Source organism: Anaerostipes butyraticus (genome assembly GCF_016586355.1).
Classification (GTDB): Bacteria; Bacillota; Clostridia; order Lachnospirales; family Lachnospiraceae; genus Anaerostipes; species Anaerostipes butyraticus.
On the sequence record NZ_BLYI01000047.1, the window covers coordinates 115,343 to 172,388 of the forward strand.

Annotated in this window: 58 protein-coding genes and 1 tRNA gene (2 of these 59 cut by a window edge); 45 read left to right on the plus strand and 14 right to left on the minus strand. The window is 43.0% G+C overall.

Translation table 11 applies throughout. The features are described from left to right. From JMF81_RS11730 to JMF81_RS11755, 6 genes are all read left to right on the plus strand, one after another. On the plus strand, nt 1-315 hold the 3' portion of the coding sequence (locus JMF81_RS11730) for a sigma-E processing peptidase SpoIIGA (protein WP_274954415.1). 477 nt of this gene lie to the left of the window's left edge; 315 of the gene's 792 nt are visible here — the last part of the coding sequence; the start codon falls outside the window, past its left edge; it ends in the stop codon at nt 313-315. Continuing rightward, the gene (gene sigE, locus JMF81_RS11735; RefSeq protein WP_201311634.1) at nt 302-1,030 is read left to right on the plus strand and encodes an RNA polymerase sporulation sigma factor SigE; all 729 of its coding nucleotides are present in this window, start codon (nt 302-304) and stop codon (nt 1,028-1,030) included. Before JMF81_RS11730 ends, sigE begins: the two co-directional genes overlap by 14 nt. A 272-nt stretch (nt 1,031-1,302) precedes the next feature. Then, nucleotides 1,303-1,839: a PRD domain-containing protein gene (locus JMF81_RS11740; RefSeq protein ID WP_201311635.1), complete on the plus strand. Its 537-nt coding sequence runs from the start codon at nt 1,303-1,305 to the stop codon at nt 1,837-1,839. Then, nucleotides 1,815-2,150 carry a PRD domain-containing protein gene (locus JMF81_RS11745; RefSeq protein WP_201311636.1) on the plus strand — a complete coding sequence of 112 codons (336 nt, stop codon included), beginning with the start codon at nt 1,815-1,817 and terminating at the stop codon, nt 2,148-2,150. Before JMF81_RS11740 ends, JMF81_RS11745 begins: the two co-directional genes overlap by 25 nt. 292 nt (nt 2,151-2,442) lie before the next feature. Next, complete coding sequence (locus tag JMF81_RS11750; RefSeq protein ID WP_201311637.1) at nt 2,443-4,338, plus strand: beta-glucoside-specific PTS transporter subunit IIABC; 1,896 nt, start codon at nt 2,443-2,445, stop codon at nt 4,336-4,338. A gap of 26 nt (nt 4,339-4,364) precedes the next feature. Next, nucleotides 4,365-5,804, plus strand: coding sequence for a 6-phospho-beta-glucosidase (locus JMF81_RS11755; protein ID WP_201311638.1), 1,440 nt, complete (start codon nt 4,365-4,367; stop codon nt 5,802-5,804). A gap of 57 nt (nt 5,805-5,861) precedes the next feature. On the opposite strand, the gene JMF81_RS11760 is transcribed toward JMF81_RS11755, so the two are convergent. Then, complete coding sequence (locus tag JMF81_RS11760) at nt 5,862-6,236, minus strand: winged helix-turn-helix transcriptional regulator (protein WP_378171632.1); 375 nt, start codon at nt 6,234-6,236, stop codon at nt 5,862-5,864. Between the two features lie 298 nt (nt 6,237-6,534). Between JMF81_RS11760 and JMF81_RS11765 the strand changes: the two genes are divergently transcribed. The 5 genes from JMF81_RS11765 (at nt 6,535) to recO (ending at nt 12,884) form a co-directional block, all read left to right on the plus strand. Then, nucleotides 6,535-7,278: an ABC transporter ATP-binding protein gene (locus JMF81_RS11765; RefSeq protein WP_201311640.1), complete on the plus strand. Its 744-nt coding sequence runs from the start codon at nt 6,535-6,537 to the stop codon at nt 7,276-7,278. A gap of 1 nt (nt 7,279) precedes the next feature. After that, the gene (locus JMF81_RS11770; protein WP_243282625.1) at nt 7,280-8,209 is read left to right on the plus strand and encodes a SufB/SufD family protein; all 930 of its coding nucleotides are present in this window, start codon (nt 7,280-7,282) and stop codon (nt 8,207-8,209) included. Between the two features lie 119 nt (nt 8,210-8,328). After that, nucleotides 8,329-11,229, plus strand: coding sequence for an insulinase family protein (locus tag JMF81_RS11775; protein ID WP_201311641.1), 2,901 nt, complete (start codon nt 8,329-8,331; stop codon nt 11,227-11,229). A gap of 15 nt (nt 11,230-11,244) precedes the next feature. Further along, on the plus strand, nt 11,245-12,150 hold the full coding sequence (era, locus tag JMF81_RS11780; protein WP_201311642.1) for a GTPase Era: 906 nt from the start codon (nt 11,245-11,247) through the stop codon (nt 12,148-12,150). A gap of 2 nt (nt 12,151-12,152) precedes the next feature. After that, nucleotides 12,153-12,884, plus strand: coding sequence for a DNA repair protein RecO (recO, locus tag JMF81_RS11785; RefSeq protein WP_201311643.1), 732 nt, complete (start codon nt 12,153-12,155; stop codon nt 12,882-12,884). A 71-nt stretch (nt 12,885-12,955) separates the two neighbouring features. Here the strand turns inward: recO and JMF81_RS11790 are convergent, their stop codons facing one another. Beyond that, on the minus strand, nt 12,956-13,288 hold the full coding sequence (locus JMF81_RS11790) for a helix-turn-helix domain-containing protein (RefSeq protein ID WP_201311644.1): 333 nt from the start codon (nt 13,286-13,288) through the stop codon (nt 12,956-12,958). Nucleotides 13,289-13,486: 198 nt separating this feature from the next. Between JMF81_RS11790 and JMF81_RS11795 the strand changes: the two genes are divergently transcribed. The 10 genes from JMF81_RS11795 to JMF81_RS11840 all read left to right on the plus strand — a co-directional run bounded on the left by JMF81_RS11795 (nt 13,487) and on the right by JMF81_RS11840 (nt 24,697). Beyond that, nucleotides 13,487-14,875, plus strand: a complete 1,389-nt coding sequence (locus tag JMF81_RS11795; RefSeq protein WP_201311645.1) for a glycine--tRNA ligase — start codon at nt 13,487-13,489, stop codon at nt 14,873-14,875. Between the two features lie 78 nt (nt 14,876-14,953). Beyond that, the gene (gene ppk1 / locus JMF81_RS11800; RefSeq protein ID WP_201311646.1) at nt 14,954-17,089 is read left to right on the plus strand and encodes a polyphosphate kinase 1; all 2,136 of its coding nucleotides are present in this window, start codon (nt 14,954-14,956) and stop codon (nt 17,087-17,089) included. 51 nt (nt 17,090-17,140) lie between these two features. After that, on the plus strand, nt 17,141-18,403 hold the full coding sequence (locus JMF81_RS11805) for a dihydroorotase (protein WP_201311647.1): 1,263 nt from the start codon (nt 17,141-17,143) through the stop codon (nt 18,401-18,403). Between the two features lie 209 nt (nt 18,404-18,612). Then, on the plus strand, nt 18,613-19,485 hold the full coding sequence (locus tag JMF81_RS11810; protein ID WP_201311648.1) for a substrate-binding domain-containing protein: 873 nt from the start codon (nt 18,613-18,615) through the stop codon (nt 19,483-19,485). Nucleotides 19,486-19,513: 28 nt separating this feature from the next. Then, nucleotides 19,514-20,365 (plus strand): phosphate ABC transporter permease subunit PstC, encoded by an 852-nt coding sequence (gene pstC, locus JMF81_RS11815; protein ID WP_201311649.1) that lies wholly within the window; start codon nt 19,514-19,516, stop codon nt 20,363-20,365. Between the two features lies 1 nt (nt 20,366). Further along, nucleotides 20,367-21,269 carry a phosphate ABC transporter permease PstA gene (gene pstA / locus JMF81_RS11820; RefSeq protein ID WP_201311650.1) on the plus strand — a complete coding sequence of 301 codons (903 nt, stop codon included), beginning with the start codon at nt 20,367-20,369 and terminating at the stop codon, nt 21,267-21,269. Between the two features lie 6 nt (nt 21,270-21,275). After that, nucleotides 21,276-22,028, plus strand: a complete 753-nt coding sequence (gene pstB, locus JMF81_RS11825; protein ID WP_201311651.1) for a phosphate ABC transporter ATP-binding protein PstB — start codon at nt 21,276-21,278, stop codon at nt 22,026-22,028. 1 nt (nt 22,029) lies between these two features. Continuing rightward, nucleotides 22,030-22,683, plus strand: coding sequence for a phosphate signaling complex protein PhoU (phoU, locus tag JMF81_RS11830; protein WP_201311652.1), 654 nt, complete (start codon nt 22,030-22,032; stop codon nt 22,681-22,683). Further along, nucleotides 22,680-23,354 (plus strand): winged helix-turn-helix domain-containing protein, encoded by a 675-nt coding sequence (locus tag JMF81_RS11835; protein WP_201311653.1) that lies wholly within the window; start codon nt 22,680-22,682, stop codon nt 23,352-23,354. The genes phoU and JMF81_RS11835 overlap by 4 nt, the downstream gene beginning before the upstream one ends. Continuing rightward, nucleotides 23,351-24,697, plus strand: coding sequence for a sensor histidine kinase (locus tag JMF81_RS11840; RefSeq protein WP_201311654.1), 1,347 nt, complete (start codon nt 23,351-23,353; stop codon nt 24,695-24,697). Before JMF81_RS11835 ends, JMF81_RS11840 begins: the two co-directional genes overlap by 4 nt. Nucleotides 24,698-24,742: 45 nt before the next feature. Here the strand turns inward: JMF81_RS11840 and JMF81_RS11845 are convergent, their stop codons facing one another. Beyond that, nucleotides 24,743-26,239 carry an N-acetylglucosaminidase gene (locus JMF81_RS11845; protein ID WP_243282627.1) on the minus strand — a complete coding sequence of 499 codons (1,497 nt, stop codon included), beginning with the start codon at nt 26,237-26,239 and terminating at the stop codon, nt 24,743-24,745. Nucleotides 26,240-26,458: 219 nt separating this feature from the next. On the opposite strand from JMF81_RS11845, the gene JMF81_RS11850 reads away from it, so the two are divergent. From JMF81_RS11850 to JMF81_RS11865, 4 genes are all read left to right on the plus strand, one after another. Next, complete coding sequence (locus tag JMF81_RS11850) at nt 26,459-27,259, plus strand: amino acid ABC transporter substrate-binding protein (RefSeq protein ID WP_201311655.1); 801 nt, start codon at nt 26,459-26,461, stop codon at nt 27,257-27,259. Between the two features lie 119 nt (nt 27,260-27,378). After that, nucleotides 27,379-28,035 (plus strand): amino acid ABC transporter permease, encoded by a 657-nt coding sequence (locus JMF81_RS11855; RefSeq protein ID WP_201311656.1) that lies wholly within the window; start codon nt 27,379-27,381, stop codon nt 28,033-28,035. Between the two features lie 12 nt (nt 28,036-28,047). Continuing rightward, a complete protein-coding gene (locus JMF81_RS11860; RefSeq protein WP_201311657.1) occupies nt 28,048-28,809 on the plus strand; it encodes an amino acid ABC transporter ATP-binding protein in 762 nt (253 codons plus the stop codon). Between the two features lie 33 nt (nt 28,810-28,842). Continuing rightward, nucleotides 28,843-30,213 carry a citrate/2-methylcitrate synthase gene (locus JMF81_RS11865; RefSeq protein ID WP_201311658.1) on the plus strand — a complete coding sequence of 457 codons (1,371 nt, stop codon included), beginning with the start codon at nt 28,843-28,845 and terminating at the stop codon, nt 30,211-30,213. A 64-nt stretch (nt 30,214-30,277) separates the two neighbouring features. Here the strand turns inward: JMF81_RS11865 and JMF81_RS11870 are convergent, their stop codons facing one another. Next, nucleotides 30,278-31,144, minus strand: coding sequence for a hypothetical protein (locus JMF81_RS11870; RefSeq protein ID WP_201311659.1), 867 nt, complete (start codon nt 31,142-31,144; stop codon nt 30,278-30,280). 172 nt (nt 31,145-31,316) lie between these two features. Here JMF81_RS11870 and JMF81_RS11875 point away from each other — a divergent pair, with 172 nt between their 5' ends. Both JMF81_RS11875 and JMF81_RS11880 read left to right on the plus strand, forming a co-directional pair. Then, a complete protein-coding gene (locus JMF81_RS11875) occupies nt 31,317-32,240 on the plus strand; it encodes an alpha/beta hydrolase (RefSeq protein ID WP_201311660.1) in 924 nt (307 codons plus the stop codon). A 35-nt stretch (nt 32,241-32,275) separates the two neighbouring features. After that, nucleotides 32,276-32,923 carry a hypothetical protein gene (locus tag JMF81_RS11880; protein WP_201311661.1) on the plus strand — a complete coding sequence of 216 codons (648 nt, stop codon included), beginning with the start codon at nt 32,276-32,278 and terminating at the stop codon, nt 32,921-32,923. Nucleotides 32,924-32,972: 49 nt separating this feature from the next. Here the strand turns inward: JMF81_RS11880 and JMF81_RS11885 are convergent, their stop codons facing one another. Continuing rightward, a complete protein-coding gene (locus JMF81_RS11885) occupies nt 32,973-33,518 on the minus strand; it encodes a hypothetical protein (protein WP_201311662.1) in 546 nt (181 codons plus the stop codon). Nucleotides 33,519-33,538: 20 nt separating this feature from the next. Beyond that, on the minus strand, nt 33,539-34,039 hold the full coding sequence (locus JMF81_RS11890) for a hypothetical protein (protein WP_201311663.1): 501 nt from the start codon (nt 34,037-34,039) through the stop codon (nt 33,539-33,541). Between the two features lie 354 nt (nt 34,040-34,393). Between JMF81_RS11890 and clpB the strand changes: the two genes are divergently transcribed. Beyond that, nucleotides 34,394-36,979: an ATP-dependent chaperone ClpB gene (clpB, locus tag JMF81_RS11895; protein WP_201311664.1), complete on the plus strand. Its 2,586-nt coding sequence runs from the start codon at nt 34,394-34,396 to the stop codon at nt 36,977-36,979. Nucleotides 36,980-37,049: 70 nt separating this feature from the next. Here the strand turns inward: clpB and JMF81_RS11900 are convergent, their stop codons facing one another. Together JMF81_RS11900 and JMF81_RS11905 are read right to left on the minus strand one after the other, a co-directional pair. Then, the gene (locus JMF81_RS11900) at nt 37,050-37,262 is read right to left on the minus strand and encodes a FeoA domain-containing protein (protein WP_201311665.1); all 213 of its coding nucleotides are present in this window, start codon (nt 37,260-37,262) and stop codon (nt 37,050-37,052) included. Between the two features lie 162 nt (nt 37,263-37,424). Then, nucleotides 37,425-38,990, minus strand: a complete 1,566-nt coding sequence (locus tag JMF81_RS11905; protein ID WP_243282628.1) for a ClC family H(+)/Cl(-) exchange transporter — start codon at nt 38,988-38,990, stop codon at nt 37,425-37,427. A gap of 91 nt (nt 38,991-39,081) precedes the next feature. On the opposite strand from JMF81_RS11905, the gene ung reads away from it, so the two are divergent. The 3 genes from ung to JMF81_RS11920 are packed head-to-tail and all read left to right on the plus strand — an operon-like array spanning nt 39,082 to nt 41,668. Then, a complete protein-coding gene (gene ung, locus JMF81_RS11910) occupies nt 39,082-39,756 on the plus strand; it encodes a uracil-DNA glycosylase (RefSeq protein WP_201311666.1) in 675 nt (224 codons plus the stop codon). 10 nt (nt 39,757-39,766) lie between these two features. Next, nucleotides 39,767-40,549 carry a Cof-type HAD-IIB family hydrolase gene (locus JMF81_RS11915; RefSeq protein WP_201311667.1) on the plus strand — a complete coding sequence of 261 codons (783 nt, stop codon included), beginning with the start codon at nt 39,767-39,769 and terminating at the stop codon, nt 40,547-40,549. Between the two features lie 15 nt (nt 40,550-40,564). Continuing rightward, nucleotides 40,565-41,668, plus strand: coding sequence for a D-alanyl-D-alanine carboxypeptidase family protein (locus tag JMF81_RS11920; RefSeq protein ID WP_201311668.1), 1,104 nt, complete (start codon nt 40,565-40,567; stop codon nt 41,666-41,668). Here JMF81_RS11920 and JMF81_RS11925 read toward each other — a convergent pair. Both JMF81_RS11925 and JMF81_RS11930 read right to left on the minus strand, forming a co-directional pair. Further along, complete coding sequence (locus JMF81_RS11925) at nt 41,665-42,579, minus strand: diacylglycerol/lipid kinase family protein (RefSeq protein WP_201311669.1); 915 nt, start codon at nt 42,577-42,579, stop codon at nt 41,665-41,667. The genes JMF81_RS11920 and JMF81_RS11925 overlap by 4 nt on opposite strands. 77 nt (nt 42,580-42,656) lie before the next feature. After that, nucleotides 42,657-42,730: transfer RNA gene (locus JMF81_RS11930), tRNA-Arg, on the minus strand. A 173-nt stretch (nt 42,731-42,903) separates the two neighbouring features. Here JMF81_RS11930 and JMF81_RS11935 point away from each other — a divergent pair. The 10 genes from JMF81_RS11935 (at nt 42,904) to JMF81_RS11980 (ending at nt 50,589) form a co-directional block, all read left to right on the plus strand. Next, entirely contained in the window at nt 42,904-43,455 is a 552-nt protein-coding gene (locus JMF81_RS11935; protein ID WP_201311670.1) for a DJ-1 family glyoxalase III, read from the plus strand. Nucleotides 43,456-43,458: 3 nt separating this feature from the next. Continuing rightward, entirely contained in the window at nt 43,459-44,247 is a 789-nt protein-coding gene (locus JMF81_RS11940) for a DUF1189 family protein (RefSeq protein WP_201311671.1), read from the plus strand. A 330-nt stretch (nt 44,248-44,577) separates the two neighbouring features. Beyond that, nucleotides 44,578-45,477, plus strand: a complete 900-nt coding sequence (locus JMF81_RS11945) for a DMT family transporter (RefSeq protein ID WP_201311672.1) — start codon at nt 44,578-44,580, stop codon at nt 45,475-45,477. Between the two features lie 249 nt (nt 45,478-45,726). Next, nucleotides 45,727-45,885 carry a hypothetical protein gene (locus tag JMF81_RS11950; protein WP_201311673.1) on the plus strand — a complete coding sequence of 53 codons (159 nt, stop codon included), beginning with the start codon at nt 45,727-45,729 and terminating at the stop codon, nt 45,883-45,885. 100 nt (nt 45,886-45,985) lie between these two features. Beyond that, entirely contained in the window at nt 45,986-46,288 is a 303-nt protein-coding gene (locus tag JMF81_RS11955; protein WP_201311674.1) for a rhodanese-like domain-containing protein, read from the plus strand. Nucleotides 46,289-46,347: 59 nt separating this feature from the next. Further along, a complete protein-coding gene (locus JMF81_RS11960) occupies nt 46,348-47,493 on the plus strand; it encodes a THUMP domain-containing class I SAM-dependent RNA methyltransferase (protein ID WP_201311675.1) in 1,146 nt (381 codons plus the stop codon). Beyond that, a complete protein-coding gene (locus tag JMF81_RS11965; RefSeq protein ID WP_201311676.1) occupies nt 47,490-48,074 on the plus strand; it encodes an XTP/dITP diphosphatase in 585 nt (194 codons plus the stop codon). The genes JMF81_RS11960 and JMF81_RS11965 overlap by 4 nt, the downstream gene beginning before the upstream one ends. Nucleotides 48,075-48,085: 11 nt before the next feature. After that, complete coding sequence (locus JMF81_RS11970; protein WP_201311677.1) at nt 48,086-48,595, plus strand: metallophosphoesterase; 510 nt, start codon at nt 48,086-48,088, stop codon at nt 48,593-48,595. A 134-nt stretch (nt 48,596-48,729) separates the two neighbouring features. Continuing rightward, complete coding sequence (gene rlmD / locus JMF81_RS11975; RefSeq protein ID WP_201311678.1) at nt 48,730-50,085, plus strand: 23S rRNA (uracil(1939)-C(5))-methyltransferase RlmD; 1,356 nt, start codon at nt 48,730-48,732, stop codon at nt 50,083-50,085. Nucleotides 50,086-50,277: 192 nt separating this feature from the next. Then, complete coding sequence (locus tag JMF81_RS11980) at nt 50,278-50,589, plus strand: hypothetical protein (RefSeq protein WP_201311679.1); 312 nt, start codon at nt 50,278-50,280, stop codon at nt 50,587-50,589. Between the two features lie 40 nt (nt 50,590-50,629). Here the strand turns inward: JMF81_RS11980 and JMF81_RS11985 are convergent, their stop codons facing one another. After that, nucleotides 50,630-51,052 (minus strand): DUF2000 domain-containing protein, encoded by a 423-nt coding sequence (locus JMF81_RS11985; protein WP_201311680.1) that lies wholly within the window; start codon nt 51,050-51,052, stop codon nt 50,630-50,632. A 372-nt stretch (nt 51,053-51,424) separates the two neighbouring features. Here JMF81_RS11985 and JMF81_RS11990 point away from each other — a divergent pair, with 372 nt between their 5' ends. Then, nucleotides 51,425-51,757 (plus strand): putative quinol monooxygenase, encoded by a 333-nt coding sequence (locus JMF81_RS11990; RefSeq protein WP_201311681.1) that lies wholly within the window; start codon nt 51,425-51,427, stop codon nt 51,755-51,757. A 157-nt stretch (nt 51,758-51,914) separates the two neighbouring features. Here the strand turns inward: JMF81_RS11990 and JMF81_RS11995 are convergent, their stop codons facing one another. Beyond that, nucleotides 51,915-52,676 carry a 4Fe-4S binding protein gene (locus JMF81_RS11995; protein WP_201311682.1) on the minus strand — a complete coding sequence of 254 codons (762 nt, stop codon included), beginning with the start codon at nt 52,674-52,676 and terminating at the stop codon, nt 51,915-51,917. A 210-nt stretch (nt 52,677-52,886) separates the two neighbouring features. Here JMF81_RS11995 and JMF81_RS12000 point away from each other — a divergent pair, with 210 nt between their 5' ends. From JMF81_RS12000 to JMF81_RS12010, 3 genes are all read left to right on the plus strand, one after another. Continuing rightward, nucleotides 52,887-53,345 (plus strand): Rrf2 family transcriptional regulator, encoded by a 459-nt coding sequence (locus JMF81_RS12000; protein WP_243282629.1) that lies wholly within the window; start codon nt 52,887-52,889, stop codon nt 53,343-53,345. Nucleotides 53,346-53,543: 198 nt separating this feature from the next. After that, nucleotides 53,544-54,260 (plus strand): phosphatase PAP2 family protein, encoded by a 717-nt coding sequence (locus JMF81_RS12005; protein WP_201311684.1) that lies wholly within the window; start codon nt 53,544-53,546, stop codon nt 54,258-54,260. Nucleotides 54,261-54,468: 208 nt separating this feature from the next. Next, nucleotides 54,469-55,476 (plus strand): DUF362 domain-containing protein, encoded by a 1,008-nt coding sequence (locus tag JMF81_RS12010; protein WP_201311685.1) that lies wholly within the window; start codon nt 54,469-54,471, stop codon nt 55,474-55,476. Nucleotides 55,477-55,534: 58 nt separating this feature from the next. Here JMF81_RS12010 and JMF81_RS12015 read toward each other — a convergent pair whose 3' ends face one another. Both JMF81_RS12015 and JMF81_RS12020 read right to left on the minus strand, forming a co-directional pair. Continuing rightward, a complete protein-coding gene (locus tag JMF81_RS12015; RefSeq protein ID WP_201311727.1) occupies nt 55,535-56,104 on the minus strand; it encodes a flavodoxin family protein in 570 nt (189 codons plus the stop codon). Between the two features lie 14 nt (nt 56,105-56,118). Continuing rightward, nucleotides 56,119-57,046: the 3' portion of an aldo/keto reductase gene (locus JMF81_RS12020; protein ID WP_201311686.1), read on the minus strand. Its footprint extends 17 nt past the window's final position; 928 of the gene's 945 nt are visible here — the last part of the coding sequence; its start codon lies off the right edge, out of view; it ends in the stop codon at nt 56,119-56,121.

Sequence of the window (57,046 nt, forward strand, 5' to 3'; positions counted from 1 at the left end):
CTGTATGAACCGATTGGAAGAATGCCGGTGTCTGTGCTGGAGGCGTCTGTCCTGCAGAAATATTATGAGGGATCGTTAAAAAATCTGACGGAAAAACATGATGGAAAAGGAATCCGGATGATTCCGTATCACTCTGTGGGAAAGAAGCGGGGCATTATGACAGGTATTCTGGTTGACAACATTCTGATTTCCGGGAAAGAGGGGAAGATCCAGGTGGAAAAAGGGGTGATCGGAATATCAGAAGAACCACTGTCACAAAAGGGGGCATACCAGCTTCTGCTTCATCCGGATCTGATGAAATATGGGAGGTTGTAATGTGCTGAAATTAAAACTGGTAAACGGCAGGAAAACTTTTTTTGCACGGGGAAATGAAATCCATTATATTGGAGGCGCGGAAATTCTGCCGGCCCCGCTGGAAGCAAAGGAAGAGCAGAGGATGATTCATATGCTGGGAACGGCAGATGAGCCTGAGGCGAGAGCGATGCTGATCGAAAGGAATTTAAGACTTGTAGTCTATATTGCGAAAAAATTTGACAATACAGGAATCGGGGTGGAAGATCTGATTTCCATCGGGACCATAGGACTGATCAAGGCGATCAATACGTTTAATCCGGCGAAGAATATTAAACTTGCAACTTACGCGTCCAGATGCATTGAAAATGAGATCCTCATGTATCTGAGGAGAAATAACAAGACCAGGATGGAGGTTTCGATTGATGAACCTTTGAATGTGGACTGGGATGGGAATGAACTTCTGCTGTCTGATATTCTGGGAACCGATGAGGATATCATTTACCGGGATCTGGAGCATGAGGTAGACCGGAAACTTTTGATGAAAGCAATGACGATCCTTACAGACAGGGAAAAGAAGATCATTGAGCTGAGATTTGGCATTAATCAGAAAAACGGGGAGGAGAAGACACAAAAGGAAGTTGCTGATATGCTTGGGATTTCCCAGTCGTATATTTCCAGGCTGGAAAAGAAGATCATAAAACGGCTGAAAAAGGAAATGATGAAAATGGGATGCTGATACCATGTATACATAGGGGAAATGCCGTGGAATTCTTGACATTTCCCCGGCAATATAGTATATAAATTAGTGGAAATAAGATTGGAAACGGCCAGGATTGTTACTGGAGAAGGCGATACCTGGGTTTTACAAGATGGCATAGGATGGTTATGCTCTTTTGTAAAGCCTGGGTTTTTTTATTTCAAGGAAAACTGCATTCCTATGATATAGAAACGCTCCGCTTTCAGAGGTATATGAAAAAACAGATATGTTTGAAAAAAGAGGAGATTTTTATGATTATTAAAAAAATCATGAATAACAATGTGGTGTTTGTGAAGGACAAGAAGAAAAATGAACTGATTCTTGTAGGGAGCGGGATTGGATTTAAAATGAAGCCGGGAATGAAGGCAGATGAATCTAAAGTTGAAAAGACCTTTCTGCTGAGCAAATTTAAGGAGCAGAAGCGGCTGGTGGAACTTTTGTCCAAGATTTCATCGGAGGATTTTAAACTGGCGGATCATATTATCCAGTATGCCAAAGCATCGCTGGGAACAGATCTGAATGAAAATATTTATGTGACCCTGACGGACCATATGGTATTTGCCATGGAGCGGACCAGGAAAGGAATTATTTTCCGCAATGCGCTCCTGTGGGAGATTAAACAGTTCTATCCTCAGGAATTTGCCATTGGCCAGTATGCCATCGAAGTGATCGAGAAGAAAACCGGTATTAAAATGGCTGAGGATGAAGCGGGATTTATTGCGCTCCATATTGCCAATGCCGGTCCGATGGAGACATTGCGGAAGTGGAGGTTACCACAAAGATTCTGAAAGCGGCATTGAAGATCATAAAGCTGACTTATCAGATCGAACTGGACGAAGATTCTCTGGATTACAGCAGATTTGTCGTTCATATGAAATATTTTGTCGGAAGACTGATGAAAAAGAAGCTGCTGGATCAGAACGATCCGGTGTTCATTGATATGATCAAACAACAGTACAGTAAGGCTTTTGGCTGCGCGGTGAAGATCGGACAGCTGGTTACGGAACAGTATGGCATGGAAATTAATGATGACGAGCTGGTCTATCTGACGATCCATATCCAGAGAATAACAAATTCAATTTCCAAAAAAAAGTCTTGACAAGTAAATTGGAATAGATTATAATAAATTACAGAAATTGGAAATAATGACAGGGGAAAGGGATTTTCCCGAAGTCAGGATTGTTACTGAAGAAGGCGATACCTGAGCTGATTGAGAACACAGACAGAAGGTCTGAAGATCCGTGTTCTCAATTGGTTCAGGTTTTTTTATTTCATAAAAATCCCTGAAGGATTTATTTATGGAAAACGCTTTATTATTTTCTCAATGGCGCGCGTTGAAGGAAGTAAGTGATTACGATTCATTATGATCAAAGAAAAGAAGGGAGAAAAAAATGGCGACGAAAGTCAGAGATTACACAAAGCTGGCCAGTGATATTATTCAGGAAGTCGGCGGAAAAGACAATATTATCAATGCGACACGATGCGCGACTAGATTGAGACTTGTATTGAAAGAGACAGCAGATGACGCAAAAGACAGAGTTGGAAAACTTCCGGGAGTTATTACGGTCGTTGAGAATGGAGGACAGTTCCAGGTAGTTATCGGAAACCATGTTGGAGATGTCTATGCACAGGTGGCAAAAGAACTGGATCTGGACAATTCCGACCGTGTGGTAGAAGAACCAAAGCAGGGAGTTTTAAACCGGGTGATCGCGACCATGTCTGCGGTATTTGCTCCGTTTATTTATGTGCTGGCGGCAGCAGGTTTGCTTCAGGGTGTTTTGATTCTGATCAATCTGGCAGTACCGTCCTTTGCCAATACCGGAACATATGAAGTGCTTAGTTTTATGTCATGGGCGCCGTTTACATTCCTGCCGATTTTTATCGCAATTACGGCATCCAAACATTTTCAATGTAATATTTACATCGCAGTTCTCTGCTGCTGTGCCCTGATAAGCCCTACCTGGACAGAAATGGCCGCAAGGATCGCGGATGGCGAGACGATCAAATTCCTGATCTTCAATCTTTCTGAAACAACTTATACATCTTCCGTCCTGCCTCCGCTGTTCCTTGTATGGATTCTTTCTTATCTGGAACATTTTGTAGAAAAGAGACTGCATGAGAACATTAAATCACTGTTTACACCATTGATCTGTCTGGTCATCATGGTTCCGCTGACGATCCTTCTGATCGGACCTCTTTCCAGCCTTCTGGCAACAGGAATCGCCAACGGATACAATACATTGTTTAACGCATTCCCTGCACTGGCAGCAGCTGTAATCGGCGGCGTATGGCAGGTGATCGTAATCTTTGGTGTTCACTGGGGAATCACACCGGTGATACTGGCAAACTTCGATATGTATGGAAGAGATTCTTTCCAGGCATTCCAGACCATCGCCGTTGTTGCTCAGATGGCAGCAGCCTTTGGAGTGTTTATCAAATCCAGAAACAAAGAATTTAAGGGCGTGGCTCTTTCTTCTGGTATCACAGGTATTTTCGGAATCACAGAGCCGGTGATTTATGGTGTTACCCTTCGTCTGAAAAAACCATTTGTCTGTGGATGTGCAGCCGGAGCTGTGGGAGCCATTGTAGCAAGCTTCTTCAATTCTTACTATTATGCTTATGCAGGACTTCCTGGACTGCTTACGACAGTGAACGCGATCAACCCGGATAATCCGGCTTCCTTCCTTGGAGAAGCAATCGGCTGTGCGATTGCCATTATTGGAGCCATTATTCTGGTCCAGATCGTAGGATTTGATGATCCAAAACAGGAAGAAGAGGAAGAAGAAGTGCTGCCGGAGGAAAAGAGCAGCAGTACAGCCAGCGGAGCTCAGACACACAAAGAAGTATACGCTCCGATCAAAGGGGAAGTGATTCCTCTGAAAGAGGTAGAAGATGAAGTGTTCAGCAGTGAACTCATGGGAAAAGGAGCGGCGATCAAGCCGGAAGAAGGAAAAGTTTACGCACCGTTTGACGGAACAGTAGAAAGCATTTTCGATACAAAACATGCCATGGGACTGAAATCGGATGATGGAGTGGAGCTGCTGATCCATGTCGGAATGGATACGGTAAAACTCAATGGAGAACCATTTGAATTGAAAACAGAAGCAGGAAAGAAGATATCCAAAGGAGACCTGCTGCTGGAGTTTGATATGAAGAAGATAGAAGATGCGGGACTCCCGCTGGTAACACCGGTCATTGTGTCAAATACAGACGATTATACGGATGTACTGGCATATCCAAACGAGAAAGTAGAACCAGGTGATGCATTATTATCTGTAATCGAATAGGAAAAATTATCTTAGGAGGAAAAGAAATGAGCAGATTACCAGAAGGATTTTTATGGGGCGGCGCTGTCGCTGCCCATCAGTTTGAAGGCGGATGGAATGAAGGAGGCAAAGGACCGAGCGTTGTAGACGTTATGACAGCCGGAGCCAACGGAGTTGCCAGAAGAATCACAGATACGGTAGAAGAAGGAGAATTCTATCCGAATCATGAGGCGATTGATTTTTATCATCACTACAAAGAGGATATCGCTTTGTTTGCGGAAATGGGATTAAAATGTTTCCGTACGTCCATTGGATGGACCAGAATCTTCCCAAACGGCGATGAGGAAGAACCCAACGAAGAAGGACTGCAGTTCTATGACGACGTCTTTGACGAACTGCTGAAATATGGCATCGAGCCGGTCATCACCCTTTCCCATTTTGAAATGTCTCTGCATCTTGCAAGGGAATACGGCGGGTTCTATAACCGCAAAGTAGTGGATTATTTTGTAAAATTTGCGGAAGTCTGCTTCAGACGCTACAAAGATAAAGTAAAATACTGGATTACATTTAATGAGATCAACAATCAGATGGATACTAACAATCCAATCTTCCTCTGGACCAATTCCGGTGTTATGCTGAAAGAAGGAGACAATCCGAGGGAAGTCATGTTCCAGACAGGACATCATGAACTGCTGGCAAATGCTCTGGCAGTGAAAAAATGTCATGAAATCTGTCCGGACGCAAAGATCGGATGTATGATCGGATGTGTTCCGATTTATCCGTATTCCTGCAATCCGGATGATATTATGGCAGCAGAAGAAGCCATGCATCAGAGATTTTTCTTCCCGGATGTATTTATGAGAGGACATTATCCGTCTTATGCAAAGAAAGAATTTGAACGGGAAGGCTATCACATCGTCATGGAAGAAGGGGATGACAAGATCCTGGAAGAAGGTACGGCGGACTTCCTTGCATTAAGCTATTATATGTCTACGGTTGTTAAAGCTGATGTGAAAAATGAGAATCTGGAAGGTGTTGTCAATGGCGGACTTCCGAATTCTGTGGATAACCCTTATGTAAAAGCCAGTGACTGGGGATGGCAGATCGATCCGGAAGGATTAAGATATTCCCTCAACATACTGGCAGAACGATATGAGAAACCGCTGTTTGTTGTGGAAAACGGATTTGGAGCCGTTGATCAGATCGAAGAGGACGGAACCATTGACGATCAGCCAAGAATCGATTATCTTAAGAGTCATATCGAAGCGGTGAAAAAAGCAGTGCTCCATGACGGAGTGGATCTGATGGGATATACACCGTGGGGCATTATTGACCTGGTATCTTTTACAACAGGTGAAATGAAGAAGAGATACGGAATGATCTATGTAGACCGTGATAATGAAGGAAACGGAACCATGGAGAGAAAGAAGAAGAAATCCTTTGACTGGTTTAAAAAAGTAATCGCTTCCGATGGAGAAGAATTATAAAAGAAACAACAGCTTAAAAGGAAGAGCCAGGAGTAAAAATCCTGACTCTTCTTTTCTTTATGATTTTTTATCAGGTGTGTGCAGGCCGTGCATGCTGCAGCTGCTTTCCAGCCCCCTCTGCTCCAGATAGTAATCACCCCAGTCATACATGGAACGAAGAAGAGGGATAATGCTTTCTCCCAGTTTTGTCAGAGAATATTCGACTTTCGGCGGAACGACAGGGTATACTTCCCGGTGGATCAGCTCACTGGCTTCCAGTTCCCGCAGCTGCTGGGTCAGCATCTTCGGGGTGGCGGCAGGAATCCTTCGTTTTAATTCACTGAAACGGAGGGTCTGGTTGACCAGATGCCATAAGATCAGAGATTTATATTTCCCGCCGATCAGTTCCAGTGTTGTTTCCACAGGACAATAGCAGGGGTTTGGTTTTGTAATATGTTCCATAGGGACCTCCTTTAGTATCTTTTTAGGTACTATATTTCTTTTAAGTACGTTCTTGCAATTATAATCATTAATGATAAAATTATAACATGGAAAGAGAAAAACGGCAAGGATTGAAAAACAGGAACTGTACAGTGATCGGAAGCAGAATGAAATCTGCGGATGAACAGGCTGACAGGGGCAAAAATATGAAAAATATAGAAGGAAAGCCTTTTCTTTCTGTTCCATTTGTAGTAGCATAAAAAGGATTGAATATATGAATGATGCAGATCATTCTGGAGATGGAGGAAGTATGTTAGAATTAAAAAATATATCATTTACCGTCTCTGATGAAGAAAATAGAGACAAAGAAATTATAAAAGACATCAGCCTGACGCTGGAAGATGACAAATTTATTGCCATTACCGGCCCTAATGGAGGAGGAAAATCGACGCTGGCGAAGATCATTGTGGGAATTGAGAAGCCGACGTCCGGACAGATCATCTGGAATGGACAGGATATTACCAATCTCAGCATTTCAGAGAGAGCGGATCTCGGAATCAGTTTTGCATTCCAGCAGCCGGTCCGTTTCAAGGGAATTACTGTATTTGATCTGATCAAACTGGCAGCTGGACACCAGATTTCCAGATCAGAAGCCTGTGAATATTTATCCGAAGTAGGACTCTGCGCCAGAGATTATGTAAACCGTGAAGTGGACGCAAGTCTTTCCGGAGGAGAAATCAAGAGAATTGAGATTGCCACGATCCTTGCCAGAGGAACGAAACTTTCTATTTTTGACGAGCCGGAAGCGGGAATTGATCTCTGGAGTTTCCAGAATCTGATCCAGGTATTTGAGAAGATGAGAAGCGATATTAAAGGTTCCATTCTGATCATTTCCCATCAGGAGAGGATTTTGAGAATTGCGGATGAGATCATCGTCATTGCGGACGGAGAAGTACTGGAACATGAGAAAGCAGAGGAATTTCTTCCGAAACTGTTAAATGATACAGAAAGCAAAGACGAATCCTGTCACTGCTGGAAGAAGGGAGGATGTTAAGATGGATATTAAGATCGATCCGATTCAGATGCATCTGCTGGAAGAAGTCTCAGGACTGCATGAGATTCCGGCAGGAGCCTATAATATCAGAGCTAATGGAAAGGGAATTGCGAGAAACAGTTCAGCCAATATCGATATCATTCCGAAAGATAATGGAACGGGAATCGATATTAAGATTAAACCGGGAACAAAACATGAGAGTGTGCATATTCCGGTAGTACTGAGCGAAGCAGGACTGACAGAAGTTGTATACAATGACTTCTATATTGGAGAAGGAGCCGATGTGACGATCGTAGCCGGCTGTGGAATCCACAATGGAGGGAAAAAGAACAGCCAGCATGATGGAATCCACCGGTTCTATATAGGAGAAAATGCCAGAGTCCGCTATGTAGAAAAGCATTATGGAAGCGGCGAAGGAACCGGCGAAAGGATCATGAATCCGCAGACGATCGTTGAGATCGGAAAGAACGGATATATGGAAATGGATACCGCGCAGATCAAAGGCGTCGATTCTACCAAACGTCTGACTAAGGCAAAACTGGCGGAAGGGGCGACATTTACCGTTATGGAACGTCTCATGACCCATGGAAAGCAGTATGCGGAGAGTGAATTTGAGGTTGATTTGGACGGAGATGATTCCGGAGCTCATATCGTATCCAGATCTGTGGCGAAAGATTCTTCCAGCCAGATCTTTATTTCCAAGATCCATGGAAATGCCAAATGCAGCGGACATTCTGAATGTGACGCGATCATCGTGGGAGATGCGAAGATCAGCGCTATTCCGGAAATTACGGCAGACTGCTCTGACGCTTCCCTGATCCATGAGGCAGCGATCGGCAAGATTGCCGGAGAGCAGATTATTAAGCTGATGACCTTAGGCCTGACAGAAGAAGAGGCAGAAGAACAGATCATCAACGGATTCTTAAAATAAACAGGTTAAAAAAGGCGCCTTTTTGTATGGCGCCTTTTCGGATACATAAGATTCTTTTATCTGTTATAATAAGAAAAAGGAAGACAGGAATAATAAAAAGAAAAAGGAGTATGAACCGGATGAATCAAAATTATACTGTAATCAAAAAAGAACCCATTGAAGAACTGGATGGAACCGGCTGGCTTCTTCGTCACAAAAAGACAGGAGCAAGAGTGGTCGTGATTTCCAATCAAGATGACAATAAAGTATTTCAGATCGGATTTAAGACGCCGCCAAAAGATGATACAGGAGTTCCGCATATTCTGGAACATTCTGTATTATGCGGATCCAGGGAATTTCCGATGAAAGATCCCTTTGTGGAACTGGTCAAAGGATCTTTAAATACTTTTTTGAATGCCATGACATATCCGGATAAAACAGTATATCCGGTGGCAAGCCAGAACGACAAGGACTTTTTCAATCTGGTCCATGTTTATCTGGATGCTGTATTTTACCCGAATATTTACCAGAAGCCGGAAATCCTGAAACAGGAAGGATGGCATTATGATCTGGAATCCGCAGATGCGCCGATTCATTATAACGGGGTTGTATTCAATGAGATGAAAGGTGTGTTTTCATCTCCGGATCAGCAGCTGGCAAGAATTATCCAGAAATCTCTGCTTCCGGATACTCCGTATGGATTTGAATCCGGCGGAGACCCGGCTGCGGTGCCGGATCTTACCTATGAAGGATTTCTTGATTTCCACAGAACTTACTATCACCCGTCTAACAGTTACATTTATCTTTATGGAGATATGGATCCGGATCAGTATCTGGAATTTATCCATGAGCATTATCTGAAAGATTTTGATGAAAAGACGGTGGATTCTTCCTGGAAGCCGCAGGCGCCGTTTGATAAACCGAAACGGGTGAAAGAATATTATCCGATCGGAGAAAATGATTCTGAGGAAGAAAAGACTTATTTTGCATACAATGCAGTCATCGGCACCAGTCTGGACAATGAGCTGTATCTGGCCTTCCAGATCCTGAACCGGGCACTGTTTGGAGCACCGGGAGCTCCGGTGAAGAAAGCCCTCCAGGAGGCTCAGATTGGAAAAGATATTTCCAGTTCCTATGACAATGGAATCGAGCAGCCGGTTTTTTCTGTCGTTGCACAGGAAGCCAGGGAAGATCAGGAAGAAGATTTTGTACGGATCATAGAAGAGAATTTAAAGAAAATCGCAGACGAAGGCATTCCGAAGCGAAGCCTGACAGCGGCGTTCAATTTTTACGAATTCCGATATAAGGAAGCCAACTTTGGCCGTTTTCCAAAAGGTCTGATGTACGGGCTTCAGATGTATGACAGCTGGCTTTATGATGATGAAAAACCGTTTATCCATATCAAGACCAATGAAATTTTTGAGATTTTAAGAAAGAAGATGGAAGAGGGATATTTTGAGGGGCTGATCCGCACCTGTCTTCTGGACAATCCTCATAAATCCGTTGTGGTTATGAAGCCGAAGAAAGGACTTCAGAAAGAAAAAGATCAGCAGGAAGCGGATAAATTAAAGGCATACAAGGAATCTCTGTCAAAAGATGAAATCGATGAACTGGTGAAAGAGACAAAACGTTTGAAAGAAATCCAGGAAACGCCGTCCACAAAGGAAGAACTGGAGAAAATACCGGTTCTGGATATCGAAGATATCCGAAAAGAAATCAAGCCGCTGAACAATCAGGAAGAGGAAGCCGGAGGCGTCAAAGTCCTGTGGCATCCGTATTTTACCAATCAGATCTGTTACTTAAAGCTGGCTTTTGATATGAGCAGTGTTCCAATGGAACTGGTGCCGTATGCGTCTCTGCTGACGGAAGTGCTGATGGGGGTAGACACAGAGAAAAGAAATTATCAGGAACTGGGCAATGAGATCAGCATTGAAACCGGAGCCATCGCGGCTTCCATGGATGTGCTGCCGCGTGGAAAAGATGATTTTCTTCCGATGTTTACCGTGAAAACAAAATGTTTCTATCCGAAGACCCAGAGAGCCTTTGAACTGATGGAAGAGGTTGTCTTTGAAAGCAGACTGGACGATAAGAAACGTTTAAAAGAAATCATGGGACAGATTTATACGAATCTTAAAATGATGCTGACGGAAAGCGGACACAAGACAGCGGCCAACCGGGCCATGTCTTATTTCTCCGGATATGCGCAGTATAAAGAAGAAATCCAGGGAATTTCCATGTTTGAGTCCATAAAGAACTGGTACGAGAATTTTGATGAAGAATACGAAAATATCGTAAATGGACTGGAAGAGGCAAGAAAAGCAATTTTCCAGAAACAGAATCTGATCGTAAGCTACACAGGAAAAGAAGAAAATCCGGAATTTATGGCAGAAAGTCTTTCTCATTTTGCAGAACGTCTGTATCCGGATCAGGAGAAAACATCCGGTGTTCATGTGGCATGCCATCAGAGAAATGAAGGATTTGCCACAGCAGGAGGCGTCTGCTATGTTGCCTGCGCCGGCAATTTTATGGATCAGGGCTTTGAATATACCGGAGCGCTGAAAGTTCTGCAGATGATCTTCTCCTATGAATATTTATGGATCCAGCTGAGAGTTAAAGGAGGAGCCTATGGCTGCATGTGCAGTTTCGGAAATCAGGGCGATTCCATGTTTGTTACCTACCGGGATCCAAATCTCACGGAGACATATGATGTATATGAACATGCCGCTCAGTTTGTAGAGGAGTTTGATGCAGATGAGCGCGATATGAAGAAATATATCATCGGAACGATCAGCAGCATGGATATGCCAATGGGACCGGACGATATGGGAGCCAGAAGTTTTAATGCCTATCTGATGGGAAAAACAGAAGAAGAACTGCAGAAAGACAGGGACCAGGTGCTTGGGTGTACAAAAGAAAAGATCAGAGCGCTTGCTCCTCTGGTAAAAGCCGTTGTGGATGCGGGCAATCGCTGCTGTATCGGAAACGAAGAAAAGATCCGCCATGCTGAAAACTGTTTTGGTGAGATCAGGAATTTACTGTAAGAAGAAAGGATATTTATGGAACACGTATTCAAATCAGGATTTGTAACATTGATCGGACGCCCGAATGTAGGAAAATCTACGCTGATGAACCGTCTGATCGGGCAGAAGATCGCCATTACATCCAGCAAACCTCAGACTACAAGAAACAGGATTCAGACAGTGTATACGGATGACAGAGGACAGATTGTTTTTCTGGATACACCGGGGATCAACAAGGCCAAAAACAAACTGGGAGACTATATGCTCCAGGCAGCAGAGAGAACGTTAAATGAAGTTGATGTGGTTTTGTGGCTGGTAGAGCCAACGACATTTATCGGCGGAGGAGAACGCTATATTGTGGAACAGCTTTCCAAAGTAAAGACGCCGATCATTCTGGTCATCAACAAGATCGATACAGTGGAAGAAAAAGAAATCCTGGAAGCGATCAGCACTTATAAGGATGTGCTTGAATTTGCGGAAATCATACCGGTATCCGCCCTGAAGGCAAGAAACACCCAGGATGTGATCGATACGATCTTTCAATATCTGGATGAAGGACCGATGTATTATGATGCGGATACGGTTACCGATCAGCCGGAGCGTCAGATCTGTGCGGAGCTGATCCGTGAAAAGGCGCTGCGGTGTCTGAGTCAGGAAATCCCTCATGGAATCGCGGTTGTTATTGACTCCATGAAAGAAAGAAGACACGGTCATATCATTGATATTGATGCTACGGTAATCTGTGAAAAGGATTCCCACAAAGGAATCATTATAGGGAAAAAAGGCGCCATGCTCAAGAAAATTGGAAGCCAGGCGCGGACAGAGATGGAAAACCTTCTGGATACGAAGGTGAATCTCCAGCTTTGGGTGAAAGTGAAAAAAGACTGGCGGGACAGTGATTTCCTGCTGAAAAATTACGGATACGATAAGAAAGAAGTTTGATCATGGGACAGGAAATCAAAGTACTGGGACTTGTGCTGCAGGCAGGGAATATCGGGGAGTACGATAAAAGAATCGTACTCCTGACCAAAGAGCGGGGCAGGATCTCTGCTTTCGCCAGGGGAGCGAAAAGAGCGACCAGCCCTTATGCAGCGGCATGCCAGCCGTTTACTTTTGGAACATTTTCTCTGTATGAGGGAAAAAATTCATTTAATGTCATATGGGCGCAGGTGGATAATTATTTTGAAGAATTGAAAAAGGACCTGGATCTGATTTATTATGCCAGTTATTTCAGTGAATTGGCGTCCTATTTAACCCGGGAAAACAACGATGAGATGCAGATTTTAAAACTGCTGTATCAGAGTCTGAGGGCATTGGAAAAGAAGACCATACCGCCGGCTTTGATCCGGCTGGTGTATGAGATCAAGGTCATGGCGTTTTACGGAGTTGGAATGGAAGTGTTTCAGTGTGTCAGATGTGGAAAAACAGAGAATCTGACGGGATTTCAGCCTTCTGAAGGCGGGGTGGTCTGTTCGTCCTGCGGAAAGGGAGAACTTTCCGTATCTCCGGCGACCCTTTACACCCTGCAGTTTATTTTGTGCAGCCCGGTGGAAAAACTTTATACATTCCGGGTCAGCAAAGAAGTACATAAAGAGTTAAAAGATATTACGAAAGCTTTTTTAGGAACGCAGATTCATCATGAGTTTAAATCTTTGATTTTCCTTCCGGAATCATGATCCGTACATAAAAAACAAGGCTGCCACAGATTTCTGGCAGCCTTGTTTTTTCTTACCCATACAGGGGAAGATTATTTACATAAAATACGCAGAACTTTAACAAATTTTTCTTTGTCTTCTGTTGAAAATTTTTCAAGAAGACGAAGGATTTCTTTGTTCAGCACATTATCCTTTTCACCATTTTCATTCGTCTCAGGACGAAGAAGATAGTCAATGGAAACATTCAGGAGTTTTGCATAGTAAGATAAGACTCTTAAGTTCATCTTGACACGGTCATTTTCGATGTTGCTGATGAAAGCAACTGTTACGTCCAGCGCGTCTGCAATCTGTTCCTGAGTATAGCCTGCTTGTTTACGTAAAGTCTTCATTCGTTTACCAACATTGGTATAATCAATTTGATACATGGTCTAATTCCCTTTCTTCATATCTCCTAAGTAGTTAATATAAGCATTATAATATAAATAAAAAGAAAAAGTAATATCCAATTAGTATATTTAGTATATTTAAAAAAAGATAGCAGAGGTGAATTAGAACTTGAAAAAATACTCATTACAAGATACAATGGAACAATATAAAGAAAATATAAAAGAGGTAGAAAACTTATGGAAGTAACAATGGAGAAAATCGTGAACCTGGCAAAGGTTCGAGGATTCGTATACAGCGGTTCTGAGATTTACGGCGGTCTTGCCAATACATGGGATTACGGAAATCTCGGAGTAGAACTGAAAAATAACGTAAAAAAAGCATGGTGGAAAAAGTTCGTTCAGGAAAGCCCTTATAATGTCGGCGTAGACTGCGCGATCCTGATGAATCCGCAGACATGGGTGGCATCCGGACATCTCGGAAGTTTTTCTGATCCTCTGATGGATTGTAAAGAATGTCACGAGCGTTTCCGCGCGGATAAGCTGATCGAAGATTATATGCATGAGCATAATATGGAACTGGAAGGTTCCGTGGATGGATGGTCCAAAGAACAGATGGAAAACTTTATTAAGGAACATGATATTACATGTCCTTCCTGCGGAAAGAAAAATTTTACAGAGATCAGAGAATTCAACCTGATGTTTAAGACATTCCAGGGAGTAACGGAAGATGCCAAGAGTACCGTTTATCTCAGACCGGAAACAGCACAGGGAATCTTTGTGAATTTTAAAAATGTACAGCGTACCTCCAGAAAGAAGATTCCGTTTGGAATCGGCCAGATCGGAAAATCTTTCCGAAATGAGATCACTCCTGGAAACTTTACGTTCCGTACCCGTGAGTTTGAGCAGATGGAACTGGAATTTTTCTGTGAGCCGGATACAGATCTGGAGTGGTTCGAATACTGGAAAGAGTACTGCATCAACTGGCTGAAGAATCTTGGAATCAAGGATGATCAGATGAGAGTACGTGATCATGAAAAAGAAGAATTATCCCATTATTCCAAGGCAACTTCAGACATTGAATTCTTATTCCCATTCGGATGGGGTGAGTTATGGGGAATTGCCGACCGTACAGACTACGATCTGACACAGCATCAGAATACATCCGGAGAAGATCTGACTTATTTTGATCCGGAAAAGAAAGAGCGTTATATTCCATATGTCATTGAACCGTCTCTGGGAGCAGACCGTGTGACTCTGGCATTTTTATGCGCGGCTTATGATGAGGAAGAGCTGGAAGGAGGAGACACAAGAACGGTGCTTCATTTCCATCCGGCCATCGCTCCGGTTAAGATTGGAATTCTTCCGCTGTCTAAGAAATTAAGCCCGGAAGCAATGAAGGTTTATGAAGAACTGGTGAAATACTATAATTGTGAATTCGATGAGCGTGGAAATATCGGAAAACGTTACCGCCGTCAGGATGAGATCGGTACGCCGTATTGTGTGACATTTGACTTTGACTCTCTGGAAGATGGAGCCGTAACTGTCCGTGACCGTGACACCATGGAACAGGAACGAATCAAGATCGAAGATCTGAAAGAATATTTTGAAGAAAAATTTGCTTATTAGAATGTTTGAAATCCCGGAAGAGTATAACTCCGGGATTTCTTTGCCATATGACAGAGAAATACGATGGAGGAGTTGGTAATGGGTAAGAACTATGACTATTCTTACACGCAGGACCGGGAGCTGTCCTGGCTGAAATTCAATGAGAGAGTTTTAAGAGAAGCCGGGAAAAAGTCAGTTCCCATATTGGAACGGTTAAAATTTCTGGAAATTTTTACGAATAATCTGGATGAATTTTATATGGTCAGAGTGGGAAGCATCCATGAGATGAGCCTGATTCATGATCATCATCATGATATCCGGTCTAATCTGACGCCGGATGAGCAGCTGACAAAGATCGCGGAAAGCATGGGACCGCTTTACCGGCTGAGAGATAAGATTTTTACGGATGTATCCGAAGAACTGGAGAAGAGAGGAATCAAACAGTGCGGGTTTGCGGATCTGAACATGGAAGAAAAGCAGTATCTGAAAAATTACTTTGAAACCATGCTGCTGCCGGTGCTGTCTCCGATCGTGATCGGAAAGCAGCATCCGTTTCCGCATCTTCCCAACAAAGTAATCCATATCGGGCTTTTGCTGAAAAAAAAGGGAAAAGAATCCTTTGGAATCATCGCCATGCCAGAAGATATGGACCGGATGATATTTTTAAAGGGAGAGCAGACCAGATTTGTGCTTTTAGAGGATGTTATCGCGCGGTATTGTGATGTCCTGTTTCGAAATTATACTGTGGAAGACAAGACGGTCCTATGTGTGACCAGAAGTGCGGATATTAATCCGGATGATGAAATCTATGAAAATACGGATGATTACCGGGAACATATGCGCCAGATCATTAAGCTTCGAAGAAGGCTGCATCCGGTCCGGCTGGAATTTTACCGCGGAGGAAGTAAATGGATTGAAAAATATCTGATGAAGAAGCTGGATATTTCTGCAAAAGAGGTATTTCAGAGTCTGACGCCGCTGGACATGAAATATGTTTATCAGCTGACAGACCATATTCCGAAAGAAGAAAAAAAGAGAGGAAGCTATCAGCCGTTTACTCCGGCGGTCAACCGGGATCTGATTCCGGGAGAATCCGTGACAAAACAGGTGCTCCAGGGGGACAAACTGCTGTCATTTCCTTTCGAAAGCATTGACAGCTTTGTGCAGCTCTTAAAAGAAAGTGCGAGAGACAAAGAGACTATATCCATTAAGATTACGATCTACCGGCTGGCAAAACAGGCAAAGATCGTAAAATACCTGTGTGAGGCAGCGGAAAATGGAAAAGAAGTCATTGTGCTGATGGAACTGCGGGCCCGGTTTGATGAGCAGAACAATATCAATTATTCGGAAATCCTGGAGGAAGCAGGATGCAAGATCATGTACGGGATTGAAGATTACAAAGTACATTCCAAAGTCTGCCTGATTACGAAGAAGAACAGCAGAGGGATTTATTATATTACACAGATCGGAACAGGAAATTATAATGAAAGTACATCAAAGATTTATACGGATCTGAGCCTTTTAACGGCTTCCAAAGCCATTGGCCAGGACGCAACGAAGTTTTTCCGCAACATTTCTGTGTTCAATCTGGACGGAGAATATGATCATTTGCTGGTGGCGCCGGCCAGTCTGAAAAATAATATTATAAAATACATACACAGGGAGAAGATGAAAGCAGAGAGTTTTCAGCCCTGCGGAATCTTTATGAAGATGAATTCCCTGACAGACCGGCAGATCATCGATGCTCTGGCGGAGGCGTCCTGCGCAGGCGTTCCGATTTTTCTGCTGGTGCGGGGAATCTGCTGCATTCGGCCGGGAATTCCGGGAAAGACAGAAAATATCCGGGTGGAAAGCATTGTCGGAAGATTTCTGGAGCATTCCAGGATCTACAGTTTCGGTTCCGGGGAGGATTTGGAGATTTTCATCTCTTCTGCGGATATGATGACGAGGAATACCAAAAGAAGGGTTGAAGTAGCATGTCCGATCTATGATCCTGCCCTTCGGAAACGACTGTCCGATATGATCGAAATTCTGAAAAAAGACAATGTGCAGGCATCCAGACTGCTTTCCAGCGGGGAATATGTATCTAAGAGGAAAAAAGGAGACGAACCGCTGAGTTCCCAGACCTATTTTATGAAGGATGCAAGACGGCATGAAAGAAAGCCAAAACAAAAGAAAACAGGATTTTTTGCTTCTGTAGGCCGGAGGCTGTTTCAGAAGCGGACCGGCAGATAAGCATCAGGCATTATAAAAACAGGAAATCAGAAAATTAAAGGAGGTTTTGCAATGCTTTGGATTCGAAATGGAAGGATAATGGACCCGGAGACGGGACTGGATCAGACAGGAGATGTCCTGCTGGATGGAAATCAGATTGTAAAAATCGGAAAGGTGGAAGATGCAGCGGATGACTGTCAGATCATTGACGCCAGTGGGCAGATTGTGGCTCCGGGACTGATCGATGTTCATGTTCATTTTCGTGATCCGGGATTTACTTATAAGGAAGATCTGACGACAGGAGCGGCAGCAGCTGCAGCTGGAGGATTTACCACGGTTGTCTGCATGGCAAATACAAAACCGGTGGTGGACTCTGTGGAAATCTATGAGGAAATCGCAGAACGTTGTAAAAAACTTCCAATCCGTGTTCTGCAGGCAGCGGCGGTATCCAAGGGGTTCCAGGGGAAAGAACTGGTGGATATGGATGCCTTATATAAGGCAGGAGTCAAAGGATTTACCGATGACGGTCTGCCGCTGATGGATGAAAATGTCGTCAGGAAGGCAATGGAAAAGGCAAAGGAATTAGATGTTCCGATCAGCCTTCATGAGGAAGATCCGGCTTATATCAAACAGCCGGGAGTGAATCAGGGTAAGGTTTCCAAACAGCTGGGATACGGAGGCGCTTCTTATATGGCAGAAGCCGTTATGGTAAAGAGAGACTGCCAGCTTGCGCTGGAGACCGGAGCTTCTGTGGATATCCAGCATATCAGCTCTGCCCAGGCAGTGGAGTATGTAAAAGAAGCCAAAGAAAAAGGCGCTCATGTGACGGCAGAAGCTTCGCCGCATCATTTTACGCTGACGGAGGAAGCGGTTCTGAAATATGGAACTCTGGCCAGGATGAATCCTCCTCTTCGTACGGAGGAAGACAGAATGCGCATTATCAAAGGTCTGCAGGAAGGCACCATCGAGGTTATTGCTACCGACCATGCGCCTCATTCCAAAGAAGAAAAGGAAAAGAGTCTTGCGGAAGCCCCAAGCGGCATCACCGGCCTGGAGACGGCTCTTGGTCTTGGCATTACTGAGCTGGTGGGTAAGGGATATCTGTCTATGATGGAACTTCTGGAGAAAATGACCGTCAATCCGGCGAAATTATATCATCTGCCTCAGGGACGCCTTCAGGAAGGCTGCCCGGCGGATCTGGTGATCTTCGATCCGGAAGAAGAATGGATTGTAAAAGATTACAAATCCAAAGCGAGCAATTCTCCGTTTACCGGATGGAAGCTCAGGGGAAAAGTAAAATATACTATCTGCGATGGAAAGATTGCAGATGGATAGAAAATAAGTCGTTGTTTCGCGGAAAAGCCCGGAACAGCGGCATTTTTCTGCTGTTTTCTTAAAATATCAGGAATAATTCCTGACTTTACATTCCTCTAAAAAACGATTTTACATTTAACATAGATTTTACATAAGCCTCCTTTTGGATTTAACAAAGCGCAGGTAAGATAAATCTTGTAATTGAAACAGAGCAAAAGGAGAGAACAGAAATGAGAAAAAAAGTTTTGACTTTAGCATTAGCCACCGTAGCAGCAGCAAGCCTTTTGACAGGTTGTGGTGGAGGAAGTAAAGATTCCAGCAAGAATGATGATATCGCAGTTGTATCCAGAGAGGATGGATCTGGTACAAGAGGCGCATTCGTTGAATTGTTCGGAGTCGAAGAAGAAAAAGATGGAAAGAAAGTGGATATGACAACACAGTCTGCCCAGATTACAAATTCTACTTCCGTTATGATGACAACAATTGCTGAGAATGACGCAGCAATCGGTTACATATCTTTAGGATCATTAAATGATACAGTAAAAGCAGTGAAGATCGATGGAGCAGAAGCCTCTGCAGAAAATGTTAAAAACGGATCTTACAAAGTTGTTCGTCCATTTAATATTGTAACAAAAGATGGATTAAGCGACGCTGCAAAAGACTTCCAGAGCTTTATCATGAGCAAAGAAGGACAGAAAGTTGTAGAAGATAACGGCTACATCAGCGTAGATGAGAACGCAAAAGCATTTAAATCTAACGGAGCAAAAGGAAAAGTTGTTGTTTCCGGATCTTCTTCTGTAACACCGGTTATGGAAAAATTAAAAGAAGCTTATGAAAAAGCAAACGATAAAGTAACTGTTGAAGTACAGCAGAGTGATTCTACAACAGGTGTTAACAACGCAATCGACGGTGTATGTGATATCGGAATGGCATCTCGTGACCTGGCTGACAGTGAAAAATCCAAAGGCGTTACAGCAACAGCTATCGCTCAGGACGGTATTGCAGTTATCGTAAACAAAGACAGAGATGTTGATGAACTTACAAGTGACCAGGTAAAATCAATCTTCACTGGTGAAACAACATCCTGGGGTGATATCAAATAATAAAAAGTAATTTAAAGGTGAGGAATTTATGAGAAAATATAAAGAGCAGATTATGAGCGTGATCTTTTTGATCGCAGCATGTGCTTCCATCCTGGCAGTTATATTAATTTGTGCTTTCTTATTTATAAATGGAATTCCTACCATAGGGAAAATCGGACTTGGAGAATTTATTACCGGAAAAATATGGATGCCAAAGGTTGAGATCTTTGGCATCTTCCCTATGATTTTAGGAAGTATCTATGTTACTGCGGGAGCAATTATCGTTGGAGTGCCGATTGGAATTCTGGCAGCAGTCTATATGGCAAGATTCTGTAATGACAAAGTTTATAAAATTGTAAAACCTGCGGTTGGGCTTCTTGCAGGAATCCCTTCCGTAGTATATGGTTTCTTCGGAATGGTAGTTTTAGTCCCATTATTCAGAAGCATGTTTGGAGGTACTGGAAACAGTTTGTTTACAGCATCCATTCTTCTGGGAATCATGATTCTGCCGACCATCGTGGAGGTATCTGAGAGTGCGATCCGCGCTGTACCAGACAGCTACTATGAAGGATCTCTTGGTCTTGGAGCAAGCCACGAAAGAAGTGTCTTTTTTGCGGTGCTGCCGGCGGCAAAATCAGGAATCCTGGCAGGCGTTGTCCTTGGAATTGGCCGTGCCATTGGTGAAACCATGGCGGTAGTTATGGTTGCCGGAAACCAGGCAGTTGTACCGTCAGGACTATTCAACGGAGTCAGAACGCTGACGTCCAATATTGTATTGGAAATGGGTTATGCGACAGATCTCCACAGAGAAGCATTGATTGCTACAGCGGTTGTATTATTTGTATTTATCTTATTGATCAATCTTTGCTTTGCAGCATTAAAGAAGAAGGAGAATATTTAAGATGGAGGCTGTAAAAACTATGGAGAAAACAGAAGAAATTCAGGGAATTAACAAAGTAACGTTTGGCCAGAGAATGAAATCTTACAAAAGAACGCCGCTGTCTTTTGTTTTATGGCTGCTTGTTAATGCGGCTATGATCATTACAGTCGTTGTATTATTCTTCTTGATTGTATATATTCTGGTCAATGGTATTCCAAATTTAACACCGGATTTGTTTGATGTAAAATACACAACAGAAAATGTGTCTATGTTCCCTGCGATCATTAATACATTGATCATGACAGGTTTATCACTTTTATTTGCAGTTCCACTTGGAATCTTTGCTTCTATCTATCTGGTAGAATATGCAAAGCGAGGAAACAAAATTGTGGGGCTGGTAAGAATTACTGCAGAAACACTGCAGGGAATTCCTTCTATTGTATATGGATTGTTCGGTATGCTGTTTTTCGTTGGTGCACTGGGATGGGGATTATCCATCTTATCTGGCGCGGCAACCATGGCAATCATGATCCTTCCGCTGATCATGCGTACCAGCGAGGAGGCATTAAAATCCGTTCCGGATTCTTACAGAGAAGGAAGTTTCGGACTGGGAGCCGGAAAGCTTCGTACCGTATTCCGTATCGTACTTCCATCTGCGGTTCCGGGAATCTTATCAGGAATTATCCTGGCAATTGGACGTGTCGTTGGAGAAACGGCAGCATTAATGTATACAGCAGGTACTGTTGCAGAAATCCCTTCTAATATTATGGGATCCGGACGTACACTTGCCGTTCATATGTATACGTTATCCTGTGAAGGACTTCATATCAATCAGGCATACGCAACAGCAGTTGTCCTGCTGATTACAGTATTGCTGATCAATGCGGTTTCTTCCTTTATTGCAAAACGAATCACGAAAGGGTAAAATGGAATGGGAACAAAATTTAAAATCGATAATTTAGATTTATATTATGGAAAATTCAAAGCATTAAAAGATATTAATCTGGATCTTCCGGAACATGAGATTACAGCGTTCATTGGTCCGTCCGGATGTGGAAAATCCACATTGTTAAAATCATTAAACCGTATGAACGACCTGGTAGAGGGATGTAAGATCACCGGAAAGGTAACTCTGGACGGAGAAGACATTTATGGAGACATGGATGTGAACCTGTTAAGAAAACGTGTCGGAATGGTATTCCAGAAACCGAATCCATTTCCGATGAGTGTATATGACAACATTGCGTATGGACCAAGAACACACGGAATTCATAATAAGTCACAGCTGGATGAGATCGTAGAGAAATCTCTGAAAAACGCTGCAATCTGGGATGAGTTAAAAGACCGTTTAAAGAAGAGTGCTCTTGGACTTTCCGGAGGACAGCAGCAGAGACTCTGCATTGCAAGAGCTCTGGCGGTAGAACCGGAAGTCCTGTTAATGGATGAGCCTACTTCTGCCTTGGATCCGATTTCTACTTCAAAAATCGAAGATCTTGCGGTAGAATTAAAATCAAAGTATACAATCATTATGGTAACTCATAATATGCAGCAGGCGGTCAGAATTTCTGATAAGACAGCATTCTTCCTGCTGGGAGAGATGGTAGAATTCGGAAAATCTGATGATCTGTTCTCTATGCCTCAGGATAAACGAACAGAAGACTATATTACAGGGAGGTTTGGCTGATATGAGAAACCGATTTGACAGACAGCTGATGCGTTTAAATCAGGAAATGGTCGATATGGGAGGCCTTTGTGAGGAAATGATCACAGCGGCTGCGAAGGTTGTAGCAACCAGAGATAAAGAACTGATTCATGATATAAAAGGAATGGAAGAAGAAATCAATCACAAAGAACGTGACATTGAGCGTATCTGTATGAAGCTTCTGCTTCAGCAGCAGCCGGTAGCCACAGACCTGCGTGTTATTTCTTCCGCTCTTAAGATGGTATCTGATATGGAACGTATCGGAGACCAGGCAAGTGATATCGTAGGAATCGTACAGAAAGATTCCGCAGTGCCGGCTCAGATGGAAAATACACATCTTGAGAAGATGTCCAAGGCGACGATCGACATGGTAAGCCGAAGCGTCAAAGCCTTTGTAAAGGAGAATCTCGGACTTGCCCGTGAAGTCATTGAACAGGATGATCTTGTAGATGATCTGTTCAGTCAGGTAAAGAAGGAAGTTATTGAGATGATCCATAATGAACCGGAAAGAGGAGAAGAATGTGTCGCAATTCTTATGATCGCGAAGTATTTTGAACGTATCGGAGACCATGCAAGCAATGTAGCTGAATGGGTAGAATATGCGATTACTGGTGAATATAAAGGAGGAAGCTTGTGATTTTTGTTGTAGAAGACGATCCGAATATAAGAGAACTTGTGACTTATACACTGCAGAGTACCGGATTTGAGGCAAAAGGATTTGAAGACGGGACTCAGTTTATGGAAGCCATGAGTGAAGGAGTTATGCCTGAATTAGTATTGCTGGACATTATGCTGCCGGGAGAAGACGGAATGTCAATACTGGGAAAACTTCGTGGAAAGTCAGCAACAAAAGAGCTGCCAATTATTATTATGACGGCGAAAGGCACAGAGTACGACAAAGTGCTTGGTCTTGACAGCGGAGCGGATGATTATGTTACCAAACCGTTCGGCATGATGGAGCTGGTTTCCAGAGTCAAGGCAGTGCTTCGCCGATCCAAAAAAGAGTCCAAGGATGAGCTGCAGGTCGGAGATCTGCGGATTTATCCAAATAAACATAAAGTAAAAGTAAAAGATCAGTCAGTAACTCTGACGAACAAAGAATTCAAGCTTTTATGCCTCCTGGTAGAAAGCAAAGGCAATGTATTAAACAGAGACCAGCTGCTTACGAATATATGGGGGTATGATTTTGACGGGGAGACAAGAACTGTGGATGTTCATATCCGTTCGCTCAGACAGAAGCTGGGAGAATGTGGAAGCCTGATTGAGACTGTACGTGGAATTGGTTATCGTATCGGAGGAAATGAATGAAACGTAAGATTTTCAGCAAAATGGTATTGGTTTCATTTGCTGCAGTCTTGATCACGACCGTAATTTTGTCATTTATTGCTTACTTTCAGTATATCCAGCAGATAGAATCGGGGATTCGGGATGAGGCCGGATACATGGCGACATCTTTAAATCTTCATGACAAACAGGATCTGAACGCCTATAAGGATATTACCGTCACCAGAATTACCTGGATTGACGAGTCTGGTGATGTGATTTATGACAGCGAGGGAGAAGAAAGCACCATGGGAAATCACAAAAACCGGAAAGAAATTAGGGAAGCGATAGAGAAAGGTACTGGAGAAGATACAAGAATTTCAAGTACACTGAATAAACAAACATATTATTATGCAGTGCGGCTGGATGACGGAACAATCCTGAGAATGTCCCGGGAGACACAGACAATTCTGCGTCAGGTTCTGGGATTTCTGCCGGCAGTTTCGGTTATGCTGCTGATTGTTCTGGTTTTGGATGTTATCTTATCCAGAATTATTACAAGCCGTATTGTGGAACCGATTAACCAGATTGACCTGCTTCATCCGAAGCAGAATCAGACATATAGTGAGTTGACGCCGTTGTTAGATAGGATTGAACAGCAGAATATTGATATCCAGAATCAGATTGAGGAAATTAAGGAAGCTGAGAATATGCGCAAAGAATTTTCGGCGAATGTTTCTCATGAGTTAAAGACTCCGCTGACAACAATTTCAGGATATGCAGAGTTGATGAAGGATGGTTTGGTTAAGCCGGAAGATATGGAACGTTTTTCCGGTACAATTTACAAAGAAGCCAGACGTTTGATTTCTATGATTGAAGATATCATTAAATTATCAAAATTAGATGAAAATCAGGTAGAGTTAGAGAAAAAGGACGTGGATCTTTATGAGCTGATCTTTCAGATCAAATCTGATCTGGAGCATAAGCTGAAAAAAGAAGATGTAACCTTCCATGTCCGAGGGGTTCATACGAAAATCTTTGGAGTTTATCAGATTTTATACGAAATGTTCTTTAATATCTGTGAAAATGCCGTAAAATACAACCATCCGAAAGGCGAAGTTGTCGTTACGATCGCGGCAATGGATGAGAAGCCAACGGTTGTAGTAGAAGATACCGGAATCGGAATCCCGAAAGAAGATATAGACCGTGTATTTGAGCGGTTTTACCGGGTGGATAAGAGCCATTCCAATCAAAAGGAAGGTTCCGGACTTGGACTTTCGATTGTGAAACATGGAGCAAAGTATCATCATGCATCCATTGAGGTGGAAAGTAAATTGAATCAGGGAACAAAGATTACGATCGTTTTTCAAAAAGAAGCTAAAAAATAAAATCGTATCCCCGTTTTTGAGGGGATACGATTTTTTTGACTGATATTATGAAAAAACAGGTTTGTCATAGGTAAAAACTACGGAAGAACCATAGACATTCCGATATTTATACATAAGCTTTCCGATGCTTCCGGCATAGGCCGGATCTGTGGCGTACTGATGCCAGATACTGGAGGCTTTCGGATGGTAGCGGAATTTGTACAGGGTGTTCTGCCGATGTGTGCTGTTGTAAATGTACCATTTGGATACATATTTTGCAGCGCCTGCAATGGCTTTATCGACGCTTGTCCAGCCTTCATTGTAAGCATAGGTAAAGCCGCACAGCTGAGGCGCCGCGTCCACTGCCTTGATTCCATACAGATTGTAGTATGTGTTTTTTCTGGCAGAAACAGGTATTTCGGCAATCTCCAGATAACCGGAAGCTGTTTTTACATAAGAACGGTCAGGTTTCCTCTGAGAATCTGATAAAAACTGAAAGCCTGTAATTTCGCCAGAAGAATCTTTTTTTACAGATTCGCCAGACACGATCTTTCCTTTCAGACTCGTTGTATCGTATTTTTGTACCTGGGAATCGGCAAGAAAATCAGCCTGAATTCCCTTTGCCAGAAAGCTGGTTCCGTAGCCGGATTCCTGGATCGTCTGGCAGAGAAAATAGAGAGGATCGATCTTATATGTCCTGGAAGCCTGCAGAAATGCATCGCCTTTTCCTGAAAATACACTGTCTGGCTTACTGGAGATCATGGAAGCCAGATGATTCTTATAGACGGCGGCATTGACTTCACGGTAAGAATCCAGACGCAGAAACTGCAGTCCATTTGTAGCATCATTTGCCGGATTGACATAAGTATCGTACTGCTGTGCTGTGATTGCCTTTCCGCCGTAAGATGGATAAACCTTCATCTGTTCTTTTATATAGGAAGATCTCGATATTCCCATGGAATAAGAAGAAGTATTCGATGAAGCCGGTCTGGAGGTTGTGGAAGCCGGACGGGATGTCGTTGCCGCAGGTTTTGAGGTTGTCGCCGCAGGTTTCGATGGCTTTGATGGTTTTGCGTAATGAATGATTCGCTTTTTGCTGTCATATGTATAGGATATGCCCAGATATTTTGCGGTAAAATTAGCCGGGATCAGCAGATAGTTTTTATTGATGCTGCGGTATTTTACGACAACGGGAGCAGTTGTCAGCCGGCGTTTTTTCCCGTTGGTATAGGCATACTTTTTATTTTTATAAAAGATGATCTTCTTTTTTCCATAGGTCAGAGTCAGTTTTCCGGTTTTGCTGCTGTAAGACCGTTTTACTTTTGGACCATTTTTGACCAGTGTATGATAATAAGGAAGCATATTTACCTTATTGATCTGAATGCCTGGTGTTTTGCCAAGAGATATGGTTTTGCCTTTGTAAGTAAAGGACAGCTGTTTTCCGCTGTACTGATAATTTTTTCCACCGTAGCGTATAGGCAGAGAAGCGCCCCATACGGAAGTTGTCATCACAAGACAGCTGAAAAAAACAGCTGCTCCTGTTCTGAGAGCGATATGTTTCATAATGATAAAAACCCCTTTCAATGGAACCGGAACCGGTATGGCGGTCCGGCCGATTTATTAATACTCCCGGAGATTATAGCATAGGAGCGATGCAGGAACAATTCATTTTCGGCAGAATCAGATGCAAAAAATTTGACAAAGAATGAAAACTTTGCTATTATAGTGAACAGGCATTTTAGTACGCTAATGTGTTGAAAGAATATGATGGAGGAGCAAAGGATGAAAAAAATTATCATTGGGTTGTTGGCGGTTGTACTTGCGGCTTCTTGTCTGTTTGGGTGCAGCAGCAAAGAAGAGAGCAAGGAAGATACATCTCTTTCTGAGGTAAAGGAAAAGAAAGAATTAGTACTTGGTCTGGATGCTTCTTTCCCACCGATGGGATTTACGGATGAAAATCAGAATATCGTGGGATTCGATATCGATCTTGCAAAAGAAGTAGCCAAGAGGATGGGTGTGAAGCTGAAACTTCAGCCGATCAACTGGGATTCCAAAGAACAGGAACTGGATACAGGCAATATTGACTGTATCTGGAACGGACTGACATACAGCAAAGACAGGTCAGAGGTGATGCTTTGTTCTGAGCCTTACATGGAGAACCATCAGGTACTGGTAGTTCCTGCAGACAGCAAAATCAAAAGCCTTGATGATGTGAAGAATAAATCTCTTGGCGTTCAGGAAGGTTCTACAGCGGCAGACGCAGTTGACAAGACCGATGAACTCAAGGATGCGAAGATTGTATTGCTCCCTGATAATGTACAGATCTTAAATGACCTGGGCAATGGATGCGATGCAGCGGTTATGGATGAAGTAGTAGCCAAATATTACACTGAGCAGGATGAAGGAAAATATAAAGTTCTGGCAGCAGATCTTGCCACAGAAGACTATGTGATCGGTTTCCGCAAAGGGGACAAGGCTCTCTGCAAAGAAGTGGAAAAACAGCTGAAAGCTATGGCAGAAGATGGAAAGATGGCAGAGATCAGCAAGAAGTGGTTCGGTGAAGACATTACTACGATAAAATAGCACAGCAGGATAAGAGAACGAAGAGGGGCTTTTGTTGTCAAAAGTCCCTTTTATGGTTATAAGCGGTATCTATACAGAACCGCATTTGTTTTAAAATACATGATAGGAGTAACAGGATTATGAATCAAATACAAAGTTTGCCTGATATCATAGTATTGCTGGTGGAGAACGGGCTGACACAGACGCTGACGCTCTTCTTCCTTACTTTGATTTTCGGGTTAGTCTTGGGAATGGTAATTGCCAAAGGAAGAATGTCCAGACTTTGGATCGTTCAGATGCCAATTCGATTTTTCCTTTTAATTATGAGAGGAACGCCTTTGATCCTCCAGTTATATGGTTTTTATTTCGGACTCTATTATCTGGCAGGACTGAGTCTGGACCGTATGACGGCAGCCGTGATCAGTTTTACTTTAAACTACGCGGCATATTTCGCAGAGATTTATCGAAGCGGAATTCAGGCAATTCCGAAAGGACAGTATGAGGCAGCAAAAGTGCTTGGCTTCAGCAAGGCACAGACATTTTTTAAGATCGTACTGCCGCAGGTAATTAAGATCATCACTCCTTCCCTCGGAAGTGAATGTATGACTCTGGTAAAAGATACATCTCTTGCTCATGTAGTCGGAGTTATGGAAATTTATGTTGTAGCTACCAATCAGATGGCGAGAAGCCGCGGAATGATCTATCTGGTTGTAGCAGGCGTCTTCTATCTGATCATGAACGCAGTTGTATCAAAAGTATTCTCTGTTATTGAAAAGAAGATGGATTACTATCGTTAAGGAGGAAGGAAAATGAGTATATTATCGGTAACGAACTTACAGAAAAAGTTTGGAGATCTGACAGTTCTGAAAGATATTTCCTTCCAGATCAGCGATGGAGAGATTGTTTCCATCATCGGATCTTCCGGTTCCGGAAAATCTACACTGCTGCGCTGTATGAATCAGCTGGAGACAGTGACATCCGGAACGATTGAAATCAATGGAAAGACATTGGTAAAAACTGAGAATGGAACACCCGTTTACAGCGGGAAAGATGTTCAAAAAGAGATTTTAATGGAAACCGGATTTGTATTTCAGAATTTCAATCTGTTTCCTCATTACAGTGTATTAAGGAACGTAATGGAAGCGCCTGTCTGTGTGGCAGGGGTGGCAAAAGAAGAGGCCAGGAAAAAGGCAATGGAACTGCTTAAAAAACTGGGACTTGAGGAAAAAGCAGATGCCTATCCCTGTGAACTGTCCGGAGGGCAGTCACAGCGTGTGTCCATTGCCAGAGCGCTGGCGCTGGAGCCTAAGATATTATTTTTTGATGAGCCGACATCAGCGCTGGATCCGGAACTGACCGGGGAGGTTCTGAAAGTAATCAAATCACTGGCAGATCTTCATATGACGATGGTAATCGTCACTCATGAGATGGCATTCGCCAAAGAAATATCTGACAGGGTTATTTTTATGGATAAAGGTGTGATCGTAGAAGATGATACACCGGATGTGGTATTCCAGTCCGCGAATGAGCGTACAAGAGAGTTCCTTGGAAAATATCACGACATTCAGTAATGAAAACACAGTGACAATCAGAAAGGAGCAGTTATGATTAAAGACATGCCAAATAAGTTTTCAGAGGTAACACCGGAGATTAAAGAACTTGCGAAAAAATGTGAGCATAAGATTGATGAAGAGCTTTTTGCTAAATATAATGTAAACAGAGGCCTTAGAAAACGCAATGGAGAAGGAGTGCTTGCAGGGCTTACAGATATCTCAATGATTCAGTCTTATACCATGATTGATCGAGAAGTTGTTCCGTGTGAGGGAAAACTCTTCTACCGGGGAATTAATATAGAAGATATTGTAGAAGGATTTATTTCAGAAAACCGTTATGGTTTTGAAGAAACATGCTATCTTCTTCTGTTCGGAGAACTGCCGAATCAGAAACAGCTGGATGATTTCAAAGCGATGATCGCTGATTACAGGCAGCTTCCTACAAACTTTGTCCGGGATATTATCATGAAGGCGCCAAGCAGAGATATGATGAATATGCTGGCAAGAAGTGTATTGACTTTGTATGCTTATGATGACAATGGAAGCGATACGTCAATTCCGAATGTACTGCGCCAGTCTATCCAGCTGATTTCACTGTTCCCGGTTCTTGCCGTATATGGATACCAGTCTTATGCTCATTATGAGATGGGACAGAGTCTGTTTATCCATCCACCGAAAGAAGAATTGTCTGTTGCGGAAAATATCCTGCATCTGCTTCGCCCGGACAGCAAGTACAGCAAGCTGGAAGCGAAGCTTCTGGATATGGCTCTGGTGCTTCACGCAGAGCATGGCGGAGGAAATAACTCTACGTTTACAACCCATGTGGTATCTTCTTCAGGAACGGATACATATTCAGCCATTGCTGCGGCATTGTGTTCTTTGAAAGGGCCGAAGCATGGAGGAGCTAACATCAAAGTAGTAGAGATGTTTGCGGATTTGAAAGAACATGTAAAAGACTGGAAAGATGAAGATGAAATCCGCGCGTATCTGCTGAAGCTTCTGAATAAAGAAGCATTTGACCATGCAGGACTGATCTATGGTATGGGGCATGCGGTATATTCTATTTCCGATCCGAGATCCAAGATTCTTTCCAGATTTGTAAGGAGACTTTCAGAAGAAAAAGGAAGAGAAGACGAGTATCATCTGTATACGAGTGTAGAAAAGCTTGCAAAAGAAGTAATTGCAAAAGAACGTAAGATTTATAAAGGAGTCAGTGCAAATATTGATTTCTACAGCGGCTTTATCTACAGTATGCTGGGACTTCCGCATGAATTGTATACACCGCTTTTTGCCATTGCGCGTATTGCAGGATGGTGTGCTCACAGAATGGAAGAGCTGGTGAATGGAAACAGGATCATACGTCCTGCTTACAAAGCAGTAGCTCCGACAAGAGAATATGTGCCTTTAAAAGACAGAAAATAAAGCAGAGAAAGAAGATAAAAAATCCGGCCGCCGAAAGGCAGCCGGATTCTTTTGTAAAGCCCTCTTAATTAAGAGAGAGAGAAGAAGATTCCTGATAATCGCTCAGATCATCCGGAAGTGTTACCGTCACATCTTTTCCAGAGTTTTTGTATGTAATATCCATGGAGATGGTAATACTTCCATCATCACTCTGTTTGTTCTCCATCACAAATTTAACGGATTCTTTGATCGTATAATCATCTTTATTCAGAGTACGTTGTCCGGAGAAAGATGAAATTTTAACGCTGTCCAGATCATCGGATGAAACAGAACTGCTGCTGATAGCTCCCATCTGATCTGCGATTTCTTTAATGTATTCATCGAGTCCATCGTCATTTAATTTGTAATCCAGTACAGTATTGCCCTCACTATTCTGGCTTACAACGATATCTTTGTAATTTTCCACCGGGAGCTGAGTCTGATTTGTAGTAGCTTCCAGTTCTTTCTGTAATTTTGACAGATCCATCTTCTGTTTTATTTTCTGTCCAAGCATATTAATATAGTAGTATCCGTCAGAATAATAGATATTCATATCGATGCTGGTGCCGGAAGAAGACATCTTTCCAGTCATTGCCATTGCCATGGAGTCACTTCCGGAATCAGAAATTTTGGCATCGTAGTCCATCGTCAATGTCTGGCTTTCAGAATCATCGGAAGAGTCATCGGCTGAAGTATCAGGGACAGCAATCTCATATTCGATCTTGGAAGTCATATCCACATCCTTCAGATCTTTGGATTTGTCATAATTAGATTCCAGAATTTCCTGGGCAGTACGTCCGGTATCTTCATTTTCACTGCTGTTTTTATCTCCGCCGCCAGAGCAGGCAGTGACCGAAAATGTAAGGATCAGTGCCATACAGACTGCAGATAATTTTTTCCATGCTTTTGTCATAAATTTCCTCCTTTACCAATAGAAGTTGTACTAAATTCGATACATATAGTATAAAGGATTTTTGTGTTTTTGTATATATCAATTCACCGGATGAAAGGAAAAACATACAAAAAGGAATCGATTGACAGACGATCAGTGAATTATTAAACTGAACATAGGAGGCGATGCGGCTATGAGGAAAAAAACTTTTTATCTGACATCGGATTATGATCAGCTGGAACTGCATGTCATGATGATGGAGCCGAAAGGAGAGATCAGGGGAATCGTGCAGATTTGTCATGGGATGGCAGAGCATAAGGAACGATACGAACCTTTTATGAAAGAACTTTGCGCGCATGGATATGCGGCAGTGATCCATGACCACAGAGGACACGGAAAAAGTGTGAAAAGACAGAAAGATCTGGGCTATTTTTATGACGAAACCGGAGAAGCCATTGTAGAAGATGTGCATCAGATCTCTCTTTGGATCAAAGAACGATATCCGGGAATCCCGCTGCATTTATTCGGGCACAGCATGGGATCTCTGGTGGCAAGATGTTATCTGAAGAAATATGATCAGGAACTGGATTCTCTGATCGTATGTGGAAGTCCCAGTGAGAGTAAGATGACGGCGCTGGCATTGAGACTGGCACAGTCGGCCTGCAGGATTCGGTCAAAAAGACCGGGAAGACTGTTTCATAAGCTGGCTTTTGCGGCATATGGGAAGCAGCTGGAAGAAGGAGAATCTCCCAATGGATGGATCAGCTATAATAAGGAAAATGTAACGGAGTATGATGCGAGTCCATTGGATGGATTTATGTTTACCAATAATGGATTCCTGAACCTTTTTCTGCTGATGAAAAATACTTATGATAAAAAGGGATGGAGTGTAAAGCATCCGTCCTTACCGATTTTATTTATAGCAGGAGCAGATGATCCATGTATTGGATCGAAAAAACAATATGCTGAAGCCATGACGTTCTTAAGAAAACGGGGATACAGTCAGATCCGGGGTGTTTTATTCCGCCACAGACGGCATGAGATCTTAAATGAAGACGGAGTGGAAAAAGTGTACCAGGTGATTTTGGAATTTTTGGAATCAGCGGAGGCACTGTGACATAAAATAAGGAAAAGAAATGGATATGGATCCATATGAAAAAGAAAGAAATATTGATTCATAAGCTGTGTGAGACGGCTCTGCTTCCTGTTGGAAAAACACTATATGTATGGGGCGGCGGATGGAATGAATCAGATACAGGAGCGGGAAAGAGCGCCGGCAGAATTGGAATTTCCCCGGAATGGGAAGCTTTTTTCTGCAGCCAGGACGCATCATATGATTATAAAACGCATCGGCATGAACGGGAGAAAGGACTGGACTGTTCCGGATATATAGGATGGCTGCTGTACAATGTTCTAGCCCCGCAGGGTTTTCCGGGTGACTATGTGCGAAAGGCAGGGGAGCAGGGAAAGATGCTGGCGGAAAGAGGTTTTGGAAGCTGGAAAGAACCGGAAGAAGTGACAGACTGGCATCCGGGGGATCTGATGAGTTCCAGCCGGCAGGGGCATGTGTTTTTGGTTTTGGAAGAATGTGAAGACGGAAGTCTTCTGATTTGTCACTCCAGTCCTCCCGGAGTACAGGTCAATGGAACGGTGGCTGCAGATGGAAGCGGATACAGCATAGGGATAAGAAAGGCAGAAACCTGCATGCGGCGGATCGCGCCGGAATGGTGTGAACGATATGACCGGTTCTGGAAGGGCAGAGAATATCTGACAGAATATGGACAGTTTCGATGGAAATAAAAAGGAGACGGCACGAAAAGCCGTCTCCTTTTTGATGGATTTTGGCAGATTACTCTGCGATATCTTTAAGTCCGATACCATAGGTAACATATCCAGAATAATGAACACCTTTCTGAATCGTAAGATTATCATTAGTGGAACCAGGATAATCAAGAGCTACAGGACGAAGCTCATAATTCATAGTGCCGTCTTTAGTGAAAGAAGCAAGTTCCATGCCTTTGATCTGTTTCTCGAGTGCTCCAGATTTAAATTCTCCGTCCGTACCTTTTACATCCAGAGTCATTAAATATTCTTTGCCGGTTTCTTCATTGGTGCCTTCCAGATATAATCTTCCGAACGTACCGTTTCCGTGATCCAGGGTAACAGAGATTTTCTGTCCTTCCGGAATGTCTTTTACATCACTTGCGGTAATCGGTACCTGAGTGTTTTCTGTTGCACTAAGCTGTACTGTTTCCGGAACAGTTACAGTATACACAGGATCGTTTGCCACATATAAGCTTAAATCGGTGCGTCCGCTTGTGGTGTTTGCCGCAACCGGAATAGAACCAAATACTGTGATAGCTAAAGCTGCAATTCCCAATACCATTTTTCTCATAATATATTCTCCTTTTTATGTCAGATCACATGCAAAACAGATTTTATATTAGCACCGTTCATCGGAGTCAGATCATCGTCCATAGAGTAGGTGGAAATCTTCAGATAGATTTCATAATCACCCGGATCTAAGCGCTTTGACACTTTAAACTGTTTTATGGCTTTGCCAGGTTCAATAAGATCTGATTTGTAAAGCGTATCGTCATTGACAGTAATGGTATATCGGAAATAACAATGGTTGTCCTTTGGATTTGCCAGTGTAATATTCCAGGTGCTGTCATTTTTCGGAACTGTCAGCTCTCCATACCCCGGAATTTTAATCCCGTCTTTTCCGCCGGACAGATCATTCATATTTCCGTCCCATGCCTCAGCGTTCTCATCCAGAACAATCCCCTGTGAGGTCTGATCATTGTGCTGGTTTCTGGAGGATACAATCGCCCATGCGGCAACTGCGACAATAATCACAGCAGCAGTGATCAGGATGATGTTCCGTGCTGTTTTTTTCTTTTTCGTATTCTGCATATCATCTATCTTCTTTCGTCGTTTTGTTTTCCGCTGTGCATCCTGATATCGGGATGACACAGGCTGGAATCATCAGGCCCTTTGATCGTTTCCTATTCTATCAGACAAGTTCATCATTCAGATTAAAAATAAGTAAACAACAGGTAAAATATAGTTTCTTTATTTAGAATAAGGAAATGATAGAAATAAATGGAAGCAAACAATGAAAAATAAAGGAAATTCGAAAGTATGTGAGAAAAATAAAAAAATTAGCACTCGGCTCTTGACAGTGCTAATAATTGGTGTTATAGTACGAATAGAACATAAGTGGAGAGGGGAAAACTCTTAGAGGGAAGAAAAAAGGAGGAAAAAGCGATGAATATTAATAAATTTACACAAAAGTCCATTGAAGCAGTCAATCAGTGTGAGAAGATAGCTTACGATTATGGACATCAGGAAATAGATCAGGAACACTTTTTGTACAGTCTGCTGACGGTTGATGACAGTTTGATCGCCAGTCTGCTGGAGAAGATGAACATCCAGAAGGATACATTTTTAAGCCAGGTTCAGGAACTGCTGGCAAAGAAGCCGAAAGTATCCGGCGGACAGGTTTATATGAGCAATGATTTGAATCAGGTTCTGCTTCACGGTGAAGATGAGATGAAGGCCATGGGAGATGAGTATGTTTCTGTAGAGCACTTATTCCTGGCAATGATCAAACATCCGAACAAAGCAGTGAAAGAACTGTTTCGTGCATATGGAATTACAAGGAATCGTTTTCTGGAAGTTCTGGCACAGGTTCGAGGAGGACAGAAAGTAACCAGTGACAATCCGGAAGAGACGTATGACAGTCTTGAGAAGTACGGATATGATCTGGTAAAACGTGCAAGGGAACAGAAACTGGATCCTGTTATCGGCAGGGACAGTGAGATTCGAAATGTAATTCGTATTCTTTCCAGAAAGACGAAAAATAATCCGGTACTGATTGGTGAGCCGGGTGTTGGCAAGACGGCCGTTGTTGAAGGCCTCGCTCAGAGAATTGTTCGGGGCGATGTTCCGGAACAGCTGAAAGACAAGACCATTTTTTCTCTGGATATGGGCTCTTTGGTTGCAGGAGCTAAATACAGAGGTGAATTCGAGGAGCGTCTGAAAGCCGTGCTGGAAGAAGTAAAGAAAAGCGATGGACAGATCATCCTGTTTATCGATGAGCTGCATACCATTGTGGGAGCCGGCAAGACAGATGGAGCCATGGATGCGGGCAACATGTTAAAGCCAATGCTTGCAAGAGGAGAACTTCATTGCATCGGAGCCACAACGCTGGATGAATATCGTCAGTATATTGAGAAAGATCAGGCTCTGGAACGTCGTTTCCAGCCGGTTATGGTAGACCAGCCGACAGTGGAAGATACGATTTCTATCCTAAGAGGAATCAAAGACCGCTATGAAGTATATCATGGTGTTAAGATCACCGACAGTTCTCTGGTAGCGGCTGCAACTTTGTCTAATCGTTACATTACGGACAGATTCCTGCCGGATAAGGCCATTGACCTGGTAGATGAAGCATGTGCCATGATCAAGACAGAGATGAATTCTCTTCCGGCAGAACTGGATGAAGTCCAGAGAAAAATCATGCAGATGGAGATTGAAGAGGCAGCTCTTAAGAAAGAGGATGACCGGTTAAGCAAAGAACGTCTGGAAGAACTGCAGAAAGAACTTGCAGAACTCCGGGAAGAATTTAAGGCAAGAAAGGCAAAATGGGAAAACGAGAAAGCGTCTGTAGAGAAAGTTTCCAAATTAAGGGAAGAGATTGAGAGCGTCAACAGTGAGATCCAGATTGCCCAGAGAAATTATGATCTGAATAAAGCAGCAGAACTTCAGTACGGCAGACTGCCGGAACTTAAGAAACAGCTGCAGGAAGAGGAAGAGAGAGTCAGCAAGGAAGATCGTTCCATGGTGCGTGAGAGCGTAACAGAGGATGAGATCGCCAAGATCATTTCCAGATGGACGGGAATCCCGGTTGCAAAACTGACGGAGAGTGAGAGAAATAAGACACTGCACTTGGATCAGGTACTCCATGAGAGAGTCGTTGGACAGGATGAGGCAGTGGAGCTGGTAACGGAGTCAATCATCCGTTCTAAGGCAGGAATCAAAGATCCGAGCAAACCGATTGGTTCCTTCTTATTCCTTGGACCAACTGGAGTCGGAAAGACAGAGCTTGCAAAGGCACTGGCAGAAAGTCTGTTTGATAATGAGCAGAATATCGTCCGTATTGATATGAGTGAGTATATGGAGAAGCATTCTGTGGCAAGACTGATCGGAGCGCCTCCGGGATATGTAGGATACGAAGAAGGCGGCCAGCTGACAGAAGCTGTCAGAAGAAAACCGTACTCTGTTGTACTGTTTGACGAGATTGAGAAAGCGCATCCGGATGTTTTCAATATCCTGCTGCAGGTTCTGGATGACGGACGTATTACGGATTCCAAAGGAAAAACGGTAGACTTTAAGAATACGATCCTGATCATGACATCCAACATCGGATCTTCTTATCTGCTGGAAGGAATTGATGATCAGGGTAATATCAAACAGGAAGCACAGGATATGGTAATGGCAGACCTTAGAAACCATTTCCGTCCGGAGTTCCTGAACCGTCTGGATGAGACAATCATGTTCAAGCCATTGACCAAAGATAATATTACAAGCATCATTGATCTTCAGATCAAAGATCTGAACCGCCGCCTGGCAGACAAAGAACTGCATGTAGAACTTACGCCGGAAGCAAAAGGATATGTGGCAGACAATGGATATGAGCCGATGTACGGTGCAAGACCGTTGAAGAGATATCTGCAGAAGACAGTAGAGACTCTTGCCGCAAGGCTGATCTTAAGTGACGGCGTTGATGCGGAAGATACTATTTTGATCGATGTGGAAAACGGTGAACTTACAGCGAAAGTAAAAGAATAAAAATAAAAATGACATCCTTTTTGGAACCGTATGGTTCCAATCAGGGTGTCATTTTTTGTATCTCTGTTTTTTATACCTGAATCCGGCTTGCCACCTGGTTTTCGATGACAACTCTTTTTCCTCCGCTTCCGATGATCATATAATCTTTGTCTTTTTGCACCACAAGGATCCTGCTTCCCTGGTGAATCTTTAATGTTTCTAATTTTTCCATGATCTCAGGCAGGCCGAATGCCCATTTTACCGTATGGACAGAACCTTGCGCCGCTTTTGTTAAAGGCAGCATAATAAGTCCCTCCTTTATCAATCGATGGACAGAAATGAAGTCTGTCTCTCCTTGTATGATGTGTCATATGATTCTTTTATATTCATTGTAAAAGATGAGATAAAAGTTAGTCAACGGCAACATTTTTCTGACAACTTATAATGAGAAAAGATCTCATAGGGACTATGGCATCTGGATTTCTCCGCAGATCAGCTGAATGCTTTCTGTGACCATGCCCAGATAGTTTTCATCTACCAGAGCGGTGACAGTGTCGCCGGGATGGATAATAGTACTGCCTCTGGCAATGATTTCTTCTTCTCCCCGCTGCAGGGTAACGATCAGACAGTGATCAGGCCACTGGATATCCCGGATTTTCTGCCCGCAGGCCATGGAACCGGCGCCGACGCTGAAACTCCGGAGAATTTTGTGTTCCGGCCCTTCGTTTTCTTTCAGTCCGTTTTTGGCCAGGATCCGGCCCAGAAGACTTTCATAGATTGGTTCGCTCTTTAGCAGATGAGCAGTCATATAACTGATCAGGCAGACAACTGCCAGAGACAAAAAATGTTCAAAGGTACCGGTCATTTCCGCAATCAGAAGGATGCCGGTAATCGGAGCCCGGACGATGGCGGTAAAAAATCCTGCCATGGCAATGGTAATGAAATTTACCATATAAAATGGTTCCAGTCCGGTCTGATCAATGACGACAGTTCCGAAAACAGCACCGATATACGCGCCTAATACCAGCATAGGGAAGAAAATGCCTCCTGGTGCGCCGGAGCCGAAGCAAAAGGCAGAAAACAGAAATTTTCCGATCAGAAGCATCAGCATAACGGCAACCGCCGGACGCTGTCCGTCCAGCAGACCGATCATGGCATGGCCTCCGGCAAGAATCTGCGGCATAGTATAGCAAACGATACCGGAAAGGAGAAATGGAAGGATAATCCGGTACTGCGGCGGGATCATTTTCAAGGCATTAAAAAAATCCTGTCCTTTCAGCATTACAAAATTGTAGAATGCGCCAAGAACGCCGAGCAGAAGACCAAGAAGCACCAGAAGCCAGTAATTGTTCAGAGGAAGCGCACTGTGAAGGTGAAAATCAAAAACCGGAAGCAGGCCAAAAAAATGTTTGGAAAGAAAATCAGAAACAGCACATCCGGAAATAACACATACCAGCATGGAACTGTTGAAATTTTTCTGCAGTTCTTCCAGAGAAAACATAACGCCGGCCAGAGGAGCGTTAAAAGCCGCGGCAAGCCCGGCGCCGGCTCCGCAGGTCAGCATGTACCGCTCTTTGGTAGGAGTTGTCCCGGTCAGCTTTGCGGCGCCTTTTGCTGCCATGGCTCCCAGCTGGACTGAAGGACCTTCCCGTCCCAGAGACAGGCCTCCCAGGATACATAAAGTTCCGCCAATAATCTTGGAGATCAGGATTCTGAGCCAGTTCTGATTTAAATATCCTTTCATCTCTCCCTGTACCTGTGGAATTCCGCTTCCGGAACTCATCCCCTCCCAGGCAACAAGACGTCCCACTAAAATACCCATAAGAATCAGAAGCAGGAACCATACGGTCATCAGAAGGCCGTTTCCTTTGGTAAAATCAATAACAGCAAATAAAGCGTTTTCGGCGTAATTTAACATTAAACGGTAAAATATGGCAGTTCCGCCGGCAGCCAGACCTACAAGAAGTCCGTTTAGAACCAGAGAAATGGAAAATCCGTGGGGATCTTCCAGCAGATTCGTTTTTTTCGGCAAAGTTTTTCCCTCCCTTTCATATTCTAATCCATTTTATTTTACTACAAAATTATGCTATAATGGGAAAAGATTTTGCGAAGGAGGTCGAATTATGCCGCCAATTACCAATGACTGGGCAGATTATCTCAAAGAAGAATTTGGAAAGCCATATTACAGAGAACTTTACAAGACGATTATGAAAGAATATCAGACGAAGCAGATTTTTCCGCCGGCAGACGATATTTTCAACGCATTCCATTTTACACCGGTGGAGAAGGTGAAAGTTGTCATTTTGGGACAGGATCCTTACCACGGAGAGGGACAGGCCCACGGATTATCTTTTTCTGTAAAACCAGGTGTGGAAGCACCCCCGTCTCTTGTGAACATTTATAAAGAATTGAATGAAGATCTGGGATGTTATATACCGAATAATGGATATCTGACCAAATGGGCAAAGCAGGGGGTGATGATGCTGAACACCGTACTGACTGTACAGGCTCACCGTCCTAATTCTCATCGAAATATCGGATGGGAACAGTTTACAGATGCGGCAATCCGGGTGCTGGATCAGCAGGATCGTCCGATTGTATTTATGCTCTGGGGACGGCCGGCACAGAATAAAAAGTCACTTCTTCACAATCCAAAACATTTGATTTTGGAAGCGCCGCATCCAAGTCCGCTTTCTGCTTATCGGGGATTTTTCGGATGCAGACATTTTAGTAAAGCCAATGAATTTTTAGAGGCTCATGGCGTGGAGCCGATCGATTGGCAAATAGAAAATATATGAGGAATTTATCATGAGCAAGATTGTATTTTTTGATATTGACGGAACGCTGTTTTATTCTGGAATTGGAATTCCTGATTCTGCCAGAAAAGCGCTGAAACAGCTGTTCGCCAACGGACATAAGGCAGTGATGTGCACCGGAAGGAGCAGCGGCATGATTCCTGAATCCTATTTTCATATGGGATTTCATGGCATGATCCTGGGCGCAGGCGCTTATGTGGAATATGATGGGAAAGTCCTTCATCAGGAACTGATGAGCAGCCGTGAGGTGCAGAAAGTAATCGACTGGGGAAAAGAGCAGAACATCGGGATTGTCCTGGAAGGCAGGAACAGCGGCTATTATGATAAGGATAATCATCAGGAATACTATACCGGTATGATCCGGAAGACAGAAAGAGACTGTGAAGGGAAAATGAAGCCTCTGGAAGAGGCGCGGGAGATTCAGAAATGGACGTATCACCATCTGGATCCCGGTAAAAAATACGAGATTGAAGCAATACTGGAGGGGAAATATGTCGGGACATATCATGAACCGGCAAATTCCGTAGAATTTCTGCCCAAAGGAATCCAAAAGGCAAAAGGAATTGAATGGATTCTGCAGGAAACAGGATTTCAAAGGAAAGATACGTATGCTTTTGGCGATAGTGCAAATGATATTGATATGATTCGTTATGTACATTATGGAACCGCGATGGGAAATGCAGTTCCTGAGCTGAAGGAAGCAGCGGATTATGTGACAGAACGGGCCGATCAGGATGGGATCGCCCGGGGACTGGCGCATTTTGGATTAATTTAGGCAGGAGGATCACCAATGAAAAAGATATGGAAATTACTGGCGGCTGTCGCCATCTGTATTATGGCAGGATCGGCAGCCCCGGTTCAGGCAGCAGGAGGTGTGGCAGTAAAGAAAAAGACATCACAGAAACAGCCGGAGATCGATGGAAAAGCAGGAATTGTAATGGACGCAAAGACCGGGAAAATACTTTTTGAAAAAAATATCAATGAAAAACATTATCCGGCAAGCATTACAAAGATTTTGACAACTTTGGTAGCAATTGAGAATAACGACGATCTGTATGGAGAAGTGACGTTCTCCAAGGAAGCGGTCAATGAGCTGGAAGAGGGAAGCACCCACATCGGAATCCAGGAGGGAGAAACCCTTCCGCTGATCGATGTTCTGTACGGAATCATGCTGGAATCTGCCAATGAAGCGTGTAACGGCGCGGCAGAGTATACGGCAGGATCTAACAAGGAATTTGTCAAATTAATGAATCAGAAAGCCAGGGAACTGGGATGCGATCATTCCCATTTCGTGACCACCAATGGGCTTCATGATGACGATCATTATGTAACGGCAAAAGATATGGCAACGATCACAAAAGCAGCTTTGGAAAATGACACGTTCCGGAAGATTGCCTGCAGCAGAAACTATTATATTACGCCCACCAACAAGAGCAGGGAAGGCAGGGAACTCTGGAATCACCACAAGATGGTGAAGAAGACCATGTTTCCATACGATGGGATCGAAGGCGGAAAGACCGGTTATACGACACGGGCCGGGGGAACTTTGGTAACGTTCTGCAAGCGGAATGATCTGGAACTGATCTGTGTCGTGCTTCAGGGCAATGGATATGAATTGTACCGGGATACGATGAAGATGCTGGATTACGCATATGATAATTATAAAGTGGTGACTCCGTTTAAAGAAGTGCAGGGGATCATTCAGGACAATGGTCTGGGCATATTAAAAGCAGGGAACCAGCTGATGCCATGGACCCTGCAGTTAGATGAACTGAAAAATATTACCGTTCTGCTGGAAAAGAACCAGGACGCGTCCAAATTGTCCTACCGCTGCAAAGGGAAAAAATTATATATTGATTACAACGGCAGAAAAATTGGAAATATAACGCTTTAATTTGAGCGGAGAATGATCAGATTCAGGGCTTCCGGGATGATAGAAATATCGATCGGGAGCCCTTCTTCTAATATTTCACCGTCATAGTCGATTGCGATTTCCGCTGTTTTCTCTGTAGGAAGGACAGAGAGCTCTTTTGTCTGAAAATATTCAATCGCCGGATGTTTCGGATGATCTCCCTGGAACCATTTGATGATCAGGTCAGGGGCCTCAAACAGAAGATCCATTTTTTTCAGAATCAGTACGTCCAGATATCCGTCAGATACGGATGCCAGAGGCGCAGCGTCGGCAAATCCTCCAACGCTCTTTGAATTAGTGACGAGAAAGAGCATGATATCCAGCGTATCGTTAAATTCTTTGCTGTGAAAAGATAATGTCATATTCTGGGCCAGCTGTTTTGGAAATTCCTTTACGCCTTCTAAATAGTAAGCCATTTTTCCAAGAACGGCTTTTTTGTCTTTCGGTACTTTGTAGGCAATGTCAGTCAGCATTCCTGCAGCCAGGACATTGATAAAATATTCGTTGTTGACTTTTCCGATATCTACTTTTTTTGTCTGGAATTCTTCGATCATACGGCAGAAATCTTCCGCAGTCTGAGGAAGTTTCATATAGGTGGCAAAGTCATTGACTGTGCCGGCAGAAATGATTGCCAGAGGAGTGTTGCTTCCGCTTAAAATCAGACCGTTGGTGACCTCATTTAAGGTTCCGTCGCCGCCGACTGATACAACGTAATCGTATTCGCCTGGCTTTAACTGGGCAGCCCTGTTCTTTGCGTCATTTTTCTTTTGTGTATAAAATACATCAATATGTGAAGTGATCTGGTTTAAAACCAGATTCGCCATGATTTCTCTTAAAGTTGATTCAATATTCTGCTTGCCTGAGGATGGATTGATAATAAATAAACCTTTCATAGATGCCTCCTGTGGTACTAAACATTAGCAGCTCCAATGCAAAAGAAGAAGCCCTCCGGCTTCTTCTGGGTGCTTAGCGTTCCCGAGGTGATTCGAACACCCGACCTACCGCTTAGGAGGCGGTCGCTCTATCCAGCTGAGCTACGGAAACATAAATAATATTCATATCTTTGATTATTTTATCCATTCTCACTGCAAATGTCAATCAAAAAAATGAAAAATCAGGCGGCCAAGGTTGACTTTTTCTTGTTTTTTCTTTAAAGTAATAAAACAAGATAGTATTATGATAAAGACAGTAGTGATATGAACAAAGGAAGGCGAATCATGAATAAGGTATTTGTATTTTTAGCAGATGGATTTGAAGAGATTGAAGGGCTTACAGTGGTTGATCTTCTGCGCAGAGCAGATATTGATACAGTGACGGTATCCATCGGTGATTCCAAAAGCATCATAGGATCTCATCATATTGAAGTAAAAGCAGATATTATGTTCCATGAAGTATTAGAAGCAGAAGGCACAGTGTTTGTGCTTCCGGGCGGAATGCCGGGAACCCTGCATCTGAAGGAACACGAAGGGCTTGATAAGCTGCTTAAGAAGGCATATGCCAATGGAAAATATATTGCGGCTATCTGTGCTGCGCCAACAGTTCTCGAGAAATGCGGACTGCTGGAAGGAAAGAAAGCAACTTCCTATCCTTCTGTGCAGGAAGAACTGAAATCCGCAGATTATCAGACAGACAAGGTGGTTGTGGATCAGAATATCATCACAAGCCGCGGAATGGGAACTGCAATCGAATTTGGAGCAAAGATAGTAGAACTCCTGCAGGGAGAACAGGCAAAAGAAGAATTATTAGAAAGTATAGTTTACGGAGATTAATGTATGGAAGGAACAAAAAAGCTGGGCTGGCTGGAACAGCTTAAGATTGCCTGTCTGAAGCCAAGGGAATATCCACGGCTGCTTCAGGTTGGCAAGGGCAGAGTCGTTTGTTTTTTCATCGTTATTAGTTTTTTGATTACATTTCTGGGCTATGGAGTCAATATGATCGGCTTCAGTGTCAGCGTGGGAGGCGCGAAGAATTTTATTCTGAACCGCCTTCCGGCTTTTGAACTGAAGAATGGAACACTGGAGATGGAGAATCGTCTGGATTTTGATTTTGGCGGAATTCATATTGTCGCGGATACGACAAAAGATACCGTAGATACGAGTGATTTCAGCCCAGATTATTCCGGAGAGATTTATTTCGCAAAGAACGAAGCGGTCATCCAGACCAATTCAGTGCAGCCGATGCGGTACAGGGTTTCATTTTCTGATCATAAGAATGTTGTGTTTAACAATCATAAAATGCTGGCTCTGATCCCCGCAATCCGCATCTTTATGGTGCTCATGTTTTTTATGACATGGCTGATGCAGATTCTGCTGTATCTGTTTTTGTGTCTGTTTATCAGTATGTTTGTATTTATGAATCAGCGGGTTCGCAATGAAGAAGTTTCATTTGGAAAAGTATTCCGCCTGTCAATTTATGCCAGGGTGATTTTCGAACTGATCGAGACACTGGGATCCACAGCAGGGATCGCATTTTTTTCAGGCAGTATATGGATGATCATTTCTTATCTGGGAAGTTATCAGCTTCTGGGAATGGCGTTTATAAAATCAGAAGATAAAAAATAACAGATGAAAAAAGAAAAAACCGCGGATATGTTCCGTGGTTTTTTTCTTTCTGGAGTAAAGTATAGGTCTTTGATGTCCGTCTTCTAGTCTGCCTGGTGTCATAAGATAAGTCAAAAATTTGTCATACGTATTCAAGTCCACTGCAAGTCAAAAACTAGTCATCAGCTATACTTTATGATATTGCCTGCAGATGGCCTTCTACAGGCAATATCATAAAACGAAAAAAGGCATTCCAATCCCTTCGGATGGAACACCTTTGTTCTCGATGTTTTTTATTATACTCATATATGACGATTTGTCAAGAAAAAAATTGAAAAAAGGGAGAAAATCATGAAAAAACAAAAAGTAATGATCTTAGCCGTACTGGCTACTTTTTTATGGGGAAGTGCTTATCCCTGTATTAAAATCGGATATGAGCTGTTTGAAATTGCAGCAGATGATCTTGGAAGTAAGTTTTTGTTTGCAGGAATCCGGTTTGTAATGGCGGGACTTATGGTTTTGGCATTTACTGCGCTGAAACAGCCGAAAGACTGTATTCCTAAAAAAAATATGGCAGGAAGGCTGGTTCTGCTTGGAATCCTGCAGACGACAATCCAGTATATCTTTTTCTACATAGGGCTTGCCAATACGACCGGGGCTAAAAGTGCGATCATCAATTCTTTGACAGCCTTTTTTCCAATCGTTCTGGCTCCCTTGTTTTTCCGGGATGACCGTCTGACGGTTAAAAAAGGGCTGGGATGCCTGATCGGCCTTGCAGGTATTGTGATCATCAATCTGGATGGCAGCGGTCTCGGAGGATTTAAGCTGACGGGAGAAGGATTTGCGGTGTTTGCGGCAATGGCTCAGAGCCTGGCATCAATCTACAGCAAAAAACTGGCCAGATATATGAATGTTATGACCATAACGGGATATCAGCTTTTTATTGGAGGAATTCTTCTGGCAGCGGCAGGGGTTCTGACAGGAGGAACACTTACAGCTGTATGGCAGGGAGTACTGCTGCTTCTTTATATGGCGGCTTTGTCGGCGGTAGCTTTTACCGTATGGACCTATCTCCTGTCTCATAATCCGGTCAGTTCCGTATCCATTTATAATCTTTTGATCCCGGTATTCGGAACAGTTTTGTCAGGAATCTTTTTACAGGAAAATATTATGACATGGACGCATCTGATTTCCATTGTGCTTGTGTGTATGGGAATCGTGCTGGTCAATAGAAAACAAAAAGCTGAATGAAAAAGATCCTCAGAAAAGGTAAAGAGAGCAGATAGGGAAATCTGCTCTCTTTGAGGGGAGTATAAATAAATTAATAAGGGGTTATAAATCGAAAATATAATATACCTTCGATAAATGAATCATAACCCATTTACCAAAAAAAAGCAATCGTTTTTGATAAAAAAGTCAAAAAGTTTCTGTAATCTTAATACATAATTTTGAAACCTTTCGTTCAAAATAAACTTGTAAATCAAAGAAAGGAGAATGATTATGTCAAAGAATTATTCCAACTCAAACAACAAAAACCAGTCATCTGGCAGCTCCAGGAACGCGAAAAACGGAGGACAGAACTGTATGAGGAACTCCTCTAAGAATAAGAGCCAGAATAAGACGCAGAATAAAAACCAGAATGTAAATGACGAATATTAGAGAAAGTCGGGAAAACAGCTTTCCGGAAATTTCAATTTCCGGGGGCTGTTTTCTTTTTTTCGCATAGTCTATTTATTATAGAAGGAAAAAGGATAGGGCAATGGAATTTATTAATGTATCATTAAAAGACGGGCTGAAAATGGCAGAAGAAAAAGAAAAATACAGGCTGATTGACGTAAGAGAGCCTTACCGGTATGAAAAAGAGCATTTAAAAGGGGCAGTAAACCGTCCCTACGGAATCTTAAAGCAGGAAGATTACAACGAGAAAAAAGATCTGATTGTGTATTGCGACTTTGGAGGCCAGAGCATGATGGCGGCAAGACATCTGGCAAAAGAAGGATTTCGGGTATATAATATTGTCGGAGGAGTGTATTATCATCTGGAAGAATGGAAAGATGGTTGACGAAAAAAATGGAAAAAGGTAGAATAGGGAAAGAATTATATCAAAATAAGGAGAGATAAGTGGACCGTATAGAACTGATTGCTCCATGTCATTTTGGACTGGAAGCAGTGTTAAAAAGAGAAATCAAAGATTTAGGTTATGATATTGTTCAGGTGGAAGACGGCCGTGTAACGTTTGCGGCAGACCTTGGAGGAATTGCCAGAGCTAATCTTTTTCTGAGGACAGCAGAAAGGATTTTGTTAAAAATAGGCTCTTTCAAGGCAGTGACATTTGATGAACTGTTTGAGGAGACCAGGAAGCTTCCATGGGAAAATTATATTCCGAAAAATGGAAAGTTCTGGGTAAAAAAAGCCTCCACAGCCAGGAGTCGTCTGCACAGCGCGCCGGACATTCAGTCGATTGTAAAGAAAGCAATGGTAGAGCGGCTGAAAGGCAGATATCATGTATCGTGGTTTGAAGAGAGCGGCGATGACTATCCGGTCCGTGTTTTTATATTGAAAGATCAGGTAACCATCAGTCTGGATACTTCAGGAACGCCTCTTCATAAAAGAGGATACCGGAAGCTGGTCAGTGAGGCGCCGATCCGTGAGACGCTTGCCGCAGCGCTTCTGATGCTGACGCCGTGGAACAAAGACAGGATCCTGGTGGATCCATTCTGCGGAAGCGGTACCTTTCTGATTGAAGCGGCGATGATGGGAAAGCGGATCGCGCCGGGAATCAATCGTTCGTTTGAAGCGGAAAACTGGGATTTTGTACCGAGAAAAACATGGTATGCAGCAGCCGATGAGGCAGGAGACGCAGTCCTGGAACATGTACAGATGGATCTGCAGGGATACGACAAGAACCCGCAGATGCTGAGGATTGCCAGAGAAAATGCCAGAGACGCAGAGGTCGATGATCTGATTCATTTTCAGCAGAGAGAAGTAAAAGATCTGCGGCACAGCAAGCCATATGGCTTTATTATTGCCAATCCTCCGTATGGAGAGCGCCTGGAAGACCGAAAAGATCTTCCGGAATTGTATGGGCAGATGAGAGAAGCGTTTGATCGTCTGGACACCTGGTCCAAATATGTGATTACCTCATACGAGGATGCAGAGAAATATTTAGGAAAAGCTGCAAGGAAACGAAAAGTATACAATGGAATGATACGGGGAGAATATCTTCAGTATCTGGGACCGAAACCACCAAGAAGGGAGCCGAGATGAAAAAGAAACTGATTTTCGCTACAGGAAATGAAGGGAAAATGAAAGAAGTCCGTGAGATTCTTGCGGATTCCGGCTACGAGATCCTGTCCATGAAGGAAGCAGGAGTGGATCTGGAAATCGTGGAAGATGGAACAACATTTGAAGAAAATGCTTTGATCAAGGCAAGAGCAGTTATGGAAGCCACCGGGGAACTGACGCTTGCAGATGATTCTGGTCTGGAAATCGATGCCTTTGACGGAGGTCCGGGTGTGTACTCTTCCAGATATCTTGGGGAAGATACCCCATATACGGAAAAAAATCAGATCATATTGGATAAAATGAAGGATGTACCGGAACAGGAGCGAACAGCGAGGTTTGTTTGTGTCATTGCAGCAATATTTCCTGATGGACAAACCTATACGACTCGTGGTACTATGGAAGGGATTATAGGATATGAGGCGAGCGGAGAAAATGGATTTGGATACGATCCGATCTTTTATCTGCCGGAGCTTAAGAAATATAGCGCACAGCTGAGCAGCAATGAGAAGAATGAATTGAGCCATCGCGGAGAGGCGCTGAGGAAAATGAAGGAAGTTCTTTAAGGAGATGTTTTATGAGAATATTGGTAATCAGTGATTCTCACGGCCGCAATGATGATATAAAAGGGGTCCTCGATCAGGTCGGGGATATCGATATGATGATCCATTGTGGTGATGTAGAACGCGGAGATTCATACATACGGGAGATTGCAGGATGTCCTGTGGTTATGGTCGCAGGAAATAACGATTATTACCTGGATCTTCCAAGTGAAGAAGAAGTACAGATTGGAGATTATAAGGTCCTGGTAACTCACGGACACGGATACTATGTAAATTCCGGTGTGGAATATCTGAGAGAACATGCTTTGGAATATGGATATGACATCGTAATGTATGGACATACCCATGTACCGTTTATAGAGATTGGCGAGGATGTGACGATCCTCAATCCTGGAAGCATTTCATATCCGAGGCAGCCGGGAAGAAAGCCGACATTCCTGATGATGGAGATCGACGACGAAGGGCAGGCGCATTATGCCCATGGATATTACAGAGAACAGTTTGGAGAACTGATGCTTTACTAGAAGAAAAAGAAGATAGGAATGCAGATGGACATTTCTGTCTTTTTTTCTGCGAATATGAAACATGCGCAAATCAGGAGATGGAAGCGGACTTGTCCGCTTTTTTCTGTCATACATAAGAATAGAAAGGAAAGAAGATGAGGAAAAAGGATATTATAGAAGGGGTTGTGGATCATGTGGAATTTCCAAATAAAGGAACATTTTCATATGAGGACAGGACAATTACAGTAAAAGGTGTGATCGAAGGACAGAAAATCCGGGGACAGGTGACAAAAAAACGCAGGAATGGAGGACAGGTCCGTCTGCTGGAAGTGCTGGAGCCGTCAAAACTGGAAGATGTGCAGCCGGAATGTGAACATTTCGGCGCCTGCGGCGGATGTTTTTATCAGACTGTTTCTTATAAAAATCAGCTGAAAATAAAAGAAGGACAGGTAAGAGAATTATTAAAAGATTTTGTTCCGAATGAAAAATGGAACGGAATCAAAGGAAGTCCGAAGCAGTGGGGATACCGCAACAAGATGGAATTCTCTTTTGGAGATGAAGTAAAAGACGGCCCTCTGGCTCTGGGAATGCACAAAAAGAACACGTTTCATGATATTGTGAACATTACAGGGTGTAAAATTGTGGATGATGATTACAATCGAATCGTCCAGTGTGTATTAAACGAAGTAAAGGATATGGGACTGCCGTTTTACCACAAAATGCGCCATGAAGGATACTGGCGTCATCTGGTAGTGCGCAGGGCAGAATGTTCCGGAGATATCCTGATCAACATCGTAACAACCTCCCAGGGAGCGGCGGATTTTACAAAACTTGTGGAGGCGCTGGAAGTCCTGAAACTCCAGGGACAGATTGTAGGAATCCTGCATACGGTAAACGACAGTCTGGCAGATGTGGTACAGGCAGATTCTATGGAAATCCTTCATGGGCAGAACTATTTCTTTGAAGAAATCCTGGGGCTGAAATTTAAGATTTCTCCGTTTTCTTTCTTCCAGACCAATTCGCTGGGGGCAGAAGTGCTGTATGAGACAGCCAGAGATTATGTAGGAGAAACAAAAGATCAGGTGATCTTTGACCTGTACAGCGGAACCGGGACCATTGCCCAGATGCTGGCGCCGGTGGCAAAGAAAGTTGTCGGTGTGGAAATCGTGGAAGAGGCCGTAAAAGCAGCAAAGGGAAATGCAAGGCTGAATGGACTGAATAACTGTGAATTTATTGCCGGAGATGTGCTGAAAGTACTGGATGAACTGGAAGAAAAACCGAATATCATCGTGCTGGATCCGCCGAGAGACGGAATCCATCCGAAAGCGCTGCCGAAGATCATCGGCTACGGCGTGGAGAAAATGGTGTACATCAGCTGCAAGCCGACCAGTCTGGCAAGAGACCTGGAAATGTTCCGGGAAGCAGGATATGAAGTAGAACAGGCGGGATGTGTTGATATGTTTCCGGGCACCGTACATGTGGAGACTGTGTGTTTGCTTTCCAAACATTAAGAAAACAGCGAAGATGGGATGTGGATAAGCATCCCATCTTTCTATTCTAAATGTGGATATTTGGAAGGAATTAAGAACAGATATGAGTTATAGGAAAAGAATGTCGCAGATAAAATAATACAGCTTGCAAAAGAAAATATATGGAGCGAACTTTATGTGATATTTTGCGTAAACGAGGAGGAATAGACAGGGGTGTTATTGCAGAAGCGTTCAAACGATATGCAGTCAGGAAGGACAAGAACATCCTGCTTCTGTCAGAGTATGCGAAGAAGTTTCGCAGGTTTAGACACCCGTGCCACTATGGACATGGATGCATCATCCAAGAAACGAGGTTCATCGGAGATTCTGAAGGATTATAAGAATATCATTGATGTTGTCAGAAACAGTGATGCGATGATAAAGCAGTGGAGGACTTATCAGAAAGATTGTGAAGATGCCGCTGATATTAATTTCGATGAGATTTGTGATGCTGTAGTGCAGATAAAGATGATGAGGAGCATGTAAAAATTTCAGCGTTTCTAAGAGGAAATTAACCTGTCCTATTTTATCTTAGCAGCGGCAGACTTCCTGTAAGTTGATTGATTTTCTTTTTAGAACCGCAGATGGCAAGTCCAAAGTACTGCAGCGTATTTTCGGATGTTTTTCTCATTTTATCGGTAAATTCATCATAGGTTTTGCAGCTCTGAGCCAGATCGGAAAAGTCAACCACGGTTAAATCCTGAAAGCCGGGCTGATGGAGTTTTTCACGGATTGTTTTGATGGTTTCCGGTGAACCTTTTAGGACTGGCACGGGAAACGTGATGATGCCGAGATGCTCATTTCCGCTTTGGTCTGTGACATTTTGACCTACCACTTCCGGCATTTCCCTGCCTAAAGTAATCCCCATAATAGCCGCTGTATTTGCAATAATGCCAAGCGGCAGATTTTCATCAATGATCATGACACATTTTTTGTTTTGTAAACTCATTTCAGATTTCCTCCTGCTTTCTGTGAATGTCTTTGTATATGTTTTTGCTCTGTGATATTCATTGTAGCATCGAAAAATAAAAAAGGCTTGTAAGATATCCTCATTTTTTAAGAGATGCTGTGAAGAAGAAAGCCCCAAATATCGTACCGGAAACAAGAAAGGAAGCAGCAGGATTTATACCAGGGATTCAGCAAGTATATTGACATGATGTCAAAAACATCGTATTCTAAAAACAGACAAGTTGTTTCATCTTTTAAAATGATGAAAATGAAAAACAGTGAGCGGCTGTTTTCTGCTCCCAGGCAGAATCCGGGAGACGAGGATATTTAAAAAGAATCATTGTCACAAATTTAAGAAAGTGAGGAAAGTACTATGAGCATCACAATGAATTTGTATTATACAGGAAAAGACGGAAATGCGCGTAAGTTTGCTGAGGAAATGGAGCAAAGCGGAACGGCTGCATTAATCCGTGCAGAAGATGGAAATGAAAAATATGACTATTTTTTCCCAATGAGCGATCCGGAAACAGTTCTGCTGATTGACAGCTGGAAAGATCAGGAATCCATCGATGTTCATCATGCCTCACCTATGATGAATACGATTGCGGAGCTTCGGGAAAAATACGATCTGCATATGAGAGCGGAACGATATATTTCTGACGATGAGAGCATCTCTGATGCAGATAAAAAATTTATCAAAAAGTAAGCAAAAGAAGCAGCTGGTGGTTTTGGAAAGAACTCTACAGAAGCTGCTGTCATGAAATTTTCCCAATATAGAAAAAAGGCGTCAAAAGTTTTGGCGCCTTTTTTGGGGGGAAAATGTCACTTTTATTCATTTAATATGTCTATGAGAATATCTTGTCTTAAAGATACAGTTCACATTCTTTTCTTTCAGAACATACTTTTTTCAGCATGGCGTTAACGCCGGCAAGCATAACGCCGTTGATCTTTCGTGCAGAGTGAGGACAGACGGAAATGCAGCGCATGCAGGAGATGCAGGCCTTGCTGTCGGTCTTTTTAGGATTTGTTTTGTCAATGGCCTGAACCGGGCATTTTTCAGCGCAGATTCCGCATTTGACACAGTCTTTGGAAGGTTTTGGAACCATGCCGGAGCCGCCTCTTTTCTTATATGGACGATTGCCGGGAATGGATGGCTCGTCAATATTGCCGGAAGAGATTTTTTCACGGAGCTGTCCGGCAAATTCTTTTAACTGTGTCTCATCTTCGGAATCCGGACGACCTGCGGCGAACTGGCGGGCGATGGAATGTTCTGCAATGGCTGCGACAGCGGATATCACACGGAATCCTGCCTGTTTTGCAGTATCCTGCAGTTCAGCCAGAGTATCTTCATATGCGCGGTTTCCATATACACATACAAGAACGGCTTTCGCTCCGTTTCCATTTATAGAAGCAAGGCGGCTGACTGCCGGTTCCGGAACCCTTCCGCCGTAAGATGGTACAGCGATGACAGCAGTATCATCATCAGAAAGAGAGATATCGGAAAAATCTTGCTTGCTGTCAGTCAGATCAATCGGATGGATTTCAGAACTTAGTTCATTGCTTAAAATATCAGCTGCTTTTTTTGTTCCGCCGGTAGGGCTGAAACAGATTTCATAAAATTTCATTTTGTGTTCCTCCAATCATTTTGATTCCGTTCTGGAAAGGACAGAGCTGCAGGCTTTTGCTTGCAATCCTTTTACAGACCATGTAAAATGTGAAGATGTAAAATAAAAAATTACATCTCTTGTCAGAATATCACCAAAATGATGTAAAGTCAAGATTTACATCTAATGAGCTGAGAGAGATCGTGAAAGGGTGATACAATGCAGATCAGCATGAAGTGTTCAGTGGCAGTACACTGTTTGATTTTTATATATGAAGCAAAAGGAAGAGCCAGAGTGACAAGTACACTGCTGGCACAGAGCACCGGATGTAATCCGGTCATAATTCGAAATATACTTAGTGCATTGAAAAAAGCAGGGATGATTTCAGTCGCGCGTGGTCCTGGAGGGGCAGAACTGCTTAAAGAACCATCTGAAATTACTTTGTATATGATTTATGATGCGATGGAACCAGAGGGGCTTTCTTCTCTGATCGGGATTCATTCCTGTGAAGACCGAAAATGTCCGGTAGCGAAAAATATTCGATTTGTACTGCAGGATCCTTATCAGAAAATAGAAGATTCTATCCGGCAGACCATGGAAGGCATCACTCTGGAGTCCATGATTGAAGAATTCCATAAAAGAGTGAATCCTGTTGATTATGAACCGCAGGATGGCAGTTCTTTTTCATAAATTTCTGCATATCATAGGAGTGTTTCGGGGGATAATATGATATTAGAATCATGCTTTGACGAAAGGCTGAGATATTGAAAGTCAGAGAAAAAAAGCGACAAAAACAGACATTTTTTTCTATTTCTACTTGCCAGTACAAGACAAATATCGCTATACTTAGAGAAGATAAAAATGGGGTAGTGAAAAAGGAGAATTGTCATGAGCATAAATGGTTTGTGGAAGAAAAAAAGGATATGGGTCATTCCCGTTTACGGCTTTTTTTATATGGCGGCCTTTGTTTTTCTGGAGAATAACAGCAGTGCTAAGCTGCATATGATTCATTCAGTCATTGATGATCAGATACCATTTTGTGAATATTTTATTATTCCTTACCTGATGTGGTTTTTATATATTACCTGCGTGATCTGCTATTTTGCCTTTGGGAAGAGAAGCAGTAAAGAATATTATCAGCTGCTTGTTTCATTAGGAACCGGAATGACGGTATTTATCATTACCTGTTTTGTGTATCCCAATGGGCAGGCATTACGGCCGGAACTGACGGGAGACGGAATTTTTATCAAGCTGGTGGAAATGCTGTATCATATGGATACGCCGACGAATGTCCTTCCAAGTATGCATGTCTTCTGTTCTTCCGCATGCTGGCTTGCGTTGTATGAACATACCAGAGGAAGAATAGAAAAACAGAAAGATAACAGGAAATTAAAACAGCAGAAAGCGGGACTTGCAGGAGCCGGAGTGCTGACGGCAGCCATCATTTTATCAACGGTATTCTTAAAGCAGCATAGTGTGATTGATGTAGCATCAGCAGTTTTGTTAAATATCATATGCTATCAGCTGTATTATAAAATTATACCAGTACGTTATAAAAAGCGGGTGCTGTCAGGAGAACGGGAAGAATCCGTTTCTTATTTTTAAGGTGTCTGCGGGGCAGCGGAAAAATGAATCAAAACAGAGATAGACAAGGAGAGGATGAAGTCCTCTCCTTTTATATTGCAAATTATGTACAGGTTTACGCTTATAGTATAATCCTTATTGATTTGTCAGATTCAGGTTGACCTGAAGTGAAGTTTAAGTGTTAAAATGATAATATAGCAATTGAAATCATGAAGAGGAGGGAATTAGCATGTGTGATAAAAAGATAGTTCCGGGAACCGGAGGAGAACATTATATCCCATACGAAGAGCGTACAGGAAATGAGTCTATCGTATATTTTACAAGAGATTTATCTGCTGAGGGATTAAAGAAAATTTATAAAAGAGTCAGTGCGGATCTCTCTGGCAAAGTAGGAATCAAACTTCATACGGGAGAGAAAAATGGACCGAATATTATTCCGAGGGAATGGGTGAAAGAATTAATTCAGGATGAACTCCCGGATGCTTCCATTATTGAAACAAATACCTATTATGAAGGTGACCGTTATACGACAGAACAGCACAGAGAAACACTGAAAGTCAACGGCTGGACCTTCTGTCCTGTGGATATCATGGACGAAGACGGTACGGCAATGCTGCCGGTAAAAGGCGGAAAATGGTTTTCTGAAATGTCTGTCGGAAAGAATCTGTTAAATTACGATTCCATGCTGGCGCTGACTCATTTTAAAGGTCATACCCAGGGTGGTTTCGGCGGATCCAACAAAAATATCGGAATCGGATGCGCAGATGGAAGAATCGGAAAGAAAATGATCCACACAACGCCGGGTTCTGATGATATGTGGGATATCAAGACGGAAGAATTCATGGAAAGGATGACAGAATCTACCAAAGCATCCATTGATCATTTCGGAAAACAGGTAACCTATATTAATGTAATGCGCAACATGTCTGTATCCTGCGACTGTGAGGGATGCGCTGCCATGCCGGTGGTAACGCCGAATATTGGAATCACTGCATCCACAGATATCCTTGCGGTAGATCAGGCGTCTGTTGATCTTGTATATGCGCTGAAAGAAGAGGATCACAAAGATCTGGTAGAGCGTATGGAAACCCGTCATGGCCTTCGTCAGCTCACTTATATGAAAGAGCTGAAGATGGGAAATGACAAATATATCCTGATCGACATTGATAACAATGATGCCCGCATCACCCTGGAAGACGCGGTAAAAGATGTAAAACCATTTGCAGATGAAAAATAAAGCCTGATCAGGCAGAAGAAAAAGAACTTCAGGACACAAGACCTGAAGTTCTTTTTTTTCATTTCCTTAATAAATTTAATAGAAACGCCATATTCTGCCCTAGATTTTTCATGTTTGCCAAACCTTCGGAATCCGCGTTTACATCACCAGGCATCTGTCCGTAAGCTATGTTCCAGTAAGTGGAATCAGGAAGAATCATTTCGTGATTCAGGAAAAAATGATTCATGGCATCGACCGCCTGGAGTCCGCCTCCTCTGCGGACTGCTGCGACAGCGGCGCCTGCTTTATGAGACAGCAGACCAGGATTCATATCGGCTGCGACGGCTGAGCGCTCCAGAAGTGCCTGCATGGCAGAAGAAATATTGGCTGAATAAACGGGAGAGCCAAGCAGAATGCCGTCAGATGCTTTCATTTTTTCAAAAATATCATAGAAGTCATCATTTTTATGAAAGCAGTTCTTTTGACCGCTGCAGGCCCAGCATGCTCTGCAGGGCTCTATTTTATGTTCGGAAAGCTGGATCATTTCTGTTTCAAATCCTTCTTCCTGTAATACATCCAATACCTGCTGAATGAGAATTGCTGTGTTTCCGTTTTTTCTGGCGCTTCCGTTAATTGCGAGAACTTTTATTTATTTCCTCCTTTTTAATACCAGTCATGTTTTTCACCGCGGTCCAGGTCATGGATCTGCATCATTTCATCATCGGTTAGTTCAAAATCAAAAAGTTCTGTGTTTTCTTTGATGTGCTCTGGATTACTTGATCCGGGAATTACAACAACGCCTTTCTGCAGATTCCATCGAAGGATTACCTGGGCAGAAGATTTATCGTGGTGTTCTGCAATTTTTGATATAACCGGATCGTTCAGAAGTTCCTGAGTATGGCCTCTGCCGCCAAGAGGATACCATCCCTGTACCGTGATGCCATGTTCCTGGATATATGGAATAACATCATTTTCCTGATAATATGGATGGATTTCATTCTGTACCAGGGCAGGAACGGTATCAACCTGAGGAAGAAATTCTTCCAGTTCTTCTATATACCAGTTCGACAGACCAATGGAATGAATTTTTCCTTCCTTAACTGCTTTTTCCATGGCTTTGTAAGCTTTTACATCTCCATTCCCGGGATGATGCAGGAGCATCATATCAATATATCCAAGGTCAAGCTGATCTAAGGCCTCTTCGATGGCGGCTTCCGGATCGGAAAACTGATCCGGATAAAGTTTGGTGATGATAAAGATTTCCTTTCGGGGAACGTCAGATGACCGTACTGCTTCACCTATTTCCTTTTCATTTCCGTATGCATGAGCGGTATCAATCAGCCGGACGCCATTATTTAATGCGGCTGTAACGGAAGTTTTGCATTCCTTACCATGCAGGCTGTAAGTGCCCAGACCGTATACAGGCATTTGATAGCCGCTGTTAAGTGTTACGGTTTTAGAATCAAAATTAAAATTTCCTGGAGTTTCTGATGTCTGTCTGGATGCTGTCGATGAGGAGTCTGAGGATTTTTTCGTTTTTTCCTGACTGCATGCAGACAGAATGAATAAAAAAGAAAAAGTAATCAGAAGC

Excerpts from the sequence above, each read along its gene's own strand:
- sigE (WP_201311634.1), top strand. The coding sequence starts at position 302 with ATGGGAGGTTGTAATGTGCTGAAATTAAAACTGGTAAACGGCAGGAAA.
- JMF81_RS11740 (WP_201311635.1), top strand. The coding sequence starts at position 1,303 with ATGATTATTAAAAAAATCATGAATAACAATGTGGTGTTTGTGAAGGAC.
- JMF81_RS11750 (WP_201311637.1), top strand. The coding sequence starts at position 2,443 with ATGGCGACGAAAGTCAGAGATTACACAAAGCTGGCCAGTGATATTATT.
- JMF81_RS11755 (WP_201311638.1), top strand. The coding sequence starts at position 4,365 with ATGAGCAGATTACCAGAAGGATTTTTATGGGGCGGCGCTGTCGCTGCC.
- JMF81_RS11765 (WP_201311640.1), top strand. The coding sequence starts at position 6,535 with ATGTTAGAATTAAAAAATATATCATTTACCGTCTCTGATGAAGAAAAT.
- JMF81_RS11770 (WP_243282625.1), top strand. The coding sequence starts at position 7,280 with ATGGATATTAAGATCGATCCGATTCAGATGCATCTGCTGGAAGAAGTC.
- JMF81_RS11775 (WP_201311641.1), top strand. The coding sequence starts at position 8,329 with ATGAATCAAAATTATACTGTAATCAAAAAAGAACCCATTGAAGAACTG.
- era (WP_201311642.1), top strand. The coding sequence starts at position 11,245 with ATGGAACACGTATTCAAATCAGGATTTGTAACATTGATCGGACGCCCG.
- recO (WP_201311643.1), top strand. The coding sequence starts at position 12,153 with ATGGGACAGGAAATCAAAGTACTGGGACTTGTGCTGCAGGCAGGGAAT.
- JMF81_RS11790 (WP_201311644.1), bottom strand. The coding sequence starts at position 13,288 with ATGTATCAAATTGATTATACCAATGTTGGTAAACGAATGAAGACTTTA.
- JMF81_RS11795 (WP_201311645.1), top strand. The coding sequence starts at position 13,487 with ATGGAAGTAACAATGGAGAAAATCGTGAACCTGGCAAAGGTTCGAGGA.
- ppk1 (WP_201311646.1), top strand. The coding sequence starts at position 14,954 with ATGGGTAAGAACTATGACTATTCTTACACGCAGGACCGGGAGCTGTCC.
- JMF81_RS11805 (WP_201311647.1), top strand. The coding sequence starts at position 17,141 with ATGCTTTGGATTCGAAATGGAAGGATAATGGACCCGGAGACGGGACTG.
- JMF81_RS11810 (WP_201311648.1), top strand. The coding sequence starts at position 18,613 with ATGAGAAAAAAAGTTTTGACTTTAGCATTAGCCACCGTAGCAGCAGCA.
- pstC (WP_201311649.1), top strand. The coding sequence starts at position 19,514 with ATGAGAAAATATAAAGAGCAGATTATGAGCGTGATCTTTTTGATCGCA.
- pstA (WP_201311650.1), top strand. The coding sequence starts at position 20,367 with ATGGAGGCTGTAAAAACTATGGAGAAAACAGAAGAAATTCAGGGAATT.
- pstB (WP_201311651.1), top strand. The coding sequence starts at position 21,276 with ATGGGAACAAAATTTAAAATCGATAATTTAGATTTATATTATGGAAAA.
- phoU (WP_201311652.1), top strand. The coding sequence starts at position 22,030 with ATGAGAAACCGATTTGACAGACAGCTGATGCGTTTAAATCAGGAAATG.
- JMF81_RS11840 (WP_201311654.1), top strand. The coding sequence starts at position 23,351 with ATGAAACGTAAGATTTTCAGCAAAATGGTATTGGTTTCATTTGCTGCA.
- JMF81_RS11845 (WP_243282627.1), bottom strand. The coding sequence starts at position 26,239 with ATGAAACATATCGCTCTCAGAACAGGAGCAGCTGTTTTTTTCAGCTGT.
- JMF81_RS11850 (WP_201311655.1), top strand. The coding sequence starts at position 26,459 with ATGAAAAAAATTATCATTGGGTTGTTGGCGGTTGTACTTGCGGCTTCT.
- JMF81_RS11855 (WP_201311656.1), top strand. The coding sequence starts at position 27,379 with ATGAATCAAATACAAAGTTTGCCTGATATCATAGTATTGCTGGTGGAG.
- JMF81_RS11860 (WP_201311657.1), top strand. The coding sequence starts at position 28,048 with ATGAGTATATTATCGGTAACGAACTTACAGAAAAAGTTTGGAGATCTG.
- JMF81_RS11865 (WP_201311658.1), top strand. The coding sequence starts at position 28,843 with ATGATTAAAGACATGCCAAATAAGTTTTCAGAGGTAACACCGGAGATT.
- JMF81_RS11870 (WP_201311659.1), bottom strand. The coding sequence starts at position 31,144 with ATGACAAAAGCATGGAAAAAATTATCTGCAGTCTGTATGGCACTGATC.
- JMF81_RS11875 (WP_201311660.1), top strand. The coding sequence starts at position 31,317 with ATGAGGAAAAAAACTTTTTATCTGACATCGGATTATGATCAGCTGGAA.
- JMF81_RS11880 (WP_201311661.1), top strand. The coding sequence starts at position 32,276 with ATGAAAAAGAAAGAAATATTGATTCATAAGCTGTGTGAGACGGCTCTG.
- JMF81_RS11885 (WP_201311662.1), bottom strand. The coding sequence starts at position 33,518 with ATGAGAAAAATGGTATTGGGAATTGCAGCTTTAGCTATCACAGTATTT.
- JMF81_RS11890 (WP_201311663.1), bottom strand. The coding sequence starts at position 34,039 with ATGCAGAATACGAAAAAGAAAAAAACAGCACGGAACATCATCCTGATC.
- clpB (WP_201311664.1), top strand. The coding sequence starts at position 34,394 with ATGAATATTAATAAATTTACACAAAAGTCCATTGAAGCAGTCAATCAG.
- JMF81_RS11900 (WP_201311665.1), bottom strand. The coding sequence starts at position 37,262 with ATGCTGCCTTTAACAAAAGCGGCGCAAGGTTCTGTCCATACGGTAAAA.
- ung (WP_201311666.1), top strand. The coding sequence starts at position 39,082 with ATGCCGCCAATTACCAATGACTGGGCAGATTATCTCAAAGAAGAATTT.
- JMF81_RS11915 (WP_201311667.1), top strand. The coding sequence starts at position 39,767 with ATGAGCAAGATTGTATTTTTTGATATTGACGGAACGCTGTTTTATTCT.
- JMF81_RS11920 (WP_201311668.1), top strand. The coding sequence starts at position 40,565 with ATGAAAAAGATATGGAAATTACTGGCGGCTGTCGCCATCTGTATTATG.
- JMF81_RS11925 (WP_201311669.1), bottom strand. The coding sequence starts at position 42,579 with ATGAAAGGTTTATTTATTATCAATCCATCCTCAGGCAAGCAGAATATT.
- JMF81_RS11935 (WP_201311670.1), top strand. The coding sequence starts at position 42,904 with ATGAATAAGGTATTTGTATTTTTAGCAGATGGATTTGAAGAGATTGAA.
- JMF81_RS11940 (WP_201311671.1), top strand. The coding sequence starts at position 43,459 with ATGGAAGGAACAAAAAAGCTGGGCTGGCTGGAACAGCTTAAGATTGCC.
- JMF81_RS11945 (WP_201311672.1), top strand. The coding sequence starts at position 44,578 with ATGAAAAAACAAAAAGTAATGATCTTAGCCGTACTGGCTACTTTTTTA.
- JMF81_RS11950 (WP_201311673.1), top strand. The coding sequence starts at position 45,727 with ATGTCAAAGAATTATTCCAACTCAAACAACAAAAACCAGTCATCTGGC.
- JMF81_RS11955 (WP_201311674.1), top strand. The coding sequence starts at position 45,986 with ATGGAATTTATTAATGTATCATTAAAAGACGGGCTGAAAATGGCAGAA.
- JMF81_RS11965 (WP_201311676.1), top strand. The coding sequence starts at position 47,490 with ATGAAAAAGAAACTGATTTTCGCTACAGGAAATGAAGGGAAAATGAAA.
- JMF81_RS11970 (WP_201311677.1), top strand. The coding sequence starts at position 48,086 with ATGAGAATATTGGTAATCAGTGATTCTCACGGCCGCAATGATGATATA.
- rlmD (WP_201311678.1), top strand. The coding sequence starts at position 48,730 with ATGAGGAAAAAGGATATTATAGAAGGGGTTGTGGATCATGTGGAATTT.
- JMF81_RS11985 (WP_201311680.1), bottom strand. The coding sequence starts at position 51,052 with ATGAGTTTACAAAACAAAAAATGTGTCATGATCATTGATGAAAATCTG.
- JMF81_RS11990 (WP_201311681.1), top strand. The coding sequence starts at position 51,425 with ATGAGCATCACAATGAATTTGTATTATACAGGAAAAGACGGAAATGCG.
- JMF81_RS11995 (WP_201311682.1), bottom strand. The coding sequence starts at position 52,676 with ATGAAATTTTATGAAATCTGTTTCAGCCCTACCGGCGGAACAAAAAAA.
- JMF81_RS12000 (WP_243282629.1), top strand. The coding sequence starts at position 52,887 with ATGAAGTGTTCAGTGGCAGTACACTGTTTGATTTTTATATATGAAGCA.
- JMF81_RS12005 (WP_201311684.1), top strand. The coding sequence starts at position 53,544 with ATGAGCATAAATGGTTTGTGGAAGAAAAAAAGGATATGGGTCATTCCC.
- JMF81_RS12010 (WP_201311685.1), top strand. The coding sequence starts at position 54,469 with ATGTGTGATAAAAAGATAGTTCCGGGAACCGGAGGAGAACATTATATC.